This is a genomic window from Cellulosimicrobium cellulans, from assembly GCF_007679345.1.
In the GTDB taxonomy this organism is placed as follows: domain Bacteria; phylum Actinomycetota; class Actinomycetes; order Actinomycetales; family Cellulomonadaceae; genus Cellulomonas; species Cellulomonas cellulans_A.
Genome location: NZ_VEGH01000020.1, coordinates 1 through 57,671 on the forward strand (window position 1 = coordinate 1; position 57,671 = coordinate 57,671).

Sequence of the window (57,671 nt, forward strand, 5' to 3'; positions counted from 1 at the left end):
CGGCGCGGGCGCTGGCGCAGGCGCGGGCCGGCGGTCGGGCGCGGGCGCGGCCCGGGGGCAGCGGCGGGCGCGAGGCCGGCCCGTCGCGGAGCGGGCCGCGCGCGCGGCGCTGGGGTCAGTGCGTGATCGCCAGGCGGGCGTGCAGCCGGCGCAGGGGTGCCGGGGCCCACCAGTTCAGGTCGCCCAGCACGGTCATCGTGGCGGGCACCAGCAGCAGCCGGACCAGGGTCGCGTCGATCAGCACCGCCACGGCCAGCGAGAAGCCGACCTCCTTGATCACCAGCAGCTCGCCGGCGACGAACCCCGCGAACACCGCGATGATGATCGCCGCCGCGGAGGTGATGACCCGGCCGGACCGCTGCAGCCCGAGCCGGACGGCCACGTCGTTGGGCGCCCCGGCGTCGTGCAGCTCCTTGATCCGGGACAGCAGGAACACCTCGTAGTCCATCGCCAGCCCGAAGGCGAACGCGATGACGAGCGCGAGCACGTAGGTCTCGATGCCGCCGGTGGGGTCGAACGCGAGCAGCCCGGACAGGTGCCCGTCCTGGAACACCCAGACCAGCACGCCGAGCGACGCGCAGAGCGACACGATGTTGGTGAGCAGCGCCTTGATCGGCACCAGCACCGAGCCGGTCATGAGGAACAGCAGCACGAGGGTGGCGACGGCCACGATGCCGAGCGCCCAGGGTGCGCGGTCCACCAGCGCGTCGGTGAAGTCGATCTGGTTCGCGGCCTGCCCGCCGACGTAGGCCTCGAACGGCAGGTCCAGGTCCCGCAGCTCGTGCACGACCGCCTGGGCGTCCGCGCCGCCGGGGTCGTCGGTGTCGGGGCGCACGCCGATCACGACGACCGACCCGCGCGCGACCGGCGCGTCCACGGAGGCCACGCCGTCCAGCGCCTCGAGGTCCGGCACGACGGCCTGCGCGTCCGCGACGGACGTCCGGGCGACCACGGGCACCGCGGCCGAGGTGGACGCGGGGTACTGCTCGGCGAGCACCTGCACGTACTCGCGCTGCGGGCTGGACCGGGGGAGCAGCTCGGTGGTGGAGTTCCGCAGCTCGAGGTGCAGCAGCGGGGTCGCGAGCACCAGCAGCACCGCCAGCGAGCCGCCCATCACCCACCAGGGGCGCCGCTGCACGCGCGCGGCGAGGCGGGAGAACACGCCCTCCTCGCGCTCGACGTCGGCGGTGCGGGCCAGCACGGCGCGCACCCCGGGGACCCGGGACAGCACGCTGGGCCGCGCGAGGCGACGGCCCGCCAGCACGAGCAGCGCGGGCACCAGGGTCAGCGCCGTGGCGACGGCGAACACGATGACGGCCACGGAGCCGGCGCCGAACGCCCGGAGGATGTCCTGCCGGAACACGAGCAGGCCGGCGATCGAGATCGCGACGGTGAGCGCGGAGAACGCGACGGTGCGGCCCGCCGTGGACATGGTGGTGAGCAGCGCGCCGACCACGGCCCCGTCGCCGCGCCGCCGCCGGGCGGACCGGCCCTCGTCGTCGCCGAGGGTCTTGCCGAGCTCCTCGCGGAACCGGGAGACGATGAGCAGGCCGTAGTCGATCGACAGGCCGAGGCCGAGCACGGTCACCACGTTGACCACGGACGACTCCAGGTCGTCCATGAGGTACGACAGCCCGACGAGGGCGCCGAGGCCGCCCGCGATCGACGCGATCGCGCCGGCCAGGGGCATCGCGGCCGCGAGGAAGCCGCCGAACACCAGCACCATGATGAGCAGCGCGACCGGCAGCGCGATCGCCTCGCCCGTGGTCAGGTCCTGCTCCACCTGGTCCGTGATCGCCGAGACGATGAGCGAGGTGCCGCCGACGAGCCCGGTCGCCTCCGGGGCGACGGCGTGCAGCGCGTCGGGCACCGCCTCGAGCCGGTCGCGCAGCTCGCGCAGCGCGGCCGACTCGGCGTCGTCCGACAGCTCCGGGTCGAGCTCGGCGACCAGGAGGAACCCGTCGCCGTCCTGCGCCAGCAGCGGCGCCGCGGCCGGGTTCGCGGGGCCCTCGGGCAGCACGAACGGGTCGATCACCGACACCACGCCGTCGACCGCGGCGACGTCCTCGCGGGCGGGTGCCAGCGCCTCCGCCAGCCCCTCGGTCGCGGGGTCCGCGCCCTGCACGACGAGGCTGAGGGACGCGCCGGACGTGCTGGTGGAGGCGAGCAGCTCGCTCGCGGTCGCGCTGTCCGAGCCGGGGACGACCGGCTCGCCGGTGCTCAGCCGGTCGAACAGGTTCTGCCCGCCGACCCCGACGAGCGCCACCGCGAAGCAGCCCGCGGCGACGACGACCCACACGAGCACCGTGAGGCGGGGGTGGCGGGCGACCAGGCGGCCGAGGCTCTCGAACACGCGGGCCAGCATCGCAGGCCCGGCGCCCCTCGCGCACCACCGGTCCCGCGCGCCCCACCCGTCCCGGCCCCGCGGCGCGGCGTGTGGGACCGCGCCCGTAGGCTCGTGGGCATGGATCTGTTCGACGCGGTGACCTCGACGGCGCAGGGCACGCCCGCCCCGTCGGCCGGGGCGCCGCTGGCGGTGCGCATGCGCCCGCGCAGCCTGGCGGAGGTCGCCGGGCAGGAGCACCTGCTGGTACCGGGCTCGCCGCTGCGGCGGCTGGTCGAGCCGGGCGACGCCACGGCGCGGCGGGCGGCCCCGTCCTCGGTGGTGCTCTGGGGCCCGCCGGGCACGGGCAAGACGACGCTCGCGTACCTGGTCGCCACGACGTCCGGCCGCCGGTTCGTCGAGCTGTCGGCCGTCACCGCCGGCGTGAAGGACGTGCGGCAGGTCGTCGACGACGCGCGGCGCCGGCTGGCGTCCGACGGCTCGGAGACGGTGCTGTTCATCGACGAGGTGCACCGGTTCACGAAGGCCCAGCAGGACGCCCTGCTGCCGAGCGTGGAGAACCGCTGGGTGACGCTCGTCGCGGCGACGACCGAGAACCCGAGCTTCTCGGTGAACTCGCCGCTGCTGTCCCGGTCGCTGCTGCTGACGCTCAAGCCGCTCGAGACGGACGACGTCCGGGCGCTGATCCGGCGGGCCGTCGAGGACGAGCGCGGGCTCGGCGGTGCGGTCGTGCTCACCGACGACGCCGAGGAGCACCTGCTCCGGCTGTCCGGCGGCGACGCGCGCAAGGCGCTGACGATCCTCGAGGCGGCGGCGGGCGCCGCGCTGGCCGACCGGGAGGCGCGGCTGGCGGACCCGGACGTCGACCTCGGGGAGGACGCGGACGCCCCCGCGGTCGTCGACCTGGCCACCACCGAGCGCGCGATCGACGTCGCCGCCGTCCGGTACGACCGGGACGGCGACCAGCACTACGACGTGATCAGCGCGTTCATCAAGTCGGTGCGCGGCTCGGACGTCGACGCGTCGCTGCACTACCTCGCCCGGATGATCGCGGCGGGGGAGGACCCGCGGTTCATCGCGCGCCGGATCGTCATCTCGGCGTCCGAGGACGTGGGCATGGCCGACCCGAGCGCGCTGCAGACCGCGGTCGCCGCGGCGCAGGCCGTGCAGCTCATCGGCATGCCCGAGGCGCGGATCATCCTGGCCGAGGCCGTGGTGCACCTGGCGACGGCGCCGAAGTCGAACGCCGCGTACAACGGGATCAACGCCGCCCTCGCCGACGTGCAGGCGGGCCGGCTCGGCTCGGTGCCCGCGCACCTGCGCGACGCGCACTACGCCGGCGCCAAGCAGCTGGGCCACGGCAAGGGCTACCTGTACGCGCACGACCACCCGCACGGGATCGCCGCCCAGCAGTACCTGCCCGACGACCTGGTGGGCACGCGGTACTACAGCCCGACGGAGAACGGCTACGAGCGTCAGGTCGGCGAGCGGCTCGGCCGGATCCGCTCGGTGCTGGACCAGGCGCCGCCGCCGACGGACGGGTGACCCGGGCTGGCACCGCGCCGTCCGGGGCCGCATTAGGCCCAGCGACGCGCACCCGGTAGAGTTGCACGGTCGTCCGCACCCGGGGTCTCCCCGTGGGTCAGCCGGACGACCGCCTGGGGTCCTAGCCGCGTCCGCCTCGTACGGACGCACGGAGGTCGGCCCCACGCCCCGCCCGGGAGCAACCGGGCACGGGTGTGCCGTACGAGAAACGACAGGAAGAACCACATGAGCAACGTGACGCGTGCGCGTCGCCAGGTGCGCCTCTCGCGCGCCCTCGGCCTCGCGCTCACCCCGAAGGCCGTCAAGCACTTCGAGAAGCGCCCCTACCCGCCCGGCGAGCACGGCCGCGCCCGCCGCCGCACCGAGTCCGACTACGCGGTGCGTCTGCGCGAGAAGCAGCGTCTGCGCGCCCAGTACGCGCTGCGTGAGAAGCAGCTCGCCCGTGCGTACGAGGACGCCCGCAAGGCCCCGGGCCTGACCGGTGAGGCCCTGGTCGAGGACCTCGAGACCCGTCTCGACGCGCTGGTGCTCCGCGCCGGCTTCGCCCGCACCATCCTGCAGGCGCGCCAGGTCGTGACCCACCGCCACATCCTCGTCGACGGCAAGATCGTGGACCGTCCGTCCTTCCGCGTGAAGGAGGGCCAGACCCTGCAGATCAAGCCCAAGTCGCAGACCACCGTGCCGTTCCAGGTGGCCGCCGCCGGCGCCCACCGCGACGTGCTGCCGGCCGTCCCGGGCTACCTGGACGTCCAGCTCGAGAAGCTGTCGGCCGTGCTGGTGCGCCGCCCGAAGCGCGCCGAGGTCCCCGTGACCTGCGACGTCCAGCTGGTCGTCGAGTACTACGCCCGCTGAGGCACCCCGCACGCACGACCGCGACGCCCCCGCACCGCCCGTCACCGGGCCGGCGCCGGGGCGTCGCGGCGTTCCGGCCCGCGGACGCGGCCGGGCACCCGGCGCGGCACCGTCCGCCGGGTAGGGTTCACCCGACGTCGGACGACGTCGGGACGACGCAGAAGGGCTGGCCATGCTGGGAGACATCGCGGGGCTCATCGCGGCCATCGCCTTCGTGCTGCTGGTGGGTGCGCTCGCCGTGCCGCTGGTGAAGCTCGGCCGGGTGCTGGACGAGACCCGGACCTCGGTCAAGGAGATCACCGAGCACACGGTGCCGATCCTCGACGAGGCCGCGACCACGGTGTCGTCCACGAACACCCAGCTCGAGCGGGTCGACGCGATCACCACCTCGGCCGCCCAGATCACGCAGAACGCGTCGGCGCTCACGTCGCTGTTCGCGGCCACCGTCGGCGGGCCGATGATCAAGGTCGCCGCCTTCAGCTACGGCGTGCGGCGCGCCCTGTCCGGCCTGGGCCGCGGGCGGTCCGGGCGATGAGCCGGCTGCTCTGGGTCGCGGTGGGCGCCGTGGCGGCCGTCGCCGGCGCCAAGCGGCTCGGCCTGCTGGACGACCTGACGGGCGCCCCCGCCGGGCACGGCGCGCACGCCGACGGCTCGGCGACCGGCGCGGCGGGGACCGCCCGGGCCACCGCCGGCACGGCCGCCCGCGCCGCGCGCACCGCGTTCCGCGCGGGCGCGACCACCGCCGGCGCCGTGCGGTCGCTGTCCGACGCGCGCCGCGAGTTCCGCACCGGCATGGCCGAGCGCGAGGCCCAGCTGCGGCACGACCTGGTCGGCGACGTGGACGTGGACGCGATCCGCGCCGCGCGCGCCGGGCGCCGCGCCGCCGACCGGGAGGCGGAGCACGACGCCGGCGGCGCCGTCCCGCCCGCCTGGCACCGGGACCCCGAGGCCCGCGAGGCGGCCCGCGCCGCCCGCGCCCGCAGGGGCTGGGCCGACGAGCCCACGGACGACCCGGCCGACGGCGACGGCGACCTGCCGTACTCGTTCTACTGACCTGCACCTCGCGGCCCCTAGGCTGCACCCGGTCGCCCGCGCGGGAACACACCCGCGGCGCGCGACGCTGAACCACGAGAACGGGCAGGGGCCCGCGACCCCCGCCACCCGACCCAGACGAGGACACCATGCGCACCGCCGAGATCCGCCAGCGTTGGCTCGACTTCTTCGAGGCCCGCGGCCACGCCGTGGTGCCGTCGGCCCCGCTGATCTCGCCCGACCCGTCGACGCTGTTCGTCATCGCGGGCATGGTGCCGTTCATCCCGTACATGCTCGGCGAGCAGACGGCCCCGTGGCCGCGCGCGACGAGCGTGCAGAAGTGCGTGCGCACCCTCGACATCGAGGAGGTCGGCAAGACCACGCGGCACGGCACGTTCTTCCAGATGAACGGCAACTTCTCGTTCGGCGACTACTTCAAGGAGGGGGCGATCACCCACGCGTGGGAGCTGATCACCACTCCGCAGGACCAGGGCGGCTACGGCTTCGACCCCGAGAAGATCTGGGTCACGGTCTACGAGACCGACGACGAGGCGGCCGCGCTCTGGAAGAAGATCGCCGGCCTGCCGGACGAGCGCATCCAGCGCCGCGGCATGAAGGACAACTACTGGTCCACCGGCGCGCGCGGCCCCGCGGGCCCGTGCTCGGAGATCTACGTCGACCGCGGCCCGGAGTACGGCGCCGAGGGCGGCCCGGTCGTCGACGAGGACCGGTACATCGAGATCTGGAACCTCGTGTTCATGCAGTACGAGCGTGGCGACGGGGGCGGCAAGGAGAACTTCCCGATCCTCGGCGAGCTCAAGCAGAAGAACATCGACACCGGCATGGGCCTGGAGCGCGTCGCGTTCCTCCTGCAGGGCGTCGACAACATGTACGAGATCGACGAGGTCTTCCCGGTCATCGAGGCCGCGCAGCAGCTGTCCGGTCGCCGGTACGGCGCGGACCACGAGGACGACGTCCGGATGCGCGTCGTCGCGGACCACGTGCGCTCGGGCCTGATGCTCATGGGCGACGGCGTCGTGCCGTCGAACGAGGGCCGCGGCTACGTGCTGCGCCGCCTGCTGCGCCGCGCCGTCCGCGCGATGCGCCTGCTCGGCGTCGAGACCCCGGCGCTGCCGACGCTGCTGCCGGTGTCCCGCGACGCGATGTCGCCGTCGTACCCGGAGCTGGCGCGCGACTTCGACCGGATCGCCAAGGTCGCGTACGCGGAGGAGGAGGCGTTCCTGCGCACCCTCACCGCGGGCACCTCCATCCTCGACCTCGCGGTCTCCGAGGCGAAGTCCACGGGCACCGGGACGCCGAGCGCGGCCCCGCTGCTGTCGGGCGAGAAGGCGTTCCAGCTGCACGACACCTACGGCTTCCCGATCGACCTCACGCTCGAGATGGCCGCCGAGCAGGGCGTGTCCGTCGACGAGAAGGCGTTCCGCACGCTCATGCAGGCGCAGCGCGACCGCGCCCGGGCGGACGCGCTGGCCAAGCGCGCGGGCCGCACGGACACCGCGGCGTACCAGGACCTGCACGCGACGCTGAGCGGGTCCGGGGCGAAGCCGGTGGAGTTCGTCGGCTACGACCGCAGCACCTCCCGCTCGCGGGTCGTCGGCCTGCTGGTCGACGGGCAGCCCTCGCCGGCGGCCACCGCGCCGGCCGAGGTCGAGGTCGTCCTGGACGTCACGCCGTTCTACGCCGAGATGGGCGGCCAGCTGGCCGACCACGGCACGATCGTGCTGGACGGCGGCGCGACCATCGAGGTCGACGACGTGCAGGCGCCGGTCAAGGGTCTGCCCGTGCACCGCGGCCGCCTGGTCGAGGGCACCGTCACGCTGGACGAGCCGGGCGTCGCGTCGATCGACACCGCGCGCCGCATCGCGATCAGCCGCGCGCACACCGCGACGCACATGGTGCACAAGGCCATCCAGGAGTCCCTCGGCCCGTCGGCCACCCAGGCGGGCTCCGAGAACGCGCCCAGCCGCGTCCGCTTCGACTTCCGCGCCGGCCAGGCGGTCCCGCAGGGCGTGCTGTCCGAGGTCGAGGAGCGGGTGAACACCCGGCTCCAGGAGAACCTCGAGGTCACCGACGCGGTCATGCCGATCGCCGAGGCCCGCGCGCTCGGCGCCATGGCGCTGTTCGGCGAGAAGTACGGCGACCAGGTCCGCGTCGTGTCCATCGGCGGCGACTGGTCCCGCGAGCTCTGCGGCGGCACGCACGTGCGGCAGTCCGGCGAGCTCGGCCTGGTCACCCTGCTCGGCGAGGCCTCGATCGGCTCCGGCGTCCGCCGGGTCGACGCGCTCGTCGGCGACGGGGCGTACGGGTTCCACGCCAAGGAGCGCGCCCTCGTCGGCCAGATCTCCGGCCTGCTCGGGGCGCGCCCCGACGAGCTCGCCGACCGGGTGTCCTCGCTGATGACCCGCCTCAAGGAGTCCGAGAAGGAGCTCGCGGGGCTGCGCGCCGCGCAGGTGCTCGCGATCGCCGGCTCGCTGGCGTCCTCGGCGGCGGAGATCGGCGGCACCCGCGTGGTCACCCACGACGCGGGCGAGGTCGCCGCGGACGACCTGCGCACCCTGGTGCTCGACGTCCGCTCCCGCCTCGGCGAGTCGGCCCCGGCCGTCGTCGCTGTCGGCGGCGTGGCCAAGGGCCGCCCGGTGGTCGTGGTCGCGACGAACGCCGCGGCGCGGGAGAAGGGCGTCCGCGCGGGCGCCCTGGTCAAGACCGCGTCCGCCCTGCTCGGCGGCGGTGGCGGCGGCAAGGACGACCTGGCGCAGGGCGGTGGAGCCGACGCCGCCCGGCTGCCCGAGGCGCTCGCCGGCATCCGCGAGGCGATCGGAGCGGGGGCCTGAGCCCCGTGGCCGGCACCCCGGGCGCGGCCGAGACGCCCGGCGTGCCGGACCCCGACGCCGTGGTGCGCGGGGCCCGGCTCGCCGTGGACGTCGGCTCCGTCCGGGTCGGCCTCGCGGCCAGCGACCCGGACGGCTTGGTGGCCACGCCGGTCGACACGCTGCCCCGTGACACCCGCCCGCCGGCACCCGGCGCGCTGCCCTCGGACGTCGCCACGATCGTCGCCGAGGTGGCCGAGCGGTTCGCCGCGGCGGTCTACGTCGGCCTCCCGAAGCACCTGTCCGGGACCGAGGGCTCGGCAGCACAGGCCGCACGCGCGTACGCTGGTGCGCTGGCGCAGGCCGTCGCACCGGTTCCGGTGCGGCTGGTCGACGAGCGGATGAGCACGGTGTCCGCCCATCAGGCGCTGCACGCGTCCGGCAGGTCCGGGCGTCGTCACCGGGCGGTCGTCGACCAGGCGGCCGCGGTGGTGATCCTGCAGACCGCGCTCGACGCGGAGCGCTCCACGGGCCGCCGGCCCGGCGAGCGGGTCACGGCGACCCGCCCGGAGCGCCCCGAGGGGGAGCGCCCGGGGGGTCCGCAGGAGGACGGACGAGCAGGACACACCGAAGGGACGACCGAGTGAGCGACCTGTTCCTCGGTGCTCCGCAGCAGGAGCACCACGAGGCGCCCCCGCCCTCGCGCCGCTCGCGCCGCGACTCGCAGGAGCAGCGGACCAAGCAGCGCAAGCACCGCCGTCGGCGCACGTTCGTCGTGCTGCTGCTCGCGCTCGTCCTGGTCGGCGGCGCCGGCTTCGTCGTGTGGAGCGTGTTCGGCGGGCTGTTCTCCGGCTCCGGCGGCGAGGAGACCGTCCAGGACTACCCGGGGCCCGGCAGCGGCGAGACCCAGGTGGTCGTCGCGTCCGGCGACACCGGCGGCGCCATCGGCCAGACGCTGGTCGACGCGGGCGTCGTCGCCACCACGAAGGCGTTCACGAGCGCGTACGCGGCCAACCCCGCCGCGACCGGCATCCAGCCCGGCACCTACACGCTCCAGCTCGAGATGAAGGCCAGCGACGCGGTCAACGCGCTGCTCGACCCCGCCAACCGCGTCTCGAACCGGGTCACCATCCCCGAGGGCTACACCGCCCAGCAGATCTACCAGCGCGTCTACGAGGTCACCGGCATCACCGTCGAGGACCTGCAGGCCGCCGCGGCCGACCCCGCCGCGATCGGGCTCCCGGCCGAGGCCGGCGGGAACGTCGAGGGCTGGCTGTTCCCCATGACCTACGAGGTCGAGCCCGGGTCGAGCGCCGCCAGCGTGCTCTCGCAGATGGTGGCCCGCACGACGGCGCTGCTCACCAGCAAGGGCGTCGCGCAGGACCAGTGGGAGACGGTGCTGAACAAGGCGTCGATCGTGGAGCGCGAGGGCAAGCTCGACGAGGACCGGCCGAAGATCGCGCGGGCGATCGAGAACCGCCTCGAGATCCAGATGCCCCTGCAGGTCGACGCCACCGTGCTCTACGGCGTCGGGGTGACCGGTCGCTCGCCGACCCGCGCCGAGCTCGACGACGCGTCCAACCCGTACAACTCGTACAAGACGACCGGTCTGCCGCCGACCCCGATCGCCAACCCGGGCGAGGCGTCCATCGACGCGGTCATCACGCCCGCGGACGGCCCGTGGCTGTTCTGGGTCACGGTCAACCCGGACACCGGCGAGACCAAGTTCGCCGAGACCTACGACGAGCACCAGACCTACGTGAACGAGCTCAGGGCCTGGGAGGACGCGAACCAGTGACCTCCGGCTCAGCGCGCCGGGCGGCCGTCCTCGGCCACCCGATCGGGCACTCCCTGTCGCCGGTCCTGCACCGGGCCGCGTACCGGGCGCTCGGGCTGGACTGCTGGTCGTACGACGCGGTCGACGTGACCGAGGAGCAGCTGCCGGCGTTCGTCGGCGACCTCGACGCCACGTGGGCCGGGCTCAGCCTCACCATGCCGCTCAAGCAGACCGTGCTGCCGCTGCTCGACCACGTCGAGCCACTCGCGGGCGTCGTCGGCGCGGTGAACACCGTGCTCGTCCAGGCCGGCGGGTCGGGACGACCGGTGCTGACCGGCGCCAACACGGACGTGCACGGCATCGTGGCGGCGCTCTCGGAGGGCCTCGCGGCCAGCGAGGGCGGCGCCGGCGCGGCGCCGGGGGAGCGGCCGCCCGCGCGGAGCGCCGTCGTCCTCGGCGCCGGCGCCACCGCGGCCTCCGCCCTGGCCGCGCTGGCCGAGCTGGGCTGCGCCGCGCCCGTCGTGCTCGCGCGGTCCCTGGGCCGGACCGGTGCGCTCGCGCGCGCCGCGCACCGCATGGGCGTCGAGCCGGTGTTCCGGTCGCTCGACGGCGCGCTCGACGCGATGGCCGGTGCCGACCTGGTCGTCTCGACCCTGCCGCCGCGCGCGGCGGACGGCCTGGCCTCCGGGCTCGCCGCCGGTGCCGCGCACGCCCCCCGGCCGGACGCCGTCCTGCTCGACGTCGCCTACGACCCGCGGCCCACCGCGCTGCACGCAGCGTGGCTCGGCGCCGGCGGCGTCGCCGTGCCGGGGGAGCGGATGCTGCTGCACCAGGCCGCCGAGCAGGTGCGGCTCATGACCGGGCGGCCCGGCCCGCTCGCGGCGATGGACGCCGCGCTCGGCGCGGCGCTCGACGGGCGCGCGGACGGCGCGGTCGACGGCTCGGCGACGGGCACCGCCGCCCGCTGACCGGGGGTTTCACCCGCGCCACGACCGTCGCGCGCCGGACCCGTGCCCGCCGGACCCTCATCTCCCCGCGCCGACCTGCCGATGGGCCCTACGGGGCCGGTGCACCTGCCTGCCCCGGACGAAAGGGCAACGGGGTGAAGCAGCTCGGCGAGATCCTGCTGGACGAGGGCCTGGTCAGCGAGGCGCAGCTCATGGCGGCGCTGGACGAGCAGATGGCCCGGGGGCAGTCCCTCGGCCGGACGCTCGTCGAGATCGGGGTCCTCACCGAGGGCCAGCTGGTCGCCGCGCTGGCCCGCCAGGTCGGCATGGCGTTCGTCGACCTCGACGAGTACCAGGTCGACCGCTCCGCGGTGTCGATGGTGCCCGCCGCGCTGTGCCGGCGGTACACGGTGCTGCCCGTCGGGTTCCAGGACGGGGCGCTCGTGCTCGCCACCGCCGACCCGGGCAACGTCGTCGCGGTCGACGACGTCCGCACCGTCTCGGGCATGGCGGTCCTGCCGATCGTCGCGACCTACGAGAACCTCAGCCGCGCGATCGAGCGGTTCTGCCGCGCCGACGGCGAGATGGAGGACCTGTCCTCGGCGTTCGAGGAGGAGCACCAGTCCCAGCAGGCCGAGGTCGACCTGTCGAACATCGGCAACGCCGTCGAGGACGACGCCCCGATCGTCCGGTACGTCAACCTGCTGGTGACCCAGGCGATCTCCGACCGGGCCTCGGACATCCACATCGAGCCCACCGAGCACGACCTGCGCGTGCGGTACCGGATCGACGGCGTGCTGCACGAGATGCAGCGCTCGCCCAAGCAGATCCAGGGCGGTGTCATCTCGCGCGTCAAGATCATGTCGGACATCGACATCGCCGAGCGCCGCAAGCCCCAGGACGGCCGCATGTCCGTCACCCACAACGGTCGCAAGATCGACCTCCGCGTCGCCACGCTGCCGACCGTGTGGGGCGAGAAGATCGTCATGCGGATCCTGGACAACTCCACCGCCTCGCTCGACCTGCGGGACCTGGCGTTCCTCGAGCAGAACTACGAGACGTACCGCGAGGCGTACACCAAGCCCTACGGGATGATCCTCGTCACCGGGCCCACGGGGTCCGGCAAGTCGACCACCCTCTACGCGACCCTGAACGCGGTCTCCAAGCCGGAGATCAACGTCATCACCGTCGAGGACCCGGTCGAGTACCGGCTCGCCGGCATCAACCAGGTGCAGGTCAACCCCAAGGCCGGCCTGACGTTCGCCGGAGCGCTGCGCTCCATCCTGCGGTCCGACCCCGACGTCGTCCTCCTCGGTGAGATCCGCGACCACGAGACCGCCCAGATCGCCATCGAGGCGGCGCTCACCGGCCACCTCGTCCTCTCGACGCTGCACACCAACGACGCCCCGTCCGCGGTCACCCGGCTCACCGAGATGGGGATCGAGCCGTTCCTGGTCGGCTCGGCGCTCGACGCCGTCGTCGCCCAGCGGCTCGCCCGGCGGCTGTGCGCCAAGTGCTGCGAGTCCTACACCCCGACCGAGACCGAGCTCATCGGCGCCCGGTTCCCCTGGGTGCCGGGCGAGCCACTGCCCGAGCTGTTCCGCCCGGTCGGCTGCGTCGCCTGCTCCCGCACCGGGTACCGCGGGCGCGTCGCCCTGCACGAGGTGATGCGGGTGACGGAGGACATCGAGCGGCTCGCCGTCGCACGCGCCTCCGCGGCCGAGATCGGTGCCACCGCGCGGTCGCAGGGGATGATCACGCTCCGCGACGACGGGTGGCAGAAGGTCGCGCTGGGGCAGACGTCGGTGGAGGAGATCCTGCGGGTCGTCGCGTGACCGGGTGGTGCGGGGGCCGATCGCTCAAGAACGGCGGGGCTCCGACCGATGAGAGCGAACGACACGGCGCCGCAGGTCGGCGGGCCGGAGTGCGAGGGGTGGAGCGGTGAGCGAGTACGACACGCCTGAGCCGTGGCAGCAGACGCAGGCGCTGCCGCCGTACGTGCCGGGTGGCTCCGGTGCGCCGGCCGCGTCGGCACCGGTGCCGACGATGGCGCCGCCCGCCGCGGCCCCCGCGGCTCCCGGGCCGCGTGGGTACGGGATCCCGTCGCCCGCCGCCCCGCCCGCCCCCGGTGGGGCGTACCCCGTGGCGCCGCCGACCGGGTCCCCGGTGCCGGGCGTTCCCGCACCCACGTCCCCGGTGCCGGCCGCCGGGCACGCACCGGTCGCGCACACGGGGCAGCCCCCCGCGCGCCCCGCCGCGGCGCCGGGCACCCGGGCGGCGCTCCGCACCGGCGGCGTGCGTGCGGGCATGGGCGAGCAGTCGCGCGACGGCGACCTCGACCTCGAGGGTGCGCTGCACGCGATGGTCGCGGCCGGCGCCTCCGACCTGCACCTCACGTCGGGTGCCGCGCCCACGATCCGGCTGTCCGGCTCGCTGGTGCCGCTCGAGGGCTACGACGTGCTGCAGCCCGAGGCGCTGCGCCGCACCCTGTACTCGGTTCTCACCCAGAAGCAGCGGGAGAAGTTCGAGGCCAACCTCGAGCTGGACCTGTCCTACGCCGTGCGCGGCCTCGCCCGGTTCCGCCTCAACCTGTACCAGCAGCGCGAGTCCATCGGTGCCGCGTTCCGCGTGATCCCCTACGAGATCAAGCCCCTGGAGCAGCTGGGCGTCCCGCCGATCGTGGCGACCTTTGCGGGCCTGCCGCGCGGCCTGGTCCTCGTGACCGGCCCGACCGGATCCGGCAAGTCGACCACGCTCGCGTCCGTCATCGACCTCGCCAACCGCACCCGGTCGGACCACATCATGACGGTCGAGGATCCAATCGAGTTCCTGCACCGGCACAAGAAGGCGCTGGTCAACCAGCGCGAGGTGGGGGAGGACACCCACTCGTTCGCCAACGCGCTCAAGCACGTGCTGCGCCAGGACCCCGACATCATCCTGGTCGGCGAGATGCGCGACCTGGAGACCATCTCCGTCGCGCTGACCGCAGCCGAGACCGGCCACCTCGTGTTCGCGACCCTGCACACGCAGGACGCGGCGCAGACCATCGACCGCATCATCGACGTCTTCCCCTCGGGGCAGCAGGCGCAGGTGCGCACGCAGCTCGCCGGCGCGATCCGGGGCGTCGTCAGCCAGACGCTGTGCAAGCGCGCGAGCGGAGTCGGCCGGTCGGTCGCCACCGAGGTGATGGTCGCGACCCCTGCCATCCGGAACCTCATCCGCGAGGGCAAGACCCACCAGATCTACTCGGCCATGCAGGCCGGTGCCCAGCAGGGCATGCACACCATGGACCAGCACCTCGCCGAGCTCGTGAAGTCGGGCGCGATCACCTACGAGGTCGGTCTCGAGAAGTGCCACCACATCGAGGACTACAACCGGCTGACCGGCCGGTTCTCCGGCCAGTCGCAGGGCGCAGCCGGCCTCGGTCCGGACTCGTACGGGATGCAGGGACACTGATGGCCACCACCACCGCCTCCGGCGCCAGGACGTTCGAGTACGCCGTCCGCGACCGCGAGGGCAAGCTCGTCAAGGGACGCGTCGACGCGGCCAGCGAGACCGCCGTCGCCCACCGGTTGCGGGAGATGGGCCTCGCCGCGCTGTCGATCGAGGAGGTCAAGACCACCGGCCTCCAGCGGGAGATCTCGATCCCGGGCCTCGGTGAGCGGATCACCCTGAAGGACCTCGCGGTCGCGGCCCGCCAGCTGGCCACGATGATCAACTCGGGGCTCTCGCTGATCCGTGCGCTGGCGATCCTCGCCGATCAAACCGAGTCGAAGCCGCTCGCCAAGGTCGTCGCCCAGGTCCGGACCGACGTCGAGACGGGCGTCGCGTTCTCGGTGGCGCTCGGCAAGCACCCGATCGTCTTCCCGCCCCTGATGATCAACATGGTCAGGGCCGGCGAGGTCGGCGGATTCCTGGACGAGGTCCTGGTCTCCGTCGCGGAGAACTTCGAGTCCGAGGTGAAGCTGCGCGGCAAGGTCAAGAGCGCCATGACCTACCCCGTCGTGGTGTTCATCATCGCGATCCTGGCGGTCGTGGGCATGCTGCTCTTCATCGTGCCGATCTTCGCGACCATGTTCTCGTCTCTCGGCGGCGACCTCCCCGCCCCGACCCAGTTCCTCGTGGTGCTCTCGGGGATCATGAAGTGGGCGATCATCCCGCTCGTGATCGCGGTGATCCTGTTCGCCGTCTGGTGGGGCAAGCACAAGAACGACCGAGCGGTGCGGGAGAAGGTCGACCCGGCCAAGCTGAAGCTCCCGGTCTTCGGCAAGCTCTTCCAGAAGATCGCGATCTCCCGGTTCACCCGCAACTTCGGCGCGATGATCCACGCCGGCGTGCCGATCCTGCAGGCACTCGAGATCGTGGGGGAGACCAGCGGCAGCATCGTGATCGAGCGGGCCACCCGAGCGGTGCAGGAGTCCGTGCGGACCGGGCAGTCCCTCGCGGGGCCGCTGGCCCAGCACTCGATCTTCCCGCCGATGGTCGTGCAGATGATGGCCGTCGGTGAGGACACCGGCGCGCTGGACACGATGCTCGGCAAGGTCGCCGACTTCTACGACCAGGAGGTCGAGTCGACCACCGAGCAGCTCACGAGCCTCATCGAGCCGCTCATGATCGTCGTGCTCGGTTCCCTCATCGGCGGCATGATCATCGCCCTCTACATGCCGATCTTCTCGATCTTCAACCTGGTGCAGTAGCCGAGGGTCGCGCGCAGCCCCGGACGACCCAGGTCGTGCGGGGTTCCCGCACGCCCGGACCCGCACTCCCGGGTGACTGGCGAAATGTCCGACCGGTCCGATTGGCCGCGCCATTCGGGTGATTCCGGTGGACGCCGGCACGGAGCGCTCAAGTGCGCGGGTGCCGCGTCCGAAGTCATGTTCGGCGGCGGCCCCGGTGGTCGCCGGCACCTGACTCATTGGACATGGAACTGAAACAGGAGATGCGCTCATGATCGCTCGCATCCGCAAGTCGATGGACGAGAAGGACAAGGGCTTCACGCTCATCGAGCTCCTCGTCGTGGTGATCATCATCGGGATCCTGGCGGCCATCGCCATCCCGGTGTTCATGAACCAGCGCAAGAAGGCGGTCGACGCGTCGATCAAGTCCGACCTGCGCACGGTCGCCACCGCGCTGGAGACGTACTACACCGACAACCAGTCCTACGCCTCCGCCACCCAGACGGACGCCACGCTCACGATCGGCACGGGAGCGACCGCGCAGACGGTCAAGCTCAGCCCGGACAACACGATCACGGTCACCGCCCCGGCCGACGGCACCTACTGCCTCTTCGGCAAGAACGCCAAGGGCACGGGTGGTTCCACCAACGGCTACACGTACAAGAGTGCCGGTGGTCTCGTGGCCGGTACGGCCGCAGCCTCCGGCTGCTGACCGGCCCCGTCGCGACCAGGAAGCCCCGCGTGCCGGCACGCGGGGCTTCCGCATGCCACGGACGGGTGATGGAACCCGCTCCGGAATGTCGCATTTGACCGGTTAGCGTCGCCAAACGGGTGATTCCTGGACGTGGGACGCGGGTGTCGTTAAGTCGGGCCTCCCCGTACCCGAAGTCATCTTCGGCGGAGGTCCACGACCACCGGCAACTGACTCACTGGACTCGAATCTGAAACAGGAGATGCGCTCATGATGGCTCGCATCCGCAAGTCGATGGACGAGAAGGACAAGGGCTTCACGCTCATCGAGCTCCTCGTCGTGGTGATCATCATCGGGATCCTGGCAGCCATCGCCATCCCGGTGTTCATGAACCAGCGCAAGAAGGCGGTCGACTCCTCGATCAAGTCCGACCTGCGCACGGTCGCCACCGCGCTGGAGACGTACTACACGGACAACCAGGAGTACATCGCGGCCACCGGCACCGCCGGGACGATCACGCTCGGCGCCGCGGGCGCCGAGGCGACCAAGCTCAGCCCGGGCAACGTCGTCACCGTGACGGTCAGCACCGCGAAGGACTCGTACTGCATCAAGGGCACCAACCCGAAGGGCACCGACACCACCAACGGGTTCTTCTACTCGAGCAAGGGCGGCGGCCTCATGCCCGCCGGCACCACCGCCTGCACCCCGTGACGTCGCAGGTCGGCTGAGCAGCACGGCGAGGGCCGCGGGCGGGAGAACCGCCCGCGGCCCGGCCGCGTCGCGAGAGAAGGAGCACAAGAGCATGGACCGCGCACCCGCCCGCCGCTCCGACGACGGCTTCACCCTCGTCGAGGTCATCGTCGCGCTCGCCCTCATGTCCGTGGTCGCGACCGCGGCCCTCTACTTCTTCCTCGGTGGCACGCGCGCGGTCACGCACCAGCAGCGCTCCCAGAACGCCGTGGTCGTGGCGAACGAGGCGATGGAGCTGGCGTACAGCGCGGCGGCGAAGGCGGACGGCAACGGCACGAGCGGGCTCGTCAAGGGCCGGAGCCAGAGCCAGGTCACGGCCGCGTGGACCGCTCTGGCGTCGAAGGGCATCGAGGGCTACTCGACGACCTACCCCGCCTGGGACCCGGCGGGCGCGGGCACGCAGGCCGTCGACATCACCCGGCACACCAAGCTCAGCGGGGTCGACTACGCCGTCACCACGCTCATCGGCACCTGCTACCGCAGCACGGCGACCGCCTCGGCGCCCTGCTCGATCATCGGGCAGAACCCGCCGTCGTCGACGCCCGCCGGCTACGCCCGGCTCATGCGCGTGATGACGTACGTGACCTGGGACGACGCCGGCAACACCTGCGGGAGCGACGGCTGCTCGTACCAGGTGTCCTCGCTGATCGACCCGAACGCCGACCTGACCTGGAACAACACCACCAAGCCGATCGCGGTCGACGACGTCGCGCTGGTCAACGTGGGGCAGTCGGTCGACATCGACGTGCTGAGCAACGACATCATCGGGGTCCTCGTGTCGAATCCCGTCCGGAACCTCACCGTGACCAAGGGGACGGGGACGGTCACGCTGCTGTCGAGCGGGAAGGTCCGGTTCACCGCGCCCACCACGGCGTCGGGCAAAATGACCTTCACCTACTCCCTCAAGGACCAGGCGGGGCGCGAGTCGAACGTCGCGACGGTCACCGTGTCGGTGTACGGGCAGGCGGTGCCGGACTCGGCGTCCACCATCAAGAGGCGCCCGATCACGATCGGCGTGGGCGCGAACGACCGCGGCACGCCGGCGACGATCCAGATCACCAAGCAGCCCGCCAAGGGCACGGCGACCCCGTCCGGGTCGTCGGTGGTCTACGACCCGGGCGACAACATCGGGACCTTCACGTTCGAGTACCAGTTCACCGACGCGGACGGCCTGCCGAGCTCGACGACGACGGTCACCGTGGTCGTGAGCGACTGGCCGCCGCCCCAGGCGGCGAACCTCATCGTCGACGTCCCGGCGACCGTGCTCGGGTCGACGCTGGACCTGGGCATGCTCACGAAGACCAACAACCCCGAGGGCTACCTGGTCGAGATCCTGTCGAGCAACATGAGCCAGGGCCGGCTCGTGGTGGACGGCCGGGACTACAACGCCCAGACCAACCGCAAGGGTGGCACGGTCGGCTACACCCAGCAGGGCAACGTGCTGGGGATCTGGACCTTCCAGTACCGGGTGCTCACCCCTGACTCCTCGCAGTGGACGGCGACGCGCACCGTGACGCTCCGGATCATGCCGGTCGCGGCGGCGGACACGTTCAAGGCCGACAGGAACAGCACCGTCGGTCTGAACATCGGAGCCAACGACGCCCCGATGAACTACGGCGGGACGGTCGGGCTCTCACCGATCAGGAGCAACCCGAGCTGCGGCTCGTTCCCCACCGCCCAGAACGACTTCCAGAACGGGGTCGTCAGCTTCAGGACCCCCGATCAGAACAAGTTCAGCTGCACGTTCACGTACACGCTGCAGGGCACCGGCGCCTACGCGGAGCTCAAGTCGAACACGGTGTCTGTGACGGTGACGAACAAGTGAGGAAGCTGATCCGGACCCTCCGGCGCGGCGACGACCGCGGCCTCACCCTGGTCGAGCTGATCGTCGCCATCGGGATCTTCTCGGTGGTGGTGGCCGTCTGCATGGCGGGCATCGTCATCATGACGCGCAGCACCGTGCGGGCGGACGTGGTCGCCGGCTCCGGCGACGCCGCGCGCACGGCCTTCCAGCGCATGGAGCGCCAGGTGCGGTACGCGGAGTCGATCAACTACCCGGGGGTGGGCCCGAGCGGCGCCCGGTACGTGGAGTTCCGGACCGGCGCCACCGTGTCGAGGTCCGGCGTCGCCACGTGCACGCAGTGGCGGTGGGTGCCGAGCACCGGCGCGCTGCAGATGCGCTCCTGGAACGACACCTCGAGCCCGAGCGTCTCGGCCTGGAGCACGCTCACCTCGGACGTGCTCCCGGACGCCGACACGTCCGGTCGCCCCTACCCGTTCGAGGTGTCCGCGGCGACGGGGACCTCCCCGCGCCAGACGCTCACCCTGCGCATGCGCGTGGGCAACGCGACGGTCGACGCGGGAGTGGACAGCGAGACCACCTTCGTCGCGCGGAACTCCAGCACGAAGTCGGTGAGCAACGCGGACACCGACGGCGACGGCCAGTCCGACACGAAGGTCTGCATCACGGGGACGGGACGGGAGTGACGGTGCGAACGGGACGACGGGACGCGGCACGCGCCATGCGCGGCGGGGTGCTGCGCGGCCTGCGGGCGGACGACGGGATCGCCATGCTCAGCGCGATCATCATGGTCCTGATCCTGGCGTCGCTGAGCCTCGTCGTGCTCGCGCTGGTCGCCGCGCAGGTGAAGCCCACGGAGTTCGCCCGGAAGAACACCCGGACCATCTTCGCCGCGGAGGCGGGCGTCGAGGCGGCGCTCGGCCAGATCCGCTCGGTCGCCTCGGCGCCGGACTTCACCGGGGCGGTGTACGGCGACCTGACCAAGCTCCCGTGCACGCTCACGGGGACCGTGAGCGACGCGGCCGGGGCTCTCACGTACTCCGTGACGGTCCGGTACTACAAGGACAACCCCGCCGGGAAGACCGAGACCTGGCTCGAGGCGAACAAGATGGCGTGCCGGCCGGCGACCCAGCCGGCGTACGCCTACCTGAAGTCGCAGGGCTTCTCGGAGACGACGCCGCGGCTGTCCGTGAACGAGGCCGACCGCACGCTCTCGAGCGTCTACCAGTTCAACACCACGAACACCAACGTCGCCGGTGGCCGCATCTACACGTTCTACAGCGGCTTCTGCCTGCGCGCGGACACCGTCTCCGCCGGCTCCAAGATCACCTACGTCGCCAAGGCGTCGTGCGGCACGGACGACGACCGCGAGCTGTGGCTGTACGACTCGGACTACAAGATCAAGCTCGCGGTGACGACGCTGCCGGGTGCGACGCAGCTGTGCATCACGGGCGCGCCCTCCGCCGGGGCGTCGTCAGTCGAGGCCACCCTCCAGAACTGCAAGACGGACTCCTCGCGGTGGAACCAGCTGTGGAGCTGGGAGGGCGGCTCGCGGTGGCGCGGCGAGAACTCCGCGATCTCCGACTACTCGAGCTACTGCCTGTACTCGGGCGCCACGGGTGGGACGGCGCTGAGCGGCAACAAGCTCAGCGTGGCCAACCAGTGCGCCGGCGACAGCGAGTGGGGATCCTTCAACCCCGACCCGGCCGTGGGCCCCGGCGCCGCGAGCATCGACACGAAGCAGATCGTGAACTACCTGGAGTTCGGGCGCTGCTTCGACGTCACCGACGTGGACGTGAACAAGGAGTTCATGATCGCGTACCCGTGCAAGCAGGACCCCAGCGGCGGCTCGCTGCTCGACTGGAACCACAAGTGGTACTACACGGAGCCCACGACGGGCAGCGTCGCGGCTCCCCAGCAGATCTACGTTCTGAGGAACAACTCGACGTCGAACAAGTACTGCCTGCAGTCCCCGGGCGCGGGCGGCCAGTACGTCACTCTCACGTCGGCGTGCAGCACGGCGCAGAACCAGAAGTGGACCCGTTACCAGGACACCGGCAACTCGACCAGCTACACGTTCGTCGACTACCTGGGTCGGTGCATCGGCATCGGCGACAAGTACAACTCGGCGTGGTCGAAGCTCGTCGTGACCTCGTGCTCGGGCGAGGCCGACCAGAAGTGGAACGCGCCGCCGGAGAAGGTCGAGGCGTCGATCGGCAACTACCTGGAGGGGGCGCGCTCGTGACCCTGCGCGACCGGTGACCGGGTTCCTCGTCGCCGCGGCGGCCGTCCTGGGCCTCCTGATCGGCTCCTTCCTCAACGTCGTCGTCTGGCGGGTCCCGCGGGCCGAGTCGGTCGTGTCGCCCCCGTCGGCCTGTCCGCGCTGCGGCCACCGGATCGCCGCACGCGACAACGTGCCGGTGCTCTCCTGGCTCCTGCTGCGGGGCCGCTGCCGGGAGTGCGGCGAGCCGATCTCCGTCCGGTACCCGCTGGTCGAGGGCATGACTGCCGTGCTGTTCGCCGGCGCGGCCGCCGTGGTCGGGCCGTCGTGGGTCCTGCCCGCGGTTCTCTACCTCGTGGCGGTCGGGATGGCGCTGGCGCTCATCGACCTCGACGTCCACCGGCTCCCCGACGCGATCGTGCTGCCCTCCTACCCGGTCGCGGTCCTGCTGCTCCTGCTCGCGGACCTCGCGCCTGGTGACGGGTTTGACGGCGGCGCGTGGTTGCGCGCGCTGGTCGGTGCGGTCGCCCTGTTCGCCTTCTACTTCCTCCTGCTCGTGGTCTGGCCCGGCGGGATGGGCCTCGGCGACGTGAAGCTCGCCGGCTTGCTCGGCCTGTACCTCGGCTGGTTCGGGTGGGGTGCCGTGCTGGTCGGCGCCTTCGGCGCGTTCGTCCTCGGCGGGGTGTTCGCGGTCGCCCTGCTGGCGACCGGCCGGGCGACGCGCGGCTCGGGCGTCCCGTTCGGCCCGTGGATGATCGCCGGGGCATTTCTCGGCATCGCCGCCGGTGAGCCGCTCTGGCACGCCTATTTGTCCGTTTTCTGAACGATCAGGCTCGGTGCACCCGCTCATTTCCTCAAGGTGATCCGAGCGGTGCCCGATAAGCATCTCGACAACGACGAGGCGAAGGGACGTGCGGTGGCCTCAACACGTGTGGTCGGACTGGACATCGGGACGAGCGCGGTGCGCGCGACCGAGGTCGCGTTCGGTGGCGGCGGTCCGGCCGCGGGCGGGGGGACGCTCCTCCGGTTCGGTCAGGTCGACCTGCCCCCCGGCGCGGTTCGCGACGGTGAGGTGGTCGAGCAGGCCGTCGTCTCGCACGCGATCAAGCAGCTGTGGCAGCAGGCCGGGTTCACCACCAAGGACGTGGTGGTGGGCGTCGGCAACCAGCGGGTGATCGTGCGCGAGCTCGAGCTGCCGTGGATGCCCCTCGCGCAGCTCAAGGCGTCGTTGCCGTACCAGGTGGCCGAGCTGCTCCCGGTCGCCGCGGGCGACGCCCTGCTCGACTTCGTGCCGACCGGCGAGTCGAACGGCCAGCGCGGGCGCATGGTGCACGGCATGCTCGTCGCCGCTCAGCGCGACACGGTGGTCGCCAACGTCCTGGCGGTGGAGGGCGCCGGTCTGCGGCCGTCCATGGTCGACCTCAACGCGTTCGCCCTGGTGCGCGCTCTCGCCCGAGGGCCGCACGGTGCGGGCGTCGTCGCGTTCGTCGACATCGGGGCGCGGGTGACGAACGTCGTCGTCGCCGTCGACGGCGTGCCGGCCCTGGTCCGGATGATCCCGACCGGCGGCCAGCACATCACCGACGCGGTCGCGACCGCTCTGGGATCCACCGCCCCCGAGGCCGAAGGCGTGAAGCGCGAGATCGGGCTCGGTTTCGGCGCCCCGGCGGGCCTCGAGCCCGCGGCCGAGGCCATCAGCGGTGTCGCCCGGCAGCTCGTCGAGGCGGTCCGCAACACGTTCGTCTACTACGCGAGCAACCATCCGGGCGCGGGCATCGACGGCGTCGTGCTGTCGGGCGGCGGCGCGCACCTGCCCGGGCTCGGGCAGTACCTGTCCAGCTCGACCCGCGCGGCCGTCGCTCTCGGGGACGCGCTGCACGGGCTCAAGCTCGGCAAGACCCTCGACCGTTCCCGGCTGGCCGGCGCCGAGTCCCTCGTCGCGCTGCCCGTCGGTCTCGCCCACGGAGTCGCCGCATGACCGCCACCGCTGAGCGCCCGGTCGCCAAGAAGGGTCGGAAGGAGGCGCCTGCGGGCGTGCTCGCGCCCATCGGTCTGCCGCAGGTCAACCTGCTCCCGCCCGAGGTCCGCGCCGCGCGGTCGCTCTCGGTCGTCAAGCGCTGGCTCGCGATCTCGCTGCTGATGCTGCTGGTGGTCATCGGGCTGGGCTACGCGGCGTCCCTAATGGCCCGCAGCTCGGCGGACGCCGAGCTGGCGGACGCCGATGCCGCCACGCTGACCCTCCGGGCAGAGGAGCGCGAGTACGCGGAGGTGCCGCGGGTCCTCGGCGCGCTGGCCACCACGGAGCAGGCCGTGCAGTCCGGCATGGCGCTCGAGGTCACGTGGAAGCCGTTCGTCGACGCGGTCGCCGCGGTGCTGCCGGACGGCGTCAGCATCGACCAGTTCACGCTCACCGGGCCCTCCCCGTTCGTCGACTCCGTCGCTCCGACGGACCCCCTGCAGTCGGCGGGCATCGGGTCCCTGTCCTTCGAGCTGCGCTCGGCCACCCCGGTCAGCACCGCCGACGTCCTGGAGGCGATCGGCTCGGTCCCCGGGCTCGACTCGCCGTGGGCCTCGTCCGTCGCGGTGACCGAGGAGGAGGGGACCGTCTTCTACAAGGTCTCCGCGTCGGCCCAGCTGACCGACGTCGCGCTCGCGCAGCGGTTCGTCGAGACTGAGGGGGAGTGACCATGTCCGGATCCAAGTCCACCACCTGGGTCGTGGGCACGGTGGTGCTCGCGCTCGTCCTGCTCGCGGCCGGGTGGTTCCTGCTCGTCGGGCCCGTCCTGACGACGGCGGGCGAGACCCGTGCGCAGGCCGAGGAGGTGCGCGCCTCCAACGACCAGCTGCAGAGCAAGATCGTGACGCTGAAGAAGCAGTTCGAGCAGCTGCCGGAGTTCCAGCAGCAGCTCGCCCAGCTGCAGCAGAAGGTCCCCACGACGGGTGACATCGCCGGCTACCTGCGCCAGATCGACGCGGAGGCCGGCGCGCGCGGCGTCACGCTGACCACGATCACGCCGTCGTCCGGTGAGCTGTTCTCGCCCCAGGCTCCCGCGGCGGAGCCGGCGGCCGACAGCGGGGCCGCCCCGGAGGACGGTGCGACCACCGACGCCACGGCGACGGACGAGGGGACCGACGGCGCCGCGGAGGGCGCGGTCGCGGCGGAGGCGGCGACCACGGACACGGCCCCTGCTGCCGCCGGTCCGGTGCTCCCGGTGGTGGCGGCACCCGCAGGCATGATCGACGTGCCGATCACGATCACGGCGCTCGGGTCGTACGACAACGTGATGGGGTGGCTGGAGGCCGTGCAGCAGACGGTCCCGCGTCTCCAGCTGGTCACGTCGCTGAACGGGGTCAGCCAGAAGGACGCCGAGGCGTCGGGCGGTCGCCCGGCCACCACTGTCGGTGATCTCGAGCTGACCGTCACGGGCTACCTGTACGTGCTGCCGGGCACGCCGGCCGTCGTCCCCGCGGACACGCCGGAAGAGTCGCTGGCGGACCTGCCGCCGGCGATCCCGGGCAAGAACCCGCTCGTGCCCGTCGGCTGATCCCGCGCCTCGGCGAGCACGAACCGCGCCCCGGCCCACGACGTGGACCGGGGCGCGGTTGTGTCCCCGCGACGTGGGAAGATCCCGTCCATGCTCCGTTGGTTGACGTCCGGTGAGTCGCACGGCCCCGCCCTGGTGGGCGTCCTCGAGGGCCTGCCCGCGGGTGTGCAGGTCGAGTCGGCCCACATCCGCGACGCCCTGGCGCGGCGCCGGCTCGGCTACGGCCGCGGCGCGCGCATGAAGTTCGAGCAGGACGAGGTCCGCATCCTCGGCGGCGTGCGCCTGGGCGAGTCGCAGGGCGGCCCGGTCGCGATCGAGATCGGCAACACCGAGTGGCCCAAGTGGGTCGACGTGATGTCGTCCGACCCGGTGGACGACCCGGAGAAGCTGAACCGCGCGCGCAACGCCCCGCTGACCCGGCCGCGCCCGGGCCACGCGGACCTGGTCGGCATGCGCAAGTACGCGTTCGACGACGCCCGCCCGGTGCTCGAGCGCGCGTCGGCGCGCGAGACCGCGGCCCGCGTCGCGCTCGGCACGGTCGCGGCGCGGTTCCTCGAGCAGGCCGCGGGCATCCGCCTGGTGTCGCACGTGGTCGGCATCGGCCCGGTCGCGGCGCCCGACGGCGCGGCGCTGCCGACCCCGGACGACGTCGCGGCGCTGGACGCCGACCCGGTGCGCTGCTTCGACGCGCCCACCTCGGCGGCGATGGTGGCGGAGATCGACGAGTGCCACAAGGACGGCGACACGCTCGGCGGGGTCGTCGAGGTGCTGGTCTACGGCCTCCCGTCCGGCCTCGGGTCGTACGTGCACGCGGACCGGCGGCTGGACGCGCGGCTCGCCGGCGCGCTCATGGGCATCCAGGCGATCAAGGGCGTCGAGGTCGGCGACGGCTTCCGCACCGCGACCCGCCGCGGCTCGCAGGCGCACGACGAGATGGAGCGGGACGCCGACGGCGTGATCCGCCGGCGCAGCAACCGCGCGGGCGGCCTCGAGGGCGGCATGACGAACGGCGAGATCCTGCGCGTGCGCGCGGCGATGAAGCCGATCTCGACGGTGCCGCGCGCGCTCGACACGGTGGACACCTCCAGCAACGAGCCCGCGAAGGCGCAGCACCAGCGCTCGGACGTGTGCGCAGTGCCGCCGGCGGCCGTCGTGGCCGAGGCGATGGTCGCGCTCGTGGTGGCCGACGCGCTGCTGGAGAAGACCGGCGGCGACTCGGTGGGCGAGGTGCGCCGGAACCTCGACGCGTACGTCGCGTCCGTCCCCGACCTGCTGCGATGAGCGCCCGCCCGCGGGTCGTCCTGATCGGTCCGCCCGGGTCGGGCAAGTCGACGGTGGCGCTGGCGCTGGCGGGGCGCTGGCAGCTCGCCGCCCGGGACACCGACGCGGACGTGGAGCGCGTCGCCGGCAAGTCGGTCGCGGACGTGTTCGTGGAGGACGGCGAGCCGCGGTTCCGCGAGCTGGAGCACGAGGCGGTGCGCCGGGCGCTCGTCGAGCACGACGGTGTCCTGGCGCTCGGCGGCGGCGCGGTGCTGCACCCGCTGACGCAGGAGGAGCTCGCCGCGTACCGGACGGCCGGCGGCGCGGTGGTCTTCCTCGACGTCAGCCTGCGGCACGCCGCGCCCCGCGTCGGGTTCAACCAGGCGCGGCCGCTGCTGCTGGGCAACCCGCGGGCGCGCTGGCAGCAGCTGATGGACGAGCGCCGGCCGGTGTACGAGCGGGTCGCCTCGCTCGTCGTGTCGACCGACGGGATCACGCCCGCCCAGGTGGCGGAGCGCATCGAGGAGGCGTTGGCGGACCAGCGCACGGACGACCACGGGGCGGGGCGATGAGCGTGCGCACGGTGCAGGTGTCGGGCGACCAGCCGTACGAGGTGGTGATCGGGCGCAACCTGCTCGGTGAGCTGCCGCGGCTGCTCGGCGACGGCGTCCGCAAGGTGCTGGTGATCCACCCGACGGCGCTGGCGGCGACCGCCGAGGCGGTCCGCGAGGACCTGACGGCGCAGGGGTACGAGGCGCTGCTCGCCGAGGTGCCGGACGCGGAGCCGGCCAAGTCGGCGCAGGTCGCGTCGTTCTGCTGGCAGGTGCTCGGCCAGGCGGACTTCACGCGCAGCGACGCGGTGATCGGCCTCGGCGGCGGGGCGACCACCGACCTCGCGGGCTTCGTCGCGTCGACGTGGCTGCGCGGCGTGAAGGTCGTGCACGTCCCGACGACGCTGCTCGCCATGGTCGACGCGGCGGTCGGGGGCAAGACCGGGATCAACACCGTCGAGGGCAAGAACCTGGTCGGCACCTTCTACCCGCCGGCCGGCGTGCTGTGCGACCTCGCCGCGCTGGAGAGCATGCCGACGCACGACTACGTCGCCGGGCTGGGCGAGGTCGTGAAGTGCGGGTTCATCGCCGACCCGCGCATCCTCGAGCTGGTCGAGGCGAACGGCCCGGAGATCACCGACCCCGCGCGGGCCGCCTCGTCGGAGGTCCTGGCGGAGCTGGTCGAGCGGTCGGTCGCCGTGAAGGCGCGGGTCGTGGGGGAGGACCTCAAGGAGGCCGGCCTGCGCGAGATCCTTAACTACGGCCACACCCTGGGCCACGCGATCGAGCACGTCGAGCGGTACTCCTGGCGGCACGGCGCGGCCGTGTCGGTCGGCATGGTGTACGCCGCCGAGCTGGCGCGGCTCGCGGGCCGGCTGGACGAGGCCGTCGTCGCCCGGCACCGGTCGATCCTCACGGGGCTCGGCCTGCCGACGTCGTACCGGGGCGACCGGTGGGACCAGCTGCACGCCGCCATGCGCCGGGACAAGAAGACCCGGGGCGACCTGCTGCGGTTCGTGGTGCTGGACGACGTGGCGCGGCCGGCCCGGCTCGAGGGGCCGGATCCGTCGCTGCTCGTGGCCGCGTACGCGGAGATCTCGGAGGGGGCGGCGACCCCGAGGGGTCTGTCGCTGGGCTGAGCCCACAACCCTCCTGGGTTGTTAGGACAGATACAAACCGCAGAGGTTGTAAGAGCGTCTACCACCTCCTACGCTGGGCGACATGTGGACGCTCACGGTGGACCAGGAGGGGAGCCGACGCGTCGGTGACCGGGTCGACGCGCTGCTCGCCGGGCTCGCGGCCGCGTCGCCGCTCGTCGGTGCCGCGCCGGGCGCGGTCGTGCTGCCGTTCGAGCGCACGGTGGGTGACGAGGTCCAGGGGGTCATCGCCGACGCGGACCTGGTCGTCGCGCTGACCCTGCACCTCGTCCGTACCGGCGGGTGGAGCATCGGGATCGGCGCCGGCGTGGTGGACACGCCGCTGCCCGCGTCCTCCCGGGCCGGGTCCGGCAGCGCGTTCATCCACGCGCGCGAGGCCGTCGAGGCGGCGAAGTCCCGGCTGCGCAGCGTGCCGCTCGCCGTGCGCGGGCCGGACGCGGACCTGGCGTCCGAGGCCGAGGGCGTGCTGACGCTGCTGGGCTCCGTGGTCGCGCGCCGGACCGAGGCGGGCTGGTCCGTCGTCGACCGCCTGGCCGGGGGCGGGGGCGGACCCGCGGCGCGGCAGGAGGACGTCGCGGCCGCGCTCGGCATCAGCCAGCAGGCGGTCAGCGCCCGGCTGCGGGCGGCGCTGTGGGCCGAGGAGGTCGCGGCCCGGCCCGCCGCGGCGCGCCTGCTCCGGCTGGCGGGCGGGTCCGGCCACGATGGATCCGCCGACGACCGGGAGGGGCGCGCGTGACGACGCTGTGGGGGACCGTGCTGGTCGTGGGCGCCCTGGCGGTCAGCGTCGGCCTCGGCTGGGTCGCCGCGGCGGGCGTCCTGCGGCTCGCCGACCGCGGCGGCCGGCGGTCGGGCGCGGACGGTGCCCGGGCCGCGCGCGCCGGTGCCGAGCACCCTGTCGGTCCCGCCAACGACCGCCCGCGCGAGTACCGCAAGGGCCGGGTGAACCCCGGCGCGGACGGTGACGCGGACACCCGCGCCCTCGGCGACGGCCCCGACAGCGACCGCGCCCGGGCCAAGCTGCGCGGCGGCACCTGGATCGGCGTCCTCGAGCGGTTGGCGATCACCGGCACCCTGCTGGCCGGCGAGCCTGGCGGCGTCGCCGTCGTCGTCGCGGTCAAGGGCCTCGGCCGGTACCCCGAGCTGCGGGCGGGCGACGACCCGGCGGTGTCCGAGCGGTTCGTGATCGGCACGCTGGCGTCGCTCGTGTGGGCGGCGGGCGTCGGGGTGCTCGGGCGCTGGCTGCTGACGCGGTGACGCACGACGCCGGGTGACGCGGCCGGTCACGCGCGGAGTCAGCGTCCCCGAGCGTCCGGGTTCACCCGATCCAGCGGTCCAGTCACGGGCAGCGCTTCCCGATGGGGACGCATGCGCGGTGACCAGGAGCGGCCGGGGGAGGACCGTGACGTCGCCGCGCGCGACCACCTCGCGATCGGCCTGTTCGTCATGGCGGTGGTCACGGCGCTGGGCGGGATCTGGCCCGCCGACCCGTTCTCGCCGGCGCAGTGGTGGCTGGTGGTCTCGGCGGTCGACGTGGTCCTCTGCGGGCTGCTCCTCGCCCTGCCGGTGCACCAGCGGAGCACGCAGGCGGTCGTGATCGCCGGCGTGGTCGTGTCCGCGGTGCTCGTCACCACCTGCCACACCGCGCAGGGCGTCGTGGTGTTCGCGCTCGGGTTCGTCGTCGCGGGGCAGTTCGCGGCGTACGCGCTGGAGCGGAGGCGCGCGGCGGTGGTCGCCGGGGTCGTGGTGGCCGCGATCGCGCTGTCCGCGACGTTCGCGCCGGCGTCGGTGCACCCGGTCATCGTGGTCGCGGCGAGCACGATGGCGCTGCTGTCGTGCTGGCTCATGGCCGAGCAGTCCGAGCGGCTGCGCCGGCTGGCGCGCACGGACCACCTCACGGGGGCGCTGACCCGCGGGGCGTTCCACGAGCGCGTGGCCGACGTGGTCCCGCGCGCCCTGCGCAGCGGGGCGGTGCTGAGCGTCGTGGCGTTCGACGTCGACGACTTCAAGGTCGTGAACGCCCGGCACGGCCACCTCGGCGCCGACGACCTCATGGCGGCGCTCACGGCGGCGTGGCGCGCGGCGCTCCCCGGCCGGGCGTTCCTCGGGCGGGTCGGCGGCGACGAGTTCCTGGCGGTGCTGCCGGGCGCGGACGAGGCGCAAGCCCGCCGGTGGGCCGCGACCGCGACGCACGGGAGCGCGCTGTCGTCCAGCGCGGGGGTCGCGACGCTGCGCCCCGAGGACACGGTGCGCAGCCTGCTCGACCGGGCCGACGCCGACCTGTTCGTCGCGAAGGACGCGCGTCGGACGCTCGCCGGCAACGTCTGACCCGCCGCGCGCGGGACCCCGGCGGTCGACGGGCGGTCCCGCGCGCTAAGATGGTCGGCGGCCCAGCCCCGCCCGCGACCCGCGGGCGCGCGTGGCGGCCCCGGCAGACGCACCCAGGACAGGAAGCAGCGACACGTGGCGACGACGAACGACCTGAAGAACGGCACCGTGCTGAAGATCGACGGCCAGCTCTGGACGGTCATCGAGTTCCAGCACGTGAAGCCCGGCAAGGGCGGCGCGTTCGTCCGGACCAAGCTCAAGAACGTCCTCTCGGGCAAGGTGGTCGACCGCACGTTCAACGCCGGCCTGAAGGTCGAGACGGCGAACGTCGACAAGCGCGACATGCAGTACCTGTACAAGGACGGCGAGGACTTCGTGTTCATGGACACGGACACCTACGACCAGATCACCGTCCCGGCCGCCACCGTGGGCGACGCCGCCAACTTCATGCTCGAGAGCACCAGCGCGATGGTCGCCACCAACGAGGGCGTGCCGCTGTACGTCGAGCTGCCGCCGTCGGTGACCCTCATGGTCACCTACACGGAGCCGGGCCTGCAGGGCGACCGCTCGTCGGCCGGCACCAAGCCCGCGACGCTCGAGACCGGCTACCAGATCCAGGTCCCGCTGTTCCTGGAGTCGGACACCAAGGTCAAGGTCGACACCCGCGACGGCAGCTACCTGGGTCGCGTGAACGACTGAGGTGGGAGCTCGTACCAAGGCCCGCAAGCGGGCCCTCGACGTCCTCTTCGAGGCCGAGCAGCGCCGGCTCGACCCGCTGACCGTCCTGGCGGACCGCATCGCCCAGCCCGGCACCGAGGCGGCCCTGCCGCAGTACTCGGTCGAGCTGGTCGAGGGCGTACAGGCGCAGCGGGCGCGGATCGACGAGGTCATCGCGACGCACTCGCACGGCTGGACGATCGAGCGGATGCCCGCGGTCGACCGCGAGCTGCTGCGGATCGGCACGTGGGAGATCCTGTTCAACGACGACGTGCCCGACGCCGTCGCCGTGGACGAGGCCGTCGAGCTGGCCCGCAGCCTGTCGACGGACGAGTCCCCGGGCTTCGTCAACGGCCTCCTGGGCCGCCTGGTCGACCTGAAGCCGACCCTCCTGGCCTGACCCGCGCACGCACGGCCCCCGCCGCCCTCCCGGGCGGACGGGGGCCGTCCTGCGTCCGGGGCGACGCCGAGTCTCCATCGCGTGCCTGTGCGGGGCGCTGGTCGCAGAGGCGCGAAGTGGAGACTCGGCGACAGCGCGGGCGCGGCAGCGCGGGCGCGGCAGCGCGGGCGCGGCAGCGCGGGCGTGGCAGCGCGGGCGTGGCGCGGGTCACGGCGCCCGCGGGGTGGACGCGGCGGGCCGCGGCCGCGGCCGCTGTGTAAGGTGCCGGGGAACGAGCATTCCTTTAACACCGTCCCGTGAGGCGGGGAAGGAGCGGCCCGGATGACCTCCGGTACCCCCGTGCCCGACGACGCAGCAGCCACCGGCAGCACCGTCGTCCTGGGCGAGCAGGACGTGGCCCGCGCGCTGACGCGCATCGCCCACGAGATCCTCGAGCGCAACAAGGGCGGCGACGACCTCGTCGTCCTCGGCATCCCGACCCGCGGTGTCCCGCTGGCCCACCGCCTCGCGGCGCGGCTCGCGGCCGTGGAGCCCGGCCTGGTGGCCGAGGACCTGGTCGGCAGCCTGGACGTCACGATGTACCGCGACGACCTGGCGCAGCACCCCACCCGCAGCATCGGCGCGACCAGCGTCCCGGCGCGCGGCATCGACGGCAAGGTCGTCGTGCTGGTGGACGACGTGCTGTACTCCGGCCGCACGATCCGCGCGGCGCTGGACGCCCTGAACGACCTGGGCCGCCCGCGGGCGGTGCAGCTGGCCGCCCTGGTGGACCGCGGGCACCGCGAGCTGCCGATCCGGGCGGACTTCGTCGGCAAGAACCTCCCGACGTCGACGGCGGAGCGCGTGCGCGTGCTGCTCGCCGAGACCGACGGCCGCACCGAGGTCGTCATCGAGGGGGGACCGCGATGAGGCACCTCCTGTCCACGGCCGACCTCGACCGCGCCGCCGCGATCCGCGTCCTCGACACGGCCGCCCAGATGGCGGCGACCCAGGGCCGGCAGATCAAGAAGCTGCCGACGCTGCGCGGCCGCACGGTGGTCAACCTGTTCTTCGAGGACTCGACCCGCACGCGCATCTCGTTCGAGACGGCCGCCAAGCGGCTGAGCGCGGACGTCATCAACTTCTCGGCCAAGGGGTCGAGCGTGTCCAAGGGCGAGTCCCTCAAGGACACCGCGCTGACCCTGCAGGCGATGGGCGCGGACGCGATCGTCATCCGGCACCAGGCCAGCGGCGCGCCGCACACGCTCGCGCACGCCGGCTGGACCGAGGCCGCGGTGGTCAACGCCGGCGACGGGATGCACCAGCACCCGACGCAGGCGCTGCTCGACGCGTTCACCATCCGCCGGCACCTGACGGGCAGCGCCACCAACCCCGACGGCGTCGGCAACGACCTCGCCGGGCTGCACGTGGCGGTCGTCGGCGACGTCCTGCACAGCCGGGTCGCCCGGTCGAACGTCGACCTGCTGCACACCCTCGGCGCCCGGGTGACCCTCGTCGCCCCGCCGACGCTGCTCCCCGTCGGCGTCGGCCCCTGGCCCGCCGAGGTGTCCTACCGGCTGGACGACGTCCTCGCCCAGGGCCCCGACGCGGTGATGATGCTGCGCGTGCAGCGCGAGCGGATGTCGACGGCGGGCGGCGGGTTCTTCCCGAGCCCGCTGGAGTACACCCGGCTGTACGGCCTGGACGCGCGCCGCCTGGCGACGCTGCCGGACCACAGCATCGTGCTGCACCCCGGGCCGATGAACCGCGGGCTGGAGATCTCCGCGGACGCGGCGGACTCGCCGCGGGCCGTGATCGTCGAGCAGGTCGCGAACGGCGTGGCCGTGCGCATGGCGGTGCTCTACCTGCTGCTCGCGGGCGACGGCGACACCGCGGGCGCGGCTCCCGCGACCGGCGCCGTCCCCGCCCTGACCAGCACCCCCGCCACCACCACCGCGCCCACCACCACCGCCGGAGCCACCGCATGACCGCGCAGTACCTGCTCAAGGACGTCCGCATCCTCGGCGGCGACCCCACCGACGTCCTGGTCGCCGGCGGCCTGGTCGCGGCGATCGGCCCGGAGGCCGGCGACGCGGCCGAGAACGCGCCCGACGACCTGGACGTCATCGACGCGACCGGCATGGTGCTGCTGCCCGGCCTGGTCGACCTGCACACCCACCTGCGCGAGCCCGGCCGGGAGGACGCCGAGACGATCGCGTCCGGCACCCGTGCGGCGGCGGTCGGCGGGTTCACCGCGGTGCACGCCATGGCGAACACGACGCCGACGCAGGACACGGCCGGCGTCGTCGAGCAGGTGTGGCGCCTCGGCGCGCAGGCCGGCTGGACCGACGTGCACCCGGTGGGCGCGGTCAGCGTGGGCCTGGCGGGGGAGCACCTCGCCGAGCTCGGCGCGATGGCCGACTCCGCCGCCCGGGTGCGGGTGTTCAGCGACGACGGCAAGTGCGTGCACGACCCGGTGCTGATGCGCCGCGCGCTCGAGTACGTGAAGGCGTTCGACGGCGTGATCGCCCAGCACGCGCAGGAGCCGCGGCTGACCGAGGGCGCCCAGATGCACGAGGGCGTCGTCTCCGCCGAGATCGGCCTGGCCGGCTGGCCCGCCGTCGCGGAGGAGGCGATCATCGCCCGCGACGTGCTGCTCGCCGAGCACGTCGGCTCGCGGCTGCACGTGTGCCACCTGTCGACGGCCGGTTCGGTGGAGATCGTCCGCTGGGCGAAGTCGCGCGGCATCGACGTCACCGCCGAGGTCACCCCGCACCACCTGGTCCTGACGGACGAGGAGGCCCGCGGCTACGACCCGGTGTTCAAGGTGAACCCGCCGCTGCGCACGCAGGCCGACGTCGACGCGGTCCGCGAGGGCCTGGCCGACGGGACGATCGACATCGTCGCGACCGACCACGCCCCGCACACCCGCGAGGACAAGGACTGCGAGTGGGCGGCGGCCGCGTTCGGCATGACCGGCCTGGAGACCGCGCTGTCGGTCGTGCAGCAGACGATGGTCGACACCGGCCGGATGACCTGGGCCGACGTCGCCCGGGTCCTGTCCACGAACCCGGCGCGGATCGGCCGGGTCGAGGGCCACGGCCGCCCGATCGCGGTGGGGGAGCCGGCCAACCTCGTGCTGGTCGACCCGGAGCAGCGCCGGGTGGTCGAGCCCGAGAGGCAGGCCACCGCGTCGGCGAACTCGCCGCTGCGCGGCCGGGAGCTGCCGGGCCGGGTCGTCGCGACGTTCCTGCGCGGGCGCGCCACGGTGCTCGACGGCGTGCCGCAGGACGACCCGGCCGACCCGCGGTTCGCGGCGGGGCGGGTGACGCCCTGATGCCGCCCTGGCTGTCCGTGACGATCCTCGTCGTGCTGGGCGCCGCGCTGCTGCTCGGCATGGTCAAGGGCTGGCGCCGCCTCGTCCGGGGCCCGGGCGAGGTGCCCGCGCCCCCGGCCGTCCCCGCCGACGACGCCCTGGGCGACGCCCGCACCGAGCCGCTCGACGCCACCTACGTGTCGACGACCCGGGCCGGCGACTGGCTCGACCGCGTCGGGTCGCACGGCCTCGGCGTGCGCTCCGCCGCCACGGTCGCCGTGCACGACGCCGGCGTGGTGGTGCGACGACGAGGCGCGCCGGACGTGTTCGTCCCGCGCGCGGCGCTGCGCGCGGTGGGCACCTCCGGCGGCATGGCCGGCAAGGTCGTCGGCGGCGAGGGGCTGGTCGTGCTGACCTGGGTCCCCAGCCCGGACGACGACCCCTGCGGCCTCGACACCGGCCTGCGCCTGCGGCACCGCCAGGAGGCGGACGCGCTGCTCGCGGCCACCCAGACCCTCATCGGAACGACACCCGCCGCGGGCGGGTCCAAGGAGAGCTCATGACGGACGCACTGCTGGTCCTCGAGGACGGGCGGACGTTCGCCGGCGAGGCCTACGGGGCCACCGGCACCACCTGGGGCGAGATCGTCTTCAACACCGGCATGACCGGGTACCAGGAGACGCTGACCGACCCCAGCTACCACCGCCAGATCGTCGTGATGACTGCGCCGCACATCGGCAACACCGGCGTCAATGACGAGGACCCCGAGTCGGGCCGGATCTGGGTCTCGGGCTACGTCGTGCGGGACCCCGCGCGCCGCGCGTCGAACTGGCGCAGCGACCGCAGCCTGGACGAGGAGCTCGCGGCGCAGGGCGTCGTCGGGATCTCCGGCATCGACACCCGCGCCCTGACCCGGCACCTGCGCGAGCGCGGCGTGATGCGCGCGGCGATCGTGTCGGGCGACGCGCTGCTCGACGCCGCCGGTCGCCGGCGCGCGGCCGAGGACCTGGTCGCCGAGGTGCAGGACCGCCCGCAGATGGCCGGCGCCGACCTGGCCGGCGAGGTGTCCACCGACGCCGCGTACGTCGTGAAGGCCCTGGGCCCCGACGGCGCCGAGCTCGCGGAGCCCGTCGCCCGCGTCGCCGCCGTCGACCTCGGCATCAAGTCGATGACCCCGAACCGGATGGCCGAGCGCGGCATCGAGGTGCACGTGCTGCCCGCGCAGTCGTCCATCGACGACGTGCTCGCCACCGCCCCCGACGGCGTGTTCTTCTCCAACGGCCCCGGCGACCCGTCCGCGGCGACCCACGAGGTCGAGCTGCTCCGCGAGGTGCTGGACCGGAAGATCCCGTTCTTCGGCATCTGCTACGGCAACCAGCTGCTCGGGCGGGCGCTCGGCTACGGCACCTACAAGCTCGGCTACGGGCACCGCGGCGTGAACCAGCCGGTGCTCGACCGCGCCACCGGCCGCGTCGAGATCACCGCGCACAACCACGGCTTCGCGGTCGACGCGCCGCTCGACGAGGTGTCGGTCGCCCCGCACGACGGCGGGCGGTACGGCCGCGTGACCGTGTCGCACGTCGACCTCAACGACGACGTCGTCGAGGGCCTGGCCGCCCTCGACCTGCCGGCCTTCTCGGTGCAGTACCACCCCGAGGCCGCCGCCGGCCCGCACGACGCCGCCTACCTGTTCGACCGGTTCCTGGACCTCATGCGCGACCCGTCCGCGGGCGCCGCTGCAGCCGGCCAGGCGACCGACGTCACCACGACCCCGAAGGGCGCCTGATGCCTCGCCGCACCGACATCCACTCCGTCCTCGTCATCGGCTCCGGCCCGATCGTCATCGGGCAGGCCGCGGAGTTCGACTACTCCGGCACCCAGGCGTGCCGCGTGCTGAAGGAGGAGGGCCTGCGGGTCGTCCTCGTGAACTCGAACCCCGCGACGATCATGACCGACCCGGAGTTCGCCGACGCGACCTACGTCGAGCCGATCACCACCGAGGTGCTCACCTCGATCATCGCCAAGGAGCGCCCCGACGCGATCCTGCCGACGCTGGGCGGCCAGACCGCGCTCAACGCGGCGATCGCGCTGGACGAGGCCGGCGTGCTCGAGCAGTACGGTGTCGAGCTGATCGGCGCCAACATCCCCGCCATCCAGAAGGGCGAGGACCGCGAGCAGTTCAAGCAGGTCGTCGAGGTCTGCGGTGGCGAGTCCGCGCGGTCGGCGATCGTGCACACCATCGACGACGCGCTGGGCGCCGTCGAGGACCTGGGCTACCCGGTCGTCGTCCGCCCGTCGTTCACGATGGGTGGCCTGGGCTCCGGCATCGCGTACGACGAGGCCGACCTGCGCCGCATCGTGGGCCAGGGCCTGCACTACTCGCCGACCACCGAGGTGCTCCTGGAGGAGTCGATCCTCGGCTGGAAGGAGTACGAGCTCGAGCTGATGCGCGACAAGGCGGACAACGTCGTGGTCGTGTGCTCGATCGAGAACGTCGACCCGGTCGGCGTGCACACCGGCGACTCGGTCACCGTCGCCCCGGCGCTCACGCTCACCGACCGCGAGTACCAGCGGCTGCGCGACATCGGCATCGCCGTGATCCGCGAGGTCGGCGTGGACACCGGTGGCTGCAACATCCAGTTCGCGGTGAACCCGGACACGGGCCGGATCATCGTCATCGAGATGAACCCGCGCGTGTCGCGGTCGTCGGCGCTGGCGTCGAAGGCCACCGGCTTCCCGATCGCGAAGATCGCGGCCCGTCTGGCGGTCGGCTACACGCTGGACGAGATCCCCAACGACATCACCGGTTCCACCCCGGCGTCGTTCGAGCCCACGCTCGACTACGTCGTGGTCAAGGTGCCGCGGTTCGCGTTCGAGAAGTTCCCGGCCGCCGACCCGACGCTGACCACCACCATGAAGTCCGTCGGCGAGGCGATGGCCCTGGGCCGCAACTTCACCGAGGCGCTGGGCAAGGCCATGCGCTCCATCGACCGGAAGGGCACGACGTTCCACTGGGACGGCGAGGCCCTGACCGGTGAGGCGCTGGACGCGCTCGTCGCGACCATCTCCCGCCCGACCGAGCACCGCCTGGTCGACGTGCAGCAGGTGCTCCGCGCCGGGGTGTCCGTCGACGAGGTGTACGCCCGCACCGGCATCGACCCGTGGTTCCTCGACCAGCTGCAGCTGATCAACGAGGTCGCCGCGGAGACCGCCGCCGCGCCGGAGCTGACCGCCGCGGTGCTGCGCCGCGCCAAGCGGCACGGCCTGTCCGACGTCCAGGTCGCGCAGCTGCGCGGCGTGAGCGAGGACGTGGCGCGCGAGGTGCGGCAGGCGCTCGGCGTCCGCCCGGTCTACAAGACGGTCGACACCTGTGCCGCCGAGTTCGCGGCCCGGACGCCGTACCACTACTCGTCCTACGACGAGGAGACCGAGGTCGCCCCGCGCGAGCGCCCGGCGGTGCTCATCCTGGGCTCGGGCCCGAACCGCATCGGCCAGGGCATCGAGTTCGACTACTCCTGCGTGCACGCGACGCTGGCGCTCAAGGGCGAGTACGAGACCGTCATGGTCAACTGCAACCCCGAGACCGTGTCGACGGACTACGACACCGCGGACCGGCTGTACTTCGAGCCGCTGACCTTCGAGGACGTCCTCGAGGTCTACGAGGCCGAGAAGGCCGCCGGCCCGGTCGCCGGCCTCATCGTGCAGCTCGGCGGGCAGACCCCGCTGTCGCTCGCGCAGCGCCTGGAGGACGCGGGCCTGCCGATCCTCGGCACCCCGCCGGCCGCGATCGACGCCGCGGAGGACCGCGGCGCGTTCGGCGCCGTGCTCGCCGCGGCGGGCCTGCCCGCGCCGGCGTTCGGCACCGCCACCACGCTGCCGGTCGCGCGGGAGACCGCCGCCCGGATCGGCTACCCCGTGCTCGTGCGCCCGTCGTACGTGCTCGGCGGCCGCGGCATGGAGATCGTCTACTCCGACGAGCAGCTGACCGAGTACGTCGAGCGCGCGCTGGCCGAGGCCACCGCCCGCGGCGGCGCGCTGCCCCCGCTGCTGATCGACCGGTTCCTGGACGACGCGATCGAGATCGACGTCGACGCGCTGTACGACGGCACCGAGCTGTTCCTCGGCGGCGTCATGGAGCACATCGAGGAGGCCGGCATCCACTCCGGCGACTCGGCCTGCGTGCTGCCGCCGGTGTCGCTGTCCGAGTCGGAGCTGCAGCGGATCCGCGTGTCGACCGAGGCCATCGCGCAGGGCGTCGGGGTCCGCGGCCTGCTCAACATCCAGTTCGCGCTGGTGTCCGACGTGCTCTACGTCCTCGAGGCGAACCCGCGCGCGTCCCGCACCGTGCCGTTCGTGTCCAAGGCGACGGGCGTCCCGCTGGCCAAAGCGGCGGCGCTGGTGATGACCGGCCGGTCGATCGCCGACCTGCGCGCCTCGGGCGTGCTGCCGGTCGACGACGCGAGCGTCATCGACCTGGACGCGCCGATCGCCGTCAAGGAGGCCGTGCTGCCGTTCAAGCGGTTCCGCACCGCCGACGGCACCGTGGTCGACACCGTGCTCGGCCCGGAGATGCGGTCCACCGGCGAGGTCATGGGCTTCGACACCGACTTCCCGACGGCGTTCGCGAAGTCGCAGTCGGCGGCGTTCGGCGGCCTGCCGACCTCCGGCCGGGCGTTCATCTCGGTCGCCGACCGGGACAAGCGGTCGATCGTGTTCCCGGTGAAGCGGCTGCAGGAGCTGGGCTTCGAGATCCTGGCGACCGACGGCACCGCCGCCGTGCTCAAGCGCAACGGCATCGCGTCGAACGTCGTGCGGAAGTTCTCGTCCGGCCGCGGGCCGGCGGGGGAGCCGACGATCGTCGACCTCATCTCGGCCGGCGAGGTCGACATGGTCGTGAACACGCCGTCGGGCCAGGGCGCGCGCGCCGACGGCTACGAGATCCGCGCGGCCACCACCGCAGCGGACAAGGCGATCGTCACGACCGTGCAGCAGCTCGGCGCTGCGGTGCAGGGCATCGAGGCCGCGCTGGCCGGGCCGTTCGGCGTCGCGAGCCTGCAGGAGCACGACGCGGCGACCGCCGCCCGGCGCGCCGCGGTGGCCGCGGGGGCGTCCGTCGCCGGCGGCGGCGGGGTCGTCGCGTGAGGCCGTTCGGCGCCCGCCTCGCGGCGGCGATGGCCGAGCACGGCCCGCTCTGCGTCGGCATCGACCCCCACGCGTCCCTGCTGGACGCGTGGGGGCTGCCGGACAGCCCCGAGGGCGTGCGCCGGTTCGCGCTCACCGTCATGGAGGCCGTGGGCGGCCGGGTCGCGGCCGTGAAGCCGCAGGCCGCGTTCTTCGAGCGGCACGGGTCCGCGGGCGTCGCGGCGCTCGAGGAGGTCGTCGCGGCGGGCCGGGACACCGGGACGCTGGTCGTGGTCGACGCCAAGCGCGGCGACATCGGGTCGACCATGGGCGCCTACGCGGACGCGTTCCTGCGGGACGGCTCGTCGCTCGCGGGCGACGCGCTGACCGTGTCGCCGTACCTGGGGTTCGGCTCGCTGCGGCCGGCCGTGGACCTGGCGCTCGCCACGGGGCGCGGGCTGTTCGTGCTCGCGCTGACCTCGAACCCGGAGGGGTCGGAGGTGCAGCACGCGCGGGACGCGGACGGCGTGGCCGTCGCGGACCGGGTGGCGCGCGCGGCGGGGGCGTCGAACGCGGCGGAGCTCGCGGACGGCGGCGTGGCGGCGGGAGAGGCGCTGGGGTCGATCGGCCTCGTCGTCGGCGCCACCGTCGGCGACGCGGCAGCGCGGCTGGGCCTCGACCTGGCGGCCGTGCGCGGGCCGCTGCTGGCACCCGGCGTGGGGGCGCAGGGCGCGGGGTCGGCGGAGCTGGCGGCCGTGTTCGGCGACGCCCGGTCCGCGGTGCTGGCCTCGTCGTCGCGGGGCGTCCTGGCGGCGGGGCCGGACGTGCGTGCGCTGCGCGACGCCGCCCGCGCCGCGGCCGACGCGGCCGGGGCAGCGCTGCGCTGAGGCTCGCGGTCACCTCCTCGGATCCGTTGCCCGGAGCGACGGCTCCGAGGAGGTTTCGCGGCGACACGCTGCCGGGACGTGCCGGTTCGCCCTTCCCGTGCCATCCTCGGGAGATGGGCCCTCGGTCCCGGGGCGACGTCGCACCGGACCCCCGCGGGGACCACGCATGTTCCATGTCCCTGCCTCCCGACAGTGATGAGAAGGTGACTCACGTGGCACTTCCGACTCTCACCCCCGAGCAGCGCGCAGCGGCGCTCGAGAAGGCCGCCGCCGCCCGCCAGGCCCGCGCGGAGGTCAAGAACCGGCTGAAGTACTCGCAGGGCTCGCTGTCCGAGGTGATCGCCCAGGGCCAGAAGGACGAGACCATCGGCAAGCTCAAGGTGCTCGCCCTGCTCGAGTCCCTCCCGGGAGTGGGTAAGGTCAAGGCACGCCAGATCATCTCCGAGATCGGCATCTCGGAGACCCGCCGCGTGCGTGGCCTCGGCCCGCACCAGGTGAAGGCGCTGATCGACCGGTTCGGGTGACCGGTCGGTCCCACCGACGCCGGCCCGCGGGGCCGCACAACTCCAGGAGCACCAGAGCAGCATGACGACGCCGCGCGCCCGGTTGACCGTCCTCGCCGGACCCACGGCCGTCGGCAAGGGCACCGTGTCCGCCGACCTGCGGGCGCGGTACCCGCAGGTCTGGCTCTCCGTGTCGGCCACGACCCGGCCCCCGCGGCCGGGCGAGGTCGACGGCCTGCACTACCACTTCGTGACGCCCGAGGAGTTCGACCGCATGGTCGCCGACGGCGAGCTGCTCGAGTGGGCGGTCGTGCACGGCCGGAACCGCTACGGCACCCCCCGGCGGCCCGTCGAGGAGCGGCTGGCCGCCGGGGAGCCCGCGCTGCTCGAGATCGACCTGCAGGGCGCGCGCCAGGTCCGGACGACGATGCCCGAGGCCCAGTTCGTGTTCCTCGCCCCGCCGTCGATGGACGAGCTGGTCCGCCGGCTCGTCGGCCGCGGCACGGAGGACGCCGAGGAGCGCGCGCGCCGGCTCGCGACCGCCGAGGTCGAGATGGCCGCCGAGCCCGAGTTCGACCACGTCGTGGTCAACGACGACGTCCGGCGCGCCACGGACGAGCTGGTCGCGCTGATGGGCCTGCCCGCGGCTGTAGACTGATCGGCAGTCCCCACCCCCTTCGACTACGGGAGCCACCGTGTCCGGAACCGTCGCCGAGCCCATCGGCATCACCGACCCGCCGATCGACCGCCTGCTCGAGCGCGCCGACTCCAAGTACGCGCTGGTCATCTACTCGGCCAAGCGCGCGCGCCAGATCAACGCCTACTACTCGCAGCTCAACGAGGGCCTGCTCGAGTACGTCGGCCCGCTGGTGGAGACCCGCCCGCAGGAGAAGCCGCTGTCCATCGCGATGCGCGAGATCGACGCGGGCCTGCTGACGGTCGCCCCGAACGAGGCCTGAGCCTCCCGCGCTGACGTGCGCATCGTCCTCGGCGTCGCCGGCGGCATCGCCGCGTACAAGGCCGCCCACGTCCTGAGGTCGTTCACCGAGGCGGGTCACGACGTCCGCGTCGTGCCCACCCGGGCGGCCCTGGAGTTCGTCGGGCGCGCCACCTGGGAGGCCCTGTCCGGGCACCCGGTGACGTCCGAGGTGTTCGACGACGTGCCCGAGGTCGCCCACGTGCGCCTCGGGCGCGAGGCCGACCTGGTGGTCGTCGCGCCCGCCACCGCGGACCTGCTGGCCCGTGCGGCCTCGGGGCGCGCCGACGACCTGCTCGCCGCCACGCTGCTGACCGCCACGTGCCCGGTGCTGATGGCGCCGGCGATGCACACCGAGATGTGGCAGCACCCGGCGACCCGGGCCAACGTCGCGACCCTGCGCGAGCGGGGCGTGCACGTGCTCGACCCCGACTCGGGACGGCTGACCGGCGCGGACAGCGGCCCGGGCCGGCTCCCGGAGCCCGACGCGATCGCCGCTGCCGCTCTCGCGCTCGTCGACCCGGAGGGCAAGCCCCGGCCCCAGGACCTCGCCGGCCGGACCGTCGTCGTCTCGGCCGGCGGCACCCGCGAGCCGCTCGACCCGGTGCGGTTCCTCGGCAACCGGTCCTCGGGCAAGCAGGGCGTGGCCCTGGCCCGGACCGCGCAGGCGCGGGGCGCCCGCGTCACGCTGGTCGCCGCCAACCTCGCCGTGCGGCCGCCCGCCGGCGTGCGGGTCGTGCCCGTCGAGACCACCGCCGAGCTGCAGGACGCCGTGCGCGCGGCCGCGGTCGACGCCGACGTGGTCGTGATGGCCGCCGCCGTGGCGGACTTCCGGCCGGCGACCGGCTCCGCGCACAAGATCAAGAAGCAGGCCGACGGGTCGGTGCCGCCCCTCGCGCTCGTGCAGAACCCCGACGTGCTCGCCGGGCTGGTCACGGACCCGCCGCGCGCGGACGGCCGCCAGGTGGTCGTCGGGTTCGCCGCCGAGACGGGCGACGACACCGGCGGCGTGCTCGACCACGGCCGGGCGAAGGCCCGGCGCAAGGGCGCCGACCTGCTCGCGGTCAACGCCGTCGGCGGTGGCCGGGGCTTCGGGGCGGAGCAGAACGCCCTGACGATCCTCGACCGCGACGGCGAGGTCGTCGCCACGACCGAGGGCAGCAAGGACGCGGTGTCCGACGGGCTGTGGGACGCGGTCGTCCGCGTGCTGCCCGCCTGACACCCAGGGACCGCGCGTCCGGCTAGCCTGTGCGCATGACGACGCCCGCCGACATGCGCCTCTTCACGTCCGAGTCCGTCACGGAGGGCCATCCGGACAAGGTCTGCGACCAGATCTCCGACGCGATCCTCGACGCGATCCTGGAGCAGGATCCCACCGCCCGCGTGGCGGTCGAGACCATGGTCACCACCGGCCTGGTGCACGTGGCCGGCGAGGTCACGACGACGGCGTACGTGGAGATCCCGCAGATCATCCGGCAGGTCGTGCGCGGCATCGGCTACACCTCCTCCGACATCGGCTTCGACGGCGACTCCTGCGGGGTGTCGGTGTCGATCGGCCAGCAGTCGCCCGACATCGCGCAGGGCGTCGACAAGGCGTGGGAGTCGCGGCAGGACGCGTCCGACCACGACCCGCTCGACCTGCAGGGCGCGGGCGACCAGGGCCTGATGTTCGGCTACGCCTCCGACGACACCGAGAGCCTGCTCCCGCTGCCGATCTGGCTGTCCCACCGCCTCGCCGAGCGCCTCGCGCTCGTCCGCAAGGAGGGCGTGGTCCCGGACCTGCGCCCCGACGGCAAGACCCAGGTGACGGTGGCCTACGACGGCGACCGCGCGGTGAAGCTCGACACCGTGGTGCTGTCCACCCAGCACGGCCCCGGCGTGCACCTGGAGAGCGAGCTCGCCCCCGCGATCGCCGAGCACGTCGTCGCGCCGGTGCTCGAGGCGGCCGGCCTCGACCTCGACGTCAGCGACTACCGGCTGCTGGTCAACCCCACCGGCCAGTTCGTCGTCGGCGGCCCGCAGGGCGACGCCGGCCTCACCGGCCGGAAGATCATCGTCGACACCTACGGCGGCATGGCCCGGCACGGCGGCGGCGCCTTCTCGGGCAAGGACCCGTCGAAGGTCGACCGCTCCGCCGCGTACGCCATGCGCTGGGTCGCCAAGAACGTGGTCGCCGCGGGCCTGGCCCGCCGGTGCGAGGTGCAGGTCGCGTACGCGATCGGCAAGGCGCACCCGGTCGGCCTGTACGTCGAGACGTTCGGCACCGGGACGGTGCCCGTCGAGCGGCTGACCGCCGCGATCCGCGAGGTGTTCGACCTGCGGCCCGCCGCGATCATCCGGGACCTCGACCTGCTGCGGCCGATCTACCGGAAGACCGCCGCGTACGGCCACTTCGGCCGGGCGCTGCCCGAGTTCACCTGGGAGCGCACCGACCGCGTGGACGCGCTGCGCTCCGCCCTGTCCTGAGCGACCGGGTGGCGGACGGGCCCGCGGCGGCGGGCGCCCCCGGCGTCCCCGAGCAGCCGACGCTGCTCGGGCTCGACGGGGTCGGCGCCGCGGGGTCGACCGGCGGCGGCCGCGGGGCCGCGGGCGCGCGCGGGGCCGGTGGCGCCCGGCCGCGGCGGCGCGCCCGCGCGCGGGACGTCGACGTCGAGCCCGCCGCCGAGCTGCCCGTCGCCCGGGTGGCCGTCGAGCTCGCGCCGGCGCACCTGGACCGCCCGTTCGAGTACCTGGTGCCCGCCGCCCTCGCGGAGGCCGCCGCGCCCGGGACCCGGGTGAAGGTGCGGTTCGGCGCGCAGGACGTCGACGGCTACGTCCTCGACCGGACCGCGGAGCCCGAGCACGACGGCGCCCTCGTGCCGCTGCGGCGCGTGGTGTCGCCCGAGCCCGTGCTGACGCCCGCCGTCGGGCGGTTGGCGCGCGCCGTCGCCGACCGGTACGCGGGGACGCTCGCCGACGTGCTGCGGCTGGCGGTGCCGCCGCGGCACGCGCGGACCGAGGGGGAGGTGCCGCCGGCCGTGGCGGCGGGCGGAGCCGTGCCCGGGGCTGCGGACGAGACCGCGGCCCGGGCGGCTCCCGGTGCCGTGCTTGCGGCTGGGCCCGAGGTCGCCGCTGCCGGTCCGGGTGCCGCGCCCGCCGCTTCCCCCGGTGCCTCGGCGGCCGCTACGGCCGGTGCCGGCCCTGCCGCCGCGCCGGGTGCCGGTCCTGGTCCTGGCCCCGTTGCTCCTCCCGCCGCCCCGGCATGGGCGCCGTACCGCGGCGGTCCCGCGTTCCTGGCCCACCTCGCCGCCGGCGGCTCCCCGCGCGCGGCCTGGTCGGCCCTGCCGGGTCCGGCGGGGGAGCGCTGGCCCGACGGGGTGGCCGAGGCGGCCCGGGCCACCCTCGCGAGCGGGCGGGGCGTGCTCGTCGTCGTGCCCGACGCCCGGGACGTCGACCGGGTGTGCGCCGCGCTGGTCGCGGCGGGCGTGCCCGCGTGGTCCCCGGAGGGCACGGACGCGAGCCACGTCCGGCTGATGGCCGACGACGGCCCCGCGCGCCGGTACCGCGCCTTCCTCGCCGCGCTGCGCGGGCACGCCCGCGTGGTCGTGGGCACCCGCGCCGCCGCGTTCGCGCCGGTGCGGGACCTCGGGCTCGCGGTGTGCTGGGACGACGGCGACGACCTGCACGCCGAGCCGCGCGCGCCGTACCCGCACGTCCGCGAGGTGCTCGGTCTGCGCGCCGAGCTCGAGGGCTGCGGCCTGCTGCTGGCCGCGCACGCCCGGTCGACCGAGGTGCAGGCGCTCGTCGCGTCCGGCTGGGTCCGGGCCGTCGCCGCCGACCGGGACGTGGTCCGCGCGCGGACCCCGCGCGTGCGGGCGCTGACCAGCGTGGAGCTCGCCCGGGAGGGCGCCGCCGCGGCCGCCCGGCTCCCCGGTGAGGCCTGGCGGACCATCCGGGACCGGCTCGCGGACGGGCCGGTGCTCGTCCAGGTGCCGCGGGCCGGCTACCTGCCCGCGGTGGCGTGCGCGCGGTGCCGGGAGGTCGCCCGGTGCACGCACTGCCACGGGCCGCTGGCGCTCACCTCCGGCGACGGCGCCGCGCAGTGCCGCTGGTGCGGGCGCCTGGCGATCCAGTGGCGGTGCGAGGCCTGCGGCAACGGCACGTTCCGGTCCGTCGCGGTCGGCTCGGACCGGACCGCCGAGGAGCTGGGGCGCGCCTTTCCCGGCGTGACCGTGCGGCACTCCGGCGCGCGGTCCGGCGTCCTCGCCGAGGTGCCCGACCGGCCCGCGCTCGTGGTGTCGACCATCGGCGCCGAGCCGGTGGCCCCGGCGGGCTACGCCGCGGCGGTGCTGCTGGACGCCGCCGTGACCACCGGGTCCACCTCGCTGCGCGCCACCGAGGACGCGCTGCGGCGCTGGCTCGCCGCGGCCGCGCTGGTCCGGTCGTCCCGGGACGGCGGCGTCGTGCTCCTCGTCGGCGACGGCGCGGAGCGACCCACCCAGGCGCTCGTGCGCTGGGACCCGGTGGGCCTCGCGGAGCGCGAGCTCGCGGAGCGCGCCGAGGTCCGGCTCCCGCCGGTCGTGCGGGTCGCCGAGCTGGTCGGCACCCGGGAGGTCGTCGCCGCCGTGCTCGCCCGGGTCGAGCTGCCGGAGGGCTCCGACGTGCTCGGGCCGGTCCCGCAGCCGGAGCCGCTCGCGCCGGGCGCCGCCGCCGTGCAGGAGTCCCTGGATCCGCCCGTGCGCACCCTCGTCCGGGTGCCCGTCGCGCACGGTCGCACCCTCGCGCGGTCGCTCGCCGCGTCCCTCGCCGTGCGCAGCGCCCGCCGGGAGGGCGGGACGGTCCGCGTGCGGCTCGACCCGGAGGAGATGCTGTGACCCCCGAGCCCGCCCGGCCCGCCGAGCCCGCCCGGCGCGTCGAGCCCGCCCGGCGCGTCGAGGCCGTCGTGTTCGACCTGGGCAACGTGCTGGTGCGCTGGGAGGCCGAGCGCGCCTTCGACGGCGTGCTGACCGACGCCGAGGTCGAGCGCTTCCTCACCGACGTCGACTTCCCGGCGCTCAACCTCCGGCAGGACGCCGGCCGGTCCTGGCGGGAGGCGCGCGACGAGGTCGCCCGTACCCACCCCGAGCACGCGGCGACCGTCGACCTCTACGTCGAGCGGTTCGCGCACGCCCTGCCGGGGCCGGTGCCGGGCAGCGCCGAGGTGGTGGACGACCTGCGGGCGGCGGGCATCCGGGTGCTCGGGCTCACCAACTGGTCGGCGGAGACCTACCACCACGGGGAGCGCGTCGCGCCCGTGATCGGGCGGCTCGAGGGGGTCGTCGTCTCCGGGCGCGAGGGGGTGGTGAAGCCGGACCCGCGGATCTTCGCGGTGCTGGCGGCCCGGCACGGCCTGGACCCGGCGCGGACGGTGTTCGTCGACGACAGCCCGGCCAACGTCGCCGGCGCGGCGGCGCTCGGCTACCAGGCGGTGCTGTTCACGGGGGCGGCGGCGCTCCGGGCGGAGCTGGTGGCGCGGGGCGCGCTCCCGCGCTGAGCCGGGGCCCGGCCCGCGGCGTCGGCGCGCGCGCCGCCGAGCGAGACCCGCACGGGTGCCGAACGGGACCCGCACGGGTGCCGGGCGGGACCCGCACGGGTGCCGGGCGGCCGCGGCACTAGGATCGGTGCCCATGCGCCTGCTCTTCGCCGGGACGCCCGCGGTGGCGCTGCCCTCGCTCGACGCCCTGCTCGCCTCCCGCCACGAGGTCGTCGCCGTCCTCACCCGCCCCGACGCCCGCGCGGGCCGCGGCCGGACGCTCACCCCGAGCCCGGTCAAGGAGCGGGCGCTCGAGGCCGGGCTCGAGGTGCTCACCCCGGCGACGCTCAAGGACCCCGAGGCGCAGGCGAGGATCGCGCAGATCGCGCCGGACGCCGCGCCCGTCGTCGCGTACGGCAACCTCGTGCCGCCCGCCGTCCTCGGCGTGCCCCGGCACGGCTGGGTCAACCTGCACTTCTCGGTGCTACCCGCCTGGCGCGGCGCGGCGCCGGTGCAGCACGCGATCATCGCCGGCGACGAGGTCACCGGCGCCTCGACCTTCCTGCTGGAGGCCGGTCTCGACACCGGTCCCGTGCTCGGGACCCTCACCGAGACCATCCGGCCGCTCGACACGTCCGGGGACCTGCTCGGCCGGCTCGCCGACGCGGGCTCGGACCTGCTCGTGAAGACCCTCGACGCGCTGGAGGACGGCGTCCTCACCGCCGTCCCGCAGCCCGCCGACGGCGTCAGCCTCGCGCCGCGGCTCACCACCGAGGACGCCCGGGTCCGCTGGCAGCACCCGGCCATGGCGGTCGACCGCCGAGTCCGCGGCTGCACCCCGGCCCCCGGCGCCTGGACGACGCTGCCCGACGGCGCGCGGCTCGGGCTGGGCCCGGTGCGGCTCGTGCCCGACGTCACCGACCTGGCGCCCGGCGCCGTCCGCGTCGGTCGGGGCGAGGTGCTCGTGGGCACCGGCACGCACGCCGTCCGGCTCGGCGAGGTCCGCCCCGCGGGGAAGCGCGCGATGGCCGCGGCCGACTGGGCGCGCGGCGCGCGACTCGACGAGGGCACCGTGCTCGGCCTCGAAGCCGCCGCGGGCGAGGGGGCGGACGCGTGAGCGGCGAGCGCGGAACCGGGCGGGGCGGCGGGGCGCGCGACGGCGGCGGCGGGGGTCGCGGCCGCGCCGGCGACGCGGGGCGAGGTCAGGGCGACGGCGCGGGCCGCGGTCAGGGCGGCGGAGCGGGTCGCGGTCACGGCGGCAGCGCGGGCGCCGAGCGTGCCGAGCGTCGGAACGCCGCCGGGCGCCAGCGCCCCGCGTCCCGCCAGGGCGGGGGACCGCGCGAGCGCACCGCCGCAGCGCCCTCTGCCCGCCGCCGGTCGTCCGACCCCGCACGCACCGCGGCGTTCGACGTGCTGCGCACCGTCGCGGAGTCGGACGCCTACGCCAACCTCGTGCTTCCGCCGCTGCTGCGCGAGCGCGGCATCCGCGGCCGGGACGCGGGCTTCGCGACCGAGCTCGCCTACGGGGCCCTGCGCCTGCGCGGCCGGTACGACGCCGTCCTCGCGCAGTGCACCGGGCGGTCGCTCGACCAGGTGGACCCGCCCGTGCTCGACGCCCTGCGGCTGGGCGCGCACCAGCTGCTCGGGATGCGCGTGCCGCCGCACGCCGCCGTGTCCGAGACCGTCGGGCTCGTCCGCGAGCAGGTCGGCGCCGGGCCCGCGCAGTTCGTGAACGCCGTCCTGCGAGCCGTGTCCCGCGAGCCGCTGGACGTGTGGCTCGAGCGGATCGGCGACGCGGCCGACCCGGCGGGGACCGACGCCGTCGCCCGGCTGTCGGCCGTCGACAGCCACCCCGCCTGGGTCACCCGCGCTCTGCGCGAGGCGCTCGTCGGCCACGGCCGTGCCGCCGACGAGCTCGGGTCGCTGCTCGCCGCGGACAACGAGTCGCCGCGGGTGTCGCTGGTCGCGCGGCCGGGGCTGCTCGACCGCGACGACCTGCTGGCCGCCGCCGGTCCCGACGCCGCGCCGGGCCGGTGGTCGCCGACCGCCGTGACCCTCGCGGGTGGCGGCGACCCGGCCGGGCTGTCCGACGTGCGGGCCGGCCGGGCCGGCGTCCAGGACGAGGGCAGCCAGCTCGTCGCCCTCGCCCTTGCGGACGCGCCGCTCGACGGCCCGGACGGCCGGTGGCTCGACCTGTGCGCCGGCCCCGGAGGCAAGGCCGCGCTGCTGGCTGCGCTCGCCGCGGAGCGCGGCGCCCGTCTCGTGGCGAACGAGGTGCAGCCGCACCGGGCCCGGCTCGTGCGGCAGGCGGTCGCCGCCGTGCCGGACGGCGCCGTGGAGGACGTGCGGGTCGGGGACGGCCGGGAGGTCGGCGACGCCGAGCCCGGCGCCTACGACCGCGTGCTGCTCGACGCGCCGTGCACCGGCCTGGGCGCCCTGCGACGCCGGCCGGAGTCCCGCTGGCGACGCACGCCGTCCGACCTGGCCCAGCTCACCGCGCTGCAGCGCGACCTGCTGGCGTCCGCGCTGCGCGCCGTCCGGGTCGGCGGTGTCGTCGCCTACGTCACCTGCTCGCCGGTGCTGGCGGAGACGCAGCTGGCGGTGGTCGACGCGACCCGGGCCGTGCGGAAGGGCGGGCTCGACGTCGAGGTGCTCGACGCGCCGGCCGTGCTGCACGGCATCGCCCCGGGCCTCGACCTGCCCGCGCGTCCGGACGCCCAGCTCTGGCCGCACGCGCACGGGACCGACGCGATGCACCTGACGCTCCTGCGCCGCACGGCCTGAGGTCGCGCGCCTCGGCCCGGCTCGCGCCTCTGCACGCCTCGGCTCCGCGCGCCTCGGCTCCGCCGCGCCTCGGCCCCGCGCATCCCGGCCCCGCGCGCCCGCGTGCCGCGAGCGCCGCGCCCGCGGGGCGGCGCCGCGCCCGGCGGCTTCGCGCGAGCGCCGATAGCCTGGGTCCGTGCACGCGCAGATCAGCCCCAGCATCCTGTCCGCCGACTTCGCCAACCTCGAGCGCGACCTGCACCGGATCAGCCGGGCCGACTGGGCGCACGTGGACGTCATGGACAACCACTTCGTGCCCAACCTGACGCTCGGCCTGCCCGTCGTGCGGCGGATCATCGAGGTGTCGCCGGTCCCGGTCGACGTGCACCTGATGATCGAGGCCGCCGACCGCTGGGCCGTCGACTACGCGCACGCCGGCGCCGCCTCGGTCACGTTCCACGCCGAGGCCGCCCAGGCCGCCGTGCGGCTCGCCCGGGAGATCCGCGCGGCCGGGGCCCGGGCCAGCGTCGCCCTGCGGCCCGCGTCGCCGGTCGAGCCGCTGCTGGACCTGCTGCCCGAGTTCGACATGGTGCTCGTCATGACCGTCGAGCCCGGGTTCGGCGGCCAGGCCTTCATCGAGGGCACGCTGCCGAAGATCCGCCGGCTGCGCGCCGCGATCGACGAGCAGGGCGCCGACACCTGGATCCAGGTCGACGGCGGGGTGTCGCGGAGCACCGTCGAGACCGTGGCCGCGGCGGGCGCCAACGTGTTCGTCGCCGGGTCCGCCGTGTACGGCGCCGAGGACCCGAACGCGGAGATCGACGCCCTGCGCGGCCTCGCGGACGAGGCGCTCGCGCGCCGCTGACCCTCAGCCGCGGACGGCGTCCGCGCCCGGGCCCCGCGTCCGGGCGGGAATGCCGCGTGTGGCATCATCGTTCGGAAGTACACACACGTGCTCCGGGGTCGGTGAAAGTCCGAGCCGGCGGTGACAGTCCGCGACCCGCAGACGCCTGACGGCGCGAGCGGTTGACCTGGTGGAACTCCAGGACCGACGGTGAAAGTCCGGATGGGAGGAGTCGTGGCGGTGTGCTCGGCGTGAGCCGGGCGCGCCGTGGACGTCGCGCACCCGCGCGCCGACCGCACCCCGGAGACCTGTCGGTCGAGGGGAGCGGGAGTGGCAGCGGGCACGGCGGTCGAGGCGACCGGGGTCGAGCGGGACGCGATGGCGCGCGCCCTCGACCTGGCGCGCCGTGGACCCGCGCACGGGCCCAACCCCCGCGTCGGCTGCGTGCTGCTGGCCCCCGCCGGCGCCGGCGCGACCGCCCCCGCCGGCACGACCGCCCCCGCCGGCGCGACCGCCCCCGCCGGCGCCCCGTCGACCGACCCCGGTCCCGTCCCGGGGGCCCGCGTGCTGGGCGAGGGCTGGCACCGCGGCGCTGGCACCCCGCACGCGGAGGTCGCCGCGCTCGCCGACGCCCGCTCGCGCGGCGCGGACGTCCGGGGGGCGACCGCCGTCGTGACCCTCGAGCCGTGCGACCACACCGGCCGCACCGGCCCGTGCTCGATCGCGCTGCTCGAGGCCGGCGTGGCGCGCGTCGTCGTCGCCGTCCCGGACCCCAACCCGGCCGCGGCCGGGGGCGCCGGGCGGCTGCGCGCGGCAGGAGTCGAGGTGGTCCTCGGCGTCGAGGAGGCCGCCGGCCGCGAGCTGCTCGGGCCGTGGCTGCACGCCGTGTCCCGGGGGCGGCCGCACGTCACGCTCAAGCTCGCCGCGACGCTCGACGGACGCGTGGCCGCGGCCGACGGGTCGAGCCGGTGGATCACGTCCCCGGAGTCCCGCGCGCACGCGCACGCCCTGCGGGCCGAGGTCGACGCGCTCGTCGTCGGCACCGGCACCGCGCTGGCGGACGACCCGGCGCTCACCGCGCGGGAGCGGGACGGCGCGCTCGCCGCCCACCAGCCGCTGCGGGTGGTCGTGGGGACCCGGGACCTGCCCGGCGCCGGTCGGCTCGCCGGCCCCGGCGGGGAGGTCCTGCACCTGCGCACCCGCGACCCGCGGGAGGTGCTCGCCGCGCTGCACGCCCGCGAGGTGCGGCGCGTGCTCGTCGAGGGCGGGCCGACGCTCGCCGCGGCGTTCCTGCGCGCGGGCGTCGTGGACCAGGTGCACGCGTACGTCGCGCCCGTGCTGCTGGGCGCGGGACGGGCCGCCGTGGGCGACCTGGGGATCGGTTCGATCGGGGACGCGCTGCGGCTGCGGACCCGCGAGGTACGGCCGCTGGGGCCCGACGTGCTCGTCGTGGCCGACGTCGAGGAGGAGGAGCGCTGATGTTCACCGGCATCGTCGAGGAGGTCGGCACCGTGGTGGAGCTGGACCTGGCACCGGGCGGCGGGGACGCGGCCGGGGGCGTCCCGGGCGCGTCCGGCGCGGGGGAGGGCGACGCGCGGCTCGTGCTGCGCGGTCCGCTGGTCACCTCCGACGCCCGGCACGGCGACTCCATCGCGGTGTCCGGCGTCTGCCTCACCGTCACCGACCTGCCCGGCGACGGCACCTTCGCCGTCGACGTCATGCCCGAGTCGCTGCGGAGGACCGCCCTCGGCGACCTCGCGCCGGGGTCCCCGGTCAACCTGGAGCGGGCGGTGCGCGCCGACGCCCGGCTGGGCGGCCACGTCGTCCAGGGGCACGTCGACGGCGTGGGCACCGTGCGGCGGCGCGCGCCCGGGCCGCGCTGGGACGAGGTGGAGATCGCGCTCGACCCGGCGCTCGCCCGGTACGTCGCGGAGAAGGGCTCGGTCGCCGTCGCCGGCGTCTCGCTCACCGTCACCGCGGTCGGCCCGGACTGGTTCGGGGTGTCGCTGATCCCGACGACGCTCGCCGCGACGACCCTCGGCGACGCGGTCGTCGGGACCCGCGTGAACCTGGAGGTGGACGTGCTGGCGAAGTACGTCGAGCGGCTGCTGACCGCGGGCGCGGTGGCGGGGGTCGCCGGTGCGGGCTCGTCGGAGGTGGCCCGGTGACCGCCGTCGACCCCGTGCGTCCCGAGCCCGGCCTGCCGGACGCCGAGGCCCCGATCGACCTCGGCACCGTCGAGCAGGCGCTCGCCGAGCTCCGCGCCGGCCGTCCCGTGCTCGTCTCCGACTCCGAGGACCGCGAGAACGAGGCCGACGTCGTCCTCGCCGCCTCCCTCGCGACGCCGGAGTGGGTCGCCTGGACCATCCGGCACTCGTCGGGCTACCTGTGCGCGCCGATGACCGCCGCCCGGGCGGACGCCCTCGACCTGCCGCTCATGGTCCCGTCCTCCCAGGACCCGCGGCGCACCGCGTACACGGTCACGGTGGACGCGGCCTCCGGTGTCTCGACCGGCATCTCCGCCGCCGACCGCACCCGCACGCTGCGGGTGCTCGCCGACCCCGCGTCCGGCACCGAGGACCTGATCCGGCCGGGGCACGTGCTCCCGCTGCGCGCCGTGCCGGGCGGTGTCCTGCACCGGGCCGGGCACACCGAGGCCGCCGTCGACCTGTGCCGGCTGGCCGGGGTCGAGCCCGTCGCCGCCATCGCCGAGCTCGTGCACGACGACGGCACGATGATGCGGCTGCCCGCGACGGCGGCGCTCGCCCGCGAGCACGGCCTGGTCGTGCTCACCATCGCCGACCTCATCGCCTGGCGCACCGCGCACGACGACCTGCCGGCGGAGCCGGAGCCCGGCCCCGACACGGCCGCCGCCGCCCCCGCGCGCCGCGTGCACCGCGCGCACAGCGCCGTGCTGCCCACCCGGCACGGCGAGTTCCGGGTGCACGCGTACCGCGACCTGCGCACCGGGGCGGACCACGTGGCCCTCGTCGCCGCCCAGGGGCTGGCCGAGCAGCCGGTCGTGCGGGTGCACTCCGAGTGCCTCACCGGCGACGCGTTCGGCTCGGCCCGCTGCGATTGCGGCCCCCAGCTCGACGCCGCCCTGGAGCGCGCCGCCCGCGAGGGCGGGGCCGTCGTCTACCTGCGCGGGCACGAGGGCCGGGGGATCGGCCTGCTCGCCAAGATCGGCGCCTACGCCCTGCAGGACGAGGGCCGGGACACCGTCGAGGCGAACATCGACCTCGGCTGGCCCGCCGACCGGCGCGAGTACGGCGCGGCCGCCGCGATCCTCGCGGACCTCGGCGCCCGCCGGATCACCCTGCTGACCAACAACCCGGCGAAGGTCGCCGGCCTCACCGCGCACGGCATCGACGTCGTCGAGGTGCGCGGGCTCGAGGTCGGCCGCACCCCGCACAACGAGGCCTACCTGCGCACCAAGGCCCGGGCCATGGGGCACCTGCTGCCCGGCCTGGACCGCGACCCCCATCCCACCACCCCCACGGGCCCGACCCCCTCGGGCCCGGCCACCACGTCTCGTACGGAGGACGCACGATGAGCGGCAGCGGCGCTCCCACCCTCACCGTCGACGGGAGCGGCCTGCGGGTCGCGGTCGTCGCGGCCAGCTGGCACACCACCGTCATGGACGGCCTGCTCGCGGGCTCCCGGCGCGCGCTCGCCGCCGCCGGCGTCACCGACGCCCGGGAGGTGCGCGTGCCCGGCACGTTCGAGCTCCCGGTCGCGGCGGGACGGCTCGCCCGGTCCGGCGACTACGACGCGGTCGTCGCGCTCGGCGTCGTCATCCGCGGCGGCACCCCGCACTTCGACTACGTCTGCCAGGCCGCCACCTCCGGCCTCACCGACGTCGCCGTGCAGACCGGCGTCCCGGTCGGCTTCGGCGTGCTGACCTGCGACGACGAGGCGCAGGCCCTCGACCGCGCCGGGCTCGAGGGATCGCACGAGGACAAGGGCGCGGAGGCGGCGGAGGCGGCGGTCGCGACCGTCGTCGCGCTGCGCGGGCTGTGAACGTCCTCGGCTGGCTGTTCGACGCCCAGCTCGTGATCGCCGGGCACCCCGTCCTCTGGCGGGAGGTCATCGGCAACCTGTTCGGCCTCGCGTCCGCGCTCGGCGGCCTGCGCCGCAGGGTGTGGGCGTGGCCGGTCGGCATCGTCGGCAACGTCCTGCTGTTCACGGTGTTCCTCGGCGGCGTGTTCCACACCCCGCAGGCGCGCGACCTGTACGGCCAGGCGGGGCGCCAGGTGTTCTTCGTCGCCGTCGCGGTCTACGGCTGGGTGCGCTGGTCGCAGGCCCGCCGGGTGGCGCGGGAGCACGGCGACGCCGACGCCCCCGCCGTCGTGCCCCGGTGGGCCGGGCGGTCGGGCTGGATCCAGCTCGGCGTGGTCGGGGTCGTCGGCACCGTCGCGTGCGCCCTGGTCTTCCGGGCCCTCGGGTCGTGGGGTCCGTGGGCCGACGCGTGGATCTTCGTCGGCTCGCTGCTCGCGACCTACGGCATGGCGCGCGGCTGGATCGAGTTCTGGCTCATCTGGATCGCCGTCGACGCCGTCGGCGTGCCCCTGCTGCTCAGCGCGGGCTACTACCCGTCGGCGTTCCTGTACCTGGTGTACGCGGGCGTCGTGATCTCGGGCTTCGTCGTGTGGTGGCGCGCCCGGCGGGAGTCCGAGCCGCTGCAGGTCACGGCGGCGGCCGGGGTCGAGGGGTGAGCGCCCGGGCGCTGGACGCCGGACCGGGGGAGGGCGTCCGACCGTCTACCCTGGCGGGCGTGAAGACGTTCGACGCGCTGTTCGCTGAGCTCACCGAGAAGGCGGCCACCCGGCCCGCCGGTTCGGGCACCGTCAAGGAGCTGGACGCCGGCGTCCATGCGATCGGCAAGAAGATCGTCGAGGAGGCCGCCGAGGTGTGGATGGCCGCCGAGTACGAGGGCGACGCCCGCACCGCCGAGGAGATCTCCCAGCTCCTCTACCACCTGCAGGTGCTCATGGTCGCCAAGGGCCTCACGCTCGAGGACGTGTACGCCCACCTCTGACCCGGCCCGCTCGACCCCGCTGCTCCCTTTCACACCTGAACACCCCCGGAGAACCCCCGTGCTGAGGATCGCCGTCCCGAACAAGGGCTCGCTCGCCGAGCCCGCCTCCGACATGCTGCGCGAGGCGGGCTACCGCCAGCGCCGCGACTCCCGCGAGCTCGTCCTGCCCGACGCCGACAACGGCGTCGAGTTCTTCTTCCTGCGGCCCCGCGACATCGCCGTGTACGTCGGCACCGGCACCGTCGACGTCGGCATCACCGGCCGGGACCTGCTGCTCGACTCCGAGTCGCCCGCGACCGAGCACCTGCAGCTCGGCTTCGCCCGGTCGACCTTCCGGTTCGCCACCCAGGCCGGCCAGATGAACGACGTCCGCGAGGTCGCCGGCCGGCGCGTCGCCACGTCGTACCCCGTGCTCGTCGCCGACTACCTGCGCAGCCAGGGCGTCGTGCCGTCCGAGGTCGTCCGCCTGGACGGCGCCGTCGAGACCGCGATCCGGCTCGGCGTCGCCGACGTCATCGCCGACGTCGTCGAGACCGGCACCACGCTGCGCGCCGCGGGGCTCGACGTCTTCGGCGACCCGATCCTCAAGTCCGAGGCCGTGCTCGTGCGCCGCGCCGGCGTCGACGAGCCCGCCGGGCTCGACGTGCTCACCCGGCGCCTCCAGGGCGTGCTGACCGCCCGCGAGTACGTGCTGATGGACTACGACGTGCCGACCGCGCTGGTCGAGCAGGCCGTCGCGATCACCCCGGGCCTGGAGTCGCCCACCGTGTCGCCCCTGCACAACCGCGACTGGGCGGCCGTCCGGGCCATGGTGCGGCGCTCGGAGACCAACCGGGTGATGGACGCGCTGTACGACGTCGGCGCCCGCGCCATCCTCGTGACGTCCATCCACGCCTGCCGGCTCTGACGGGGCGGACGCGCGATGACCGGGGTGGATCGGCGACGGGCGAGCACGAGGGCGGACGGGCGATGACCGGGGCGGTCGGGCGATGACCGGCGAGCCGGGGCGAGGCTCGCGCGACGGGGACGGGGACGACCTCCGCCCCGGGGCGGCCGGCGAGGGCGACGCCGGGCGGCGACCCGCGCTCGACGACGTCTTCCGGCCGCGGGCCGCGCGCCTCGTCACCGGCACCCTGGCCGTCGTCGTCGCCGCTGCGACCGTCCTGCTCATCGTGCTGCTGTCCACCACCGGCATCGACGGCTGGTCCACGGCCGACCTCAGCGGCATCGCACTCGTCGGGCTCGCGATCGTCTGGTTCCTCTGGCGCCAGGCGACCGTCGCCGCCACGCCCACCGCCGACGGGCTGCGCGTGCGCAACCTCGCCAGCACC

Annotated in this window: 54 protein-coding genes and 1 riboswitch (1 of these 55 running past the window's edge); of the genes, 53 read left to right on the top strand and 1 reads right to left on the bottom strand. The window is 74.7% G+C overall.

Annotation, left to right across the window (positions count from 1 at the left end; all coding sequences use genetic code 11):
* Positions 1–115 precede the first annotated feature (115 nt).
* Complete coding sequence (locus FS882_RS19325) at positions 116–2,353, bottom strand: MMPL family transporter (protein WP_316043659.1); 2,238 nt, start codon at positions 2,351–2,353, stop codon at positions 116–118.
* A 111-nt stretch (positions 2,354–2,464) separates the two neighbouring features.
* Here FS882_RS19325 and FS882_RS19330 point away from each other — a divergent pair, with 111 nt between their 5' ends.
* The 53 genes from FS882_RS19330 to FS882_RS19590 all read left to right on the top strand — a co-directional run.
* Entirely contained in the window at positions 2,465–3,889 is a 1,425-nt protein-coding gene (locus FS882_RS19330; protein WP_158375645.1) for a replication-associated recombination protein A, read from the top strand.
* Between the two features lie 225 nt (positions 3,890–4,114).
* Complete coding sequence (rpsD, locus tag FS882_RS19335) at positions 4,115–4,741, top strand: 30S ribosomal protein S4 (protein ID WP_147793637.1); 627 nt, start codon at positions 4,115–4,117, stop codon at positions 4,739–4,741.
* A gap of 172 nt (positions 4,742–4,913) precedes the next feature.
* Entirely contained in the window at positions 4,914–5,276 is a 363-nt protein-coding gene (locus FS882_RS19340; protein WP_147793636.1) for a DUF948 domain-containing protein, read from the top strand.
* A complete protein-coding gene (locus FS882_RS19345) occupies positions 5,273–5,794 on the top strand; it encodes a hypothetical protein (RefSeq protein WP_158375647.1) in 522 nt (173 codons plus the stop codon). The genes FS882_RS19340 and FS882_RS19345 overlap by 4 nt, the downstream gene beginning before the upstream one ends.
* Positions 5,795–5,922: 128 nt before the next feature.
* Positions 5,923–8,625: an alanine--tRNA ligase gene (gene alaS / locus FS882_RS19350; protein WP_158375649.1), complete on the top strand. Its 2,703-nt coding sequence runs from the start codon at positions 5,923–5,925 to the stop codon at positions 8,623–8,625.
* A gap of 5 nt (positions 8,626–8,630) precedes the next feature.
* Positions 8,631–9,248 carry a Holliday junction resolvase RuvX gene (gene ruvX, locus FS882_RS19355; RefSeq protein ID WP_316043660.1) on the top strand — a complete coding sequence of 206 codons (618 nt, stop codon included), beginning with the start codon at positions 8,631–8,633 and terminating at the stop codon, positions 9,246–9,248.
* On the top strand, positions 9,245–10,399 hold the full coding sequence (gene mltG, locus FS882_RS19360; protein ID WP_262348420.1) for an endolytic transglycosylase MltG: 1,155 nt from the start codon (positions 9,245–9,247) through the stop codon (positions 10,397–10,399). Before ruvX ends, mltG begins: the two co-directional genes overlap by 4 nt.
* Complete coding sequence (locus FS882_RS19365) at positions 10,396–11,346, top strand: shikimate dehydrogenase (protein WP_158375651.1); 951 nt, start codon at positions 10,396–10,398, stop codon at positions 11,344–11,346. The genes mltG and FS882_RS19365 overlap by 4 nt, the downstream gene beginning before the upstream one ends.
* 134 nt (positions 11,347–11,480) lie before the next feature.
* Entirely contained in the window at positions 11,481–13,160 is a 1,680-nt protein-coding gene (locus FS882_RS19370) for a GspE/PulE family protein (RefSeq protein ID WP_158375653.1), read from the top strand.
* Positions 13,161–13,266: 106 nt separating this feature from the next.
* On the top strand, positions 13,267–14,781 hold the full coding sequence (locus tag FS882_RS19375) for a type IV pilus twitching motility protein PilT (RefSeq protein ID WP_262348421.1): 1,515 nt from the start codon (positions 13,267–13,269) through the stop codon (positions 14,779–14,781).
* A complete protein-coding gene (locus FS882_RS19380; protein ID WP_158375655.1) occupies positions 14,781–16,022 on the top strand; it encodes a type II secretion system F family protein in 1,242 nt (413 codons plus the stop codon). Before FS882_RS19375 ends, FS882_RS19380 begins: the two co-directional genes overlap by 1 nt.
* 250 nt (positions 16,023–16,272) lie before the next feature.
* Positions 16,273–16,713: a type IV pilin protein gene (locus FS882_RS19385; RefSeq protein WP_158375657.1), complete on the top strand. Its 441-nt coding sequence runs from the start codon at positions 16,273–16,275 to the stop codon at positions 16,711–16,713.
* 249 nt (positions 16,714–16,962) lie between these two features.
* Positions 16,963–17,403 (top strand): prepilin-type N-terminal cleavage/methylation domain-containing protein, encoded by a 441-nt coding sequence (locus tag FS882_RS21770; protein ID WP_158375659.1) that lies wholly within the window; start codon positions 16,963–16,965, stop codon positions 17,401–17,403.
* A 91-nt stretch (positions 17,404–17,494) separates the two neighbouring features.
* The gene (locus tag FS882_RS19395) at positions 17,495–19,267 is read left to right on the top strand and encodes an Ig-like domain-containing protein (RefSeq protein ID WP_158375661.1); all 1,773 of its coding nucleotides are present in this window, start codon (positions 17,495–17,497) and stop codon (positions 19,265–19,267) included.
* The gene (locus FS882_RS19400) at positions 19,264–19,929 is read left to right on the top strand and encodes a type II secretion system protein (protein WP_187365389.1); all 666 of its coding nucleotides are present in this window, start codon (positions 19,264–19,266) and stop codon (positions 19,927–19,929) included. Before FS882_RS19395 ends, FS882_RS19400 begins: the two co-directional genes overlap by 4 nt.
* 2 nt (positions 19,930–19,931) lie before the next feature.
* Positions 19,932–21,488 carry an RICIN domain-containing protein gene (locus tag FS882_RS19405; protein WP_158375665.1) on the top strand — a complete coding sequence of 519 codons (1,557 nt, stop codon included), beginning with the start codon at positions 19,932–19,934 and terminating at the stop codon, positions 21,486–21,488.
* 13 nt (positions 21,489–21,501) lie between these two features.
* Positions 21,502–22,287, top strand: coding sequence for a prepilin peptidase (locus tag FS882_RS19410; protein WP_158375667.1), 786 nt, complete (start codon positions 21,502–21,504; stop codon positions 22,285–22,287).
* Positions 22,288–22,335: 48 nt separating this feature from the next.
* Entirely contained in the window at positions 22,336–23,442 is a 1,107-nt protein-coding gene (gene pilM / locus FS882_RS19415; protein ID WP_262348422.1) for a type IV pilus assembly protein PilM, read from the top strand.
* Positions 23,439–24,149: a fimbrial assembly protein gene (locus FS882_RS19420; RefSeq protein ID WP_158375670.1), complete on the top strand. Its 711-nt coding sequence runs from the start codon at positions 23,439–23,441 to the stop codon at positions 24,147–24,149. Before pilM ends, FS882_RS19420 begins: the two co-directional genes overlap by 4 nt.
* A gap of 2 nt (positions 24,150–24,151) precedes the next feature.
* Positions 24,152–25,009, top strand: a complete 858-nt coding sequence (gene pilO / locus FS882_RS19425) for a type 4a pilus biogenesis protein PilO (RefSeq protein ID WP_158375672.1) — start codon at positions 24,152–24,154, stop codon at positions 25,007–25,009.
* A gap of 90 nt (positions 25,010–25,099) precedes the next feature.
* The gene (gene aroC / locus FS882_RS19430; protein WP_158375674.1) at positions 25,100–26,290 is read left to right on the top strand and encodes a chorismate synthase; all 1,191 of its coding nucleotides are present in this window, start codon (positions 25,100–25,102) and stop codon (positions 26,288–26,290) included.
* Entirely contained in the window at positions 26,287–26,841 is a 555-nt protein-coding gene (locus FS882_RS19435; protein ID WP_158375676.1) for a shikimate kinase, read from the top strand. The genes aroC and FS882_RS19435 overlap by 4 nt, the downstream gene beginning before the upstream one ends.
* Positions 26,838–27,959 carry a 3-dehydroquinate synthase gene (aroB, locus tag FS882_RS19440; RefSeq protein WP_158375678.1) on the top strand — a complete coding sequence of 374 codons (1,122 nt, stop codon included), beginning with the start codon at positions 26,838–26,840 and terminating at the stop codon, positions 27,957–27,959. Before FS882_RS19435 ends, aroB begins: the two co-directional genes overlap by 4 nt.
* Positions 27,960–28,041: 82 nt before the next feature.
* Positions 28,042–28,713, top strand: coding sequence for a hypothetical protein (locus FS882_RS19445; RefSeq protein WP_158375680.1), 672 nt, complete (start codon positions 28,042–28,044; stop codon positions 28,711–28,713).
* On the top strand, positions 28,710–29,231 hold the full coding sequence (locus FS882_RS19450) for a hypothetical protein (protein ID WP_262348423.1): 522 nt from the start codon (positions 28,710–28,712) through the stop codon (positions 29,229–29,231). The genes FS882_RS19445 and FS882_RS19450 overlap by 4 nt, the downstream gene beginning before the upstream one ends.
* A gap of 111 nt (positions 29,232–29,342) precedes the next feature.
* The gene (locus FS882_RS19455) at positions 29,343–30,302 is read left to right on the top strand and encodes a GGDEF domain-containing protein (RefSeq protein WP_158375682.1); all 960 of its coding nucleotides are present in this window, start codon (positions 29,343–29,345) and stop codon (positions 30,300–30,302) included.
* Between the two features lie 135 nt (positions 30,303–30,437).
* Positions 30,438–31,001, top strand: coding sequence for an elongation factor P (gene efp, locus FS882_RS19460; protein ID WP_158375684.1), 564 nt, complete (start codon positions 30,438–30,440; stop codon positions 30,999–31,001).
* Between the two features lies 1 nt (position 31,002).
* On the top strand, positions 31,003–31,419 hold the full coding sequence (nusB, locus tag FS882_RS19465; protein WP_147793616.1) for a transcription antitermination factor NusB: 417 nt from the start codon (positions 31,003–31,005) through the stop codon (positions 31,417–31,419).
* A 321-nt stretch (positions 31,420–31,740) separates the two neighbouring features.
* Positions 31,741–32,328, top strand: a complete 588-nt coding sequence (gene pyrR, locus FS882_RS19470) for a bifunctional pyr operon transcriptional regulator/uracil phosphoribosyltransferase PyrR (protein ID WP_158375686.1) — start codon at positions 31,741–31,743, stop codon at positions 32,326–32,328.
* Complete coding sequence (locus FS882_RS19475) at positions 32,325–33,386, top strand: aspartate carbamoyltransferase catalytic subunit (protein WP_158375688.1); 1,062 nt, start codon at positions 32,325–32,327, stop codon at positions 33,384–33,386. Before pyrR ends, FS882_RS19475 begins: the two co-directional genes overlap by 4 nt.
* The gene (locus FS882_RS19480; protein ID WP_158375690.1) at positions 33,383–34,735 is read left to right on the top strand and encodes a dihydroorotase; all 1,353 of its coding nucleotides are present in this window, start codon (positions 33,383–33,385) and stop codon (positions 34,733–34,735) included. Before FS882_RS19475 ends, FS882_RS19480 begins: the two co-directional genes overlap by 4 nt.
* Positions 34,735–35,277, top strand: a complete 543-nt coding sequence (locus tag FS882_RS19485; protein WP_158375692.1) for a hypothetical protein — start codon at positions 34,735–34,737, stop codon at positions 35,275–35,277. The genes FS882_RS19480 and FS882_RS19485 overlap by 1 nt, the downstream gene beginning before the upstream one ends.
* Entirely contained in the window at positions 35,274–36,500 is a 1,227-nt protein-coding gene (gene carA / locus FS882_RS19490; RefSeq protein WP_158375694.1) for a glutamine-hydrolyzing carbamoyl-phosphate synthase small subunit, read from the top strand. The genes FS882_RS19485 and carA overlap by 4 nt, the downstream gene beginning before the upstream one ends.
* Positions 36,500–39,856, top strand: a complete 3,357-nt coding sequence (gene carB, locus FS882_RS19495) for a carbamoyl-phosphate synthase large subunit (protein ID WP_158375696.1) — start codon at positions 36,500–36,502, stop codon at positions 39,854–39,856. The genes carA and carB overlap by 1 nt, the downstream gene beginning before the upstream one ends.
* Positions 39,857–39,885: 29 nt before the next feature.
* Complete coding sequence (gene pyrF, locus FS882_RS19500; RefSeq protein ID WP_158375738.1) at positions 39,886–40,722, top strand: orotidine-5'-phosphate decarboxylase; 837 nt, start codon at positions 39,886–39,888, stop codon at positions 40,720–40,722.
* A 212-nt stretch (positions 40,723–40,934) separates the two neighbouring features.
* Positions 40,935–41,246: an integration host factor, actinobacterial type gene (gene mihF, locus FS882_RS19505; protein WP_147793609.1), complete on the top strand. Its 312-nt coding sequence runs from the start codon at positions 40,935–40,937 to the stop codon at positions 41,244–41,246.
* A gap of 61 nt (positions 41,247–41,307) precedes the next feature.
* Complete coding sequence (gene gmk, locus FS882_RS19510) at positions 41,308–41,883, top strand: guanylate kinase (RefSeq protein WP_158375698.1); 576 nt, start codon at positions 41,308–41,310, stop codon at positions 41,881–41,883.
* Positions 41,884–41,920: 37 nt separating this feature from the next.
* Entirely contained in the window at positions 41,921–42,184 is a 264-nt protein-coding gene (gene rpoZ / locus FS882_RS19515) for a DNA-directed RNA polymerase subunit omega (RefSeq protein WP_147793607.1), read from the top strand.
* 15 nt (positions 42,185–42,199) lie between these two features.
* Positions 42,200–43,420 (top strand): bifunctional phosphopantothenoylcysteine decarboxylase/phosphopantothenate--cysteine ligase CoaBC, encoded by a 1,221-nt coding sequence (coaBC, locus tag FS882_RS19520; protein ID WP_158375700.1) that lies wholly within the window; start codon positions 42,200–42,202, stop codon positions 43,418–43,420.
* A gap of 35 nt (positions 43,421–43,455) precedes the next feature.
* The gene (gene metK, locus FS882_RS19525) at positions 43,456–44,667 is read left to right on the top strand and encodes a methionine adenosyltransferase (protein WP_262348424.1); all 1,212 of its coding nucleotides are present in this window, start codon (positions 43,456–43,458) and stop codon (positions 44,665–44,667) included.
* Positions 44,668–44,675: 8 nt separating this feature from the next.
* The gene (locus FS882_RS19530; RefSeq protein WP_158375702.1) at positions 44,676–47,054 is read left to right on the top strand and encodes a primosomal protein N'; all 2,379 of its coding nucleotides are present in this window, start codon (positions 44,676–44,678) and stop codon (positions 47,052–47,054) included.
* Positions 47,051–47,713 (top strand): HAD family hydrolase, encoded by a 663-nt coding sequence (locus tag FS882_RS19535; protein WP_158375704.1) that lies wholly within the window; start codon positions 47,051–47,053, stop codon positions 47,711–47,713. Before FS882_RS19530 ends, FS882_RS19535 begins: the two co-directional genes overlap by 4 nt.
* Before the next feature lie 133 nt (positions 47,714–47,846).
* On the top strand, positions 47,847–48,809 hold the full coding sequence (fmt, locus tag FS882_RS19540; protein WP_158375706.1) for a methionyl-tRNA formyltransferase: 963 nt from the start codon (positions 47,847–47,849) through the stop codon (positions 48,807–48,809).
* A complete protein-coding gene (locus tag FS882_RS19545; protein WP_158375708.1) occupies positions 48,806–50,476 on the top strand; it encodes an RsmB/NOP family class I SAM-dependent RNA methyltransferase in 1,671 nt (556 codons plus the stop codon). Before fmt ends, FS882_RS19545 begins: the two co-directional genes overlap by 4 nt.
* Before the next feature lie 175 nt (positions 50,477–50,651).
* The gene (gene rpe, locus FS882_RS19550; RefSeq protein ID WP_158375710.1) at positions 50,652–51,320 is read left to right on the top strand and encodes a ribulose-phosphate 3-epimerase; all 669 of its coding nucleotides are present in this window, start codon (positions 50,652–50,654) and stop codon (positions 51,318–51,320) included.
* 83 nt (positions 51,321–51,403) lie between these two features.
* A riboswitch (FMN riboswitch) is annotated at positions 51,404–51,537 on the top strand.
* 140 nt (positions 51,538–51,677) lie between these two features.
* Positions 51,678–52,778 (top strand): bifunctional diaminohydroxyphosphoribosylaminopyrimidine deaminase/5-amino-6-(5-phosphoribosylamino)uracil reductase RibD, encoded by a 1,101-nt coding sequence (gene ribD / locus FS882_RS19555; protein ID WP_158375742.1) that lies wholly within the window; start codon positions 51,678–51,680, stop codon positions 52,776–52,778.
* Positions 52,778–53,467, top strand: coding sequence for a riboflavin synthase (locus FS882_RS19560; protein ID WP_158375712.1), 690 nt, complete (start codon positions 52,778–52,780; stop codon positions 53,465–53,467). Before ribD ends, FS882_RS19560 begins: the two co-directional genes overlap by 1 nt.
* Before the next feature lie 53 nt (positions 53,468–53,520).
* Positions 53,521–54,855: a 3,4-dihydroxy-2-butanone-4-phosphate synthase gene (ribB, locus tag FS882_RS19565; RefSeq protein ID WP_158375744.1), complete on the top strand. Its 1,335-nt coding sequence runs from the start codon at positions 53,521–53,523 to the stop codon at positions 54,853–54,855.
* The gene (gene ribH / locus FS882_RS19570) at positions 54,852–55,322 is read left to right on the top strand and encodes a 6,7-dimethyl-8-ribityllumazine synthase (protein ID WP_158375714.1); all 471 of its coding nucleotides are present in this window, start codon (positions 54,852–54,854) and stop codon (positions 55,320–55,322) included. Before ribB ends, ribH begins: the two co-directional genes overlap by 4 nt.
* Positions 55,319–56,017, top strand: coding sequence for a nicotinamide riboside transporter PnuC (pnuC, locus tag FS882_RS19575; RefSeq protein WP_158375716.1), 699 nt, complete (start codon positions 55,319–55,321; stop codon positions 56,015–56,017). Before ribH ends, pnuC begins: the two co-directional genes overlap by 4 nt.
* 59 nt (positions 56,018–56,076) lie before the next feature.
* A complete protein-coding gene (locus FS882_RS19580) occupies positions 56,077–56,340 on the top strand; it encodes a phosphoribosyl-ATP diphosphatase (protein ID WP_158375718.1) in 264 nt (87 codons plus the stop codon).
* Positions 56,341–56,398: 58 nt separating this feature from the next.
* Positions 56,399–57,247, top strand: a complete 849-nt coding sequence (hisG, locus tag FS882_RS19585; RefSeq protein ID WP_154729513.1) for an ATP phosphoribosyltransferase — start codon at positions 56,399–56,401, stop codon at positions 57,245–57,247.
* 82 nt (positions 57,248–57,329) lie between these two features.
* Positions 57,330–57,671, top strand: partial view of a PH domain-containing protein gene (locus tag FS882_RS19590; RefSeq protein WP_158375720.1) — the 5' portion only. The gene runs 195 nt beyond the window's last position; only the first 342 of its 537 coding nucleotides appear in the window; it begins with the start codon at positions 57,330–57,332; its stop codon lies off the right edge, out of view.

Excerpts from the sequence above, each read along its gene's own strand:
- FS882_RS19560 (WP_158375712.1), top strand. The coding sequence starts at position 52,778 with ATGTTCACCGGCATCGTCGAGGAGGTCGGCACCGTGGTGGAGCTGGAC.
- alaS (WP_158375649.1), top strand. The coding sequence starts at position 5,923 with ATGCGCACCGCCGAGATCCGCCAGCGTTGGCTCGACTTCTTCGAGGCC.
- FS882_RS19395 (WP_158375661.1), top strand. The coding sequence starts at position 17,495 with ATGGACCGCGCACCCGCCCGCCGCTCCGACGACGGCTTCACCCTCGTC.
- FS882_RS19330 (WP_158375645.1), top strand. The coding sequence starts at position 2,465 with ATGGATCTGTTCGACGCGGTGACCTCGACGGCGCAGGGCACGCCCGCC.
- FS882_RS19435 (WP_158375676.1), top strand. The coding sequence starts at position 26,287 with ATGAGCGCCCGCCCGCGGGTCGTCCTGATCGGTCCGCCCGGGTCGGGC.
- FS882_RS19475 (WP_158375688.1), top strand. The coding sequence starts at position 32,325 with ATGAGGCACCTCCTGTCCACGGCCGACCTCGACCGCGCCGCCGCGATC.
- FS882_RS19345 (WP_158375647.1), top strand. The coding sequence starts at position 5,273 with ATGAGCCGGCTGCTCTGGGTCGCGGTGGGCGCCGTGGCGGCCGTCGCC.
- FS882_RS19485 (WP_158375692.1), top strand. The coding sequence starts at position 34,735 with ATGCCGCCCTGGCTGTCCGTGACGATCCTCGTCGTGCTGGGCGCCGCG.
- FS882_RS19455 (WP_158375682.1), top strand. The coding sequence starts at position 29,343 with ATGCGCGGTGACCAGGAGCGGCCGGGGGAGGACCGTGACGTCGCCGCG.
- FS882_RS19420 (WP_158375670.1), top strand. The coding sequence starts at position 23,439 with ATGACCGCCACCGCTGAGCGCCCGGTCGCCAAGAAGGGTCGGAAGGAG.
- ribH (WP_158375714.1), top strand. The coding sequence starts at position 54,852 with ATGAGCGGCAGCGGCGCTCCCACCCTCACCGTCGACGGGAGCGGCCTG.
- metK (WP_262348424.1), top strand. The coding sequence starts at position 43,456 with ATGACGACGCCCGCCGACATGCGCCTCTTCACGTCCGAGTCCGTCACG.
- ribD (WP_158375742.1), top strand. The coding sequence starts at position 51,678 with ATGGCGCGCGCCCTCGACCTGGCGCGCCGTGGACCCGCGCACGGGCCC.
- FS882_RS19480 (WP_158375690.1), top strand. The coding sequence starts at position 33,383 with ATGACCGCGCAGTACCTGCTCAAGGACGTCCGCATCCTCGGCGGCGAC.
- carB (WP_158375696.1), top strand. The coding sequence starts at position 36,500 with ATGCCTCGCCGCACCGACATCCACTCCGTCCTCGTCATCGGCTCCGGC.
- FS882_RS19380 (WP_158375655.1), top strand. The coding sequence starts at position 14,781 with ATGGCCACCACCACCGCCTCCGGCGCCAGGACGTTCGAGTACGCCGTC.
- aroB (WP_158375678.1), top strand. The coding sequence starts at position 26,838 with ATGAGCGTGCGCACGGTGCAGGTGTCGGGCGACCAGCCGTACGAGGTG.
- aroC (WP_158375674.1), top strand. The coding sequence starts at position 25,100 with ATGCTCCGTTGGTTGACGTCCGGTGAGTCGCACGGCCCCGCCCTGGTG.
- FS882_RS19385 (WP_158375657.1), top strand. The coding sequence starts at position 16,273 with ATGATCGCTCGCATCCGCAAGTCGATGGACGAGAAGGACAAGGGCTTC.
- carA (WP_158375694.1), top strand. The coding sequence starts at position 35,274 with ATGACGGACGCACTGCTGGTCCTCGAGGACGGGCGGACGTTCGCCGGC.
- fmt (WP_158375706.1), top strand. The coding sequence starts at position 47,847 with ATGCGCCTGCTCTTCGCCGGGACGCCCGCGGTGGCGCTGCCCTCGCTC.
- FS882_RS21770 (WP_158375659.1), top strand. The coding sequence starts at position 16,963 with ATGATGGCTCGCATCCGCAAGTCGATGGACGAGAAGGACAAGGGCTTC.
- rpsD (WP_147793637.1), top strand. The coding sequence starts at position 4,115 with ATGAGCAACGTGACGCGTGCGCGTCGCCAGGTGCGCCTCTCGCGCGCC.
- pyrR (WP_158375686.1), top strand. The coding sequence starts at position 31,741 with ATGACCTCCGGTACCCCCGTGCCCGACGACGCAGCAGCCACCGGCAGC.
- pyrF (WP_158375738.1), top strand. The coding sequence starts at position 39,886 with ATGGCCGAGCACGGCCCGCTCTGCGTCGGCATCGACCCCCACGCGTCC.
- gmk (WP_158375698.1), top strand. The coding sequence starts at position 41,308 with ATGACGACGCCGCGCGCCCGGTTGACCGTCCTCGCCGGACCCACGGCC.
- FS882_RS19445 (WP_158375680.1), top strand. The coding sequence starts at position 28,042 with ATGTGGACGCTCACGGTGGACCAGGAGGGGAGCCGACGCGTCGGTGAC.
- pilO (WP_158375672.1), top strand. The coding sequence starts at position 24,152 with ATGTCCGGATCCAAGTCCACCACCTGGGTCGTGGGCACGGTGGTGCTC.
- FS882_RS19340 (WP_147793636.1), top strand. The coding sequence starts at position 4,914 with ATGCTGGGAGACATCGCGGGGCTCATCGCGGCCATCGCCTTCGTGCTG.